This window comes from Halodesulfovibrio spirochaetisodalis, assembly GCF_001672295.1.
Classification (GTDB): domain Bacteria; phylum Desulfobacterota; class Desulfovibrionia; order Desulfovibrionales; family Desulfovibrionaceae; genus Halodesulfovibrio; species Halodesulfovibrio spirochaetisodalis.
On record NZ_JXMS01000014.1, the window covers coordinates 1 to 57,671 of the forward strand.

53 protein-coding genes, 1 tRNA gene, 1 pseudogene and 1 riboswitch (1 of these 56 running past the window's edge) are annotated in these 57,671 nt (G+C 45.9%); of the genes and pseudogenes, 34 read left to right on the plus strand and 21 right to left on the minus strand.

What is annotated here, in order from left to right; genetic code table 11:
• Positions 1-248 precede the first annotated feature (248 nt).
• Positions 249-605: pseudogene (locus SP90_RS09100) on the plus strand (cupin domain-containing protein); the annotation flags it as partial.
• Positions 606-914: 309 nt separating this feature from the next.
• Here the strand turns inward: SP90_RS09100 and SP90_RS09105 are convergent.
• A tRNA-Sec gene (locus tag SP90_RS09105) sits at positions 915-1,008 on the minus strand.
• 217 nt (positions 1,009-1,225) lie between these two features.
• On the opposite strand from SP90_RS09105, the gene ftsH reads away from it, so the two are divergent.
• The 12 genes from ftsH to cbiB all read left to right on the plus strand — a co-directional run bounded on the left by ftsH (position 1,226) and on the right by cbiB (position 14,815).
• The gene (gene ftsH / locus SP90_RS09110) at positions 1,226-3,244 is read left to right on the plus strand and encodes an ATP-dependent zinc metalloprotease FtsH (RefSeq protein WP_066854815.1); all 2,019 of its coding nucleotides are present in this window, start codon (positions 1,226-1,228) and stop codon (positions 3,242-3,244) included.
• Complete coding sequence (gene folP / locus SP90_RS09115) at positions 3,244-4,101, plus strand: dihydropteroate synthase (protein ID WP_066854818.1); 858 nt, start codon at positions 3,244-3,246, stop codon at positions 4,099-4,101. Before ftsH ends, folP begins: the two co-directional genes overlap by 1 nt.
• A gap of 23 nt (positions 4,102-4,124) precedes the next feature.
• A complete protein-coding gene (gene cdaA, locus SP90_RS09120; protein ID WP_066855016.1) occupies positions 4,125-4,874 on the plus strand; it encodes a diadenylate cyclase CdaA in 750 nt (249 codons plus the stop codon).
• 3 nt (positions 4,875-4,877) lie between these two features.
• Complete coding sequence (locus SP90_RS09125; RefSeq protein ID WP_066854821.1) at positions 4,878-5,780, plus strand: CdaR family protein; 903 nt, start codon at positions 4,878-4,880, stop codon at positions 5,778-5,780.
• Between the two features lie 193 nt (positions 5,781-5,973).
• Entirely contained in the window at positions 5,974-7,326 is a 1,353-nt protein-coding gene (gene glmM, locus SP90_RS09130; RefSeq protein ID WP_066854824.1) for a phosphoglucosamine mutase, read from the plus strand.
• Between the two features lie 16 nt (positions 7,327-7,342).
• Positions 7,343-8,206, plus strand: coding sequence for a UTP--glucose-1-phosphate uridylyltransferase GalU (gene galU / locus SP90_RS09135; protein WP_066854827.1), 864 nt, complete (start codon positions 7,343-7,345; stop codon positions 8,204-8,206).
• A gap of 74 nt (positions 8,207-8,280) precedes the next feature.
• Entirely contained in the window at positions 8,281-10,647 is a 2,367-nt protein-coding gene (gene priA, locus SP90_RS09140; RefSeq protein WP_066854831.1) for a replication restart helicase PriA, read from the plus strand.
• A gap of 10 nt (positions 10,648-10,657) precedes the next feature.
• Positions 10,658-11,011, plus strand: a complete 354-nt coding sequence (locus SP90_RS16500) for a hypothetical protein (protein WP_082936370.1) — start codon at positions 10,658-10,660, stop codon at positions 11,009-11,011.
• 329 nt (positions 11,012-11,340) lie between these two features.
• Entirely contained in the window at positions 11,341-11,721 is a 381-nt protein-coding gene (locus SP90_RS09150; protein ID WP_066854834.1) for a response regulator, read from the plus strand.
• A gap of 334 nt (positions 11,722-12,055) precedes the next feature.
• Positions 12,056-13,306 carry an OmpP1/FadL family transporter gene (locus SP90_RS09155; RefSeq protein ID WP_066855022.1) on the plus strand — a complete coding sequence of 417 codons (1,251 nt, stop codon included), beginning with the start codon at positions 12,056-12,058 and terminating at the stop codon, positions 13,304-13,306.
• A 105-nt stretch (positions 13,307-13,411) separates the two neighbouring features.
• Positions 13,412-13,870 (plus strand): tRNA (cytidine(34)-2'-O)-methyltransferase, encoded by a 459-nt coding sequence (locus SP90_RS09160; protein WP_066854837.1) that lies wholly within the window; start codon positions 13,412-13,414, stop codon positions 13,868-13,870.
• Positions 13,871-13,876: 6 nt separating this feature from the next.
• The gene (cbiB, locus tag SP90_RS09165; RefSeq protein ID WP_066855025.1) at positions 13,877-14,815 is read left to right on the plus strand and encodes an adenosylcobinamide-phosphate synthase CbiB; all 939 of its coding nucleotides are present in this window, start codon (positions 13,877-13,879) and stop codon (positions 14,813-14,815) included.
• A 70-nt stretch (positions 14,816-14,885) separates the two neighbouring features.
• Here the strand turns inward: cbiB and SP90_RS09170 are convergent, their stop codons facing one another.
• Complete coding sequence (locus SP90_RS09170) at positions 14,886-16,049, minus strand: BaiN/RdsA family NAD(P)/FAD-dependent oxidoreductase (protein ID WP_066854840.1); 1,164 nt, start codon at positions 16,047-16,049, stop codon at positions 14,886-14,888.
• A gap of 99 nt (positions 16,050-16,148) precedes the next feature.
• Here SP90_RS09170 and SP90_RS09175 point away from each other — a divergent pair, with 99 nt between their 5' ends.
• A complete protein-coding gene (locus SP90_RS09175; protein ID WP_066854843.1) occupies positions 16,149-17,135 on the plus strand; it encodes a YheT family hydrolase in 987 nt (328 codons plus the stop codon).
• Between the two features lie 138 nt (positions 17,136-17,273).
• On the opposite strand, the gene typA is transcribed toward SP90_RS09175, so the two are convergent.
• The gene (gene typA / locus SP90_RS09180; protein ID WP_066854846.1) at positions 17,274-19,121 is read right to left on the minus strand and encodes a translational GTPase TypA; all 1,848 of its coding nucleotides are present in this window, start codon (positions 19,119-19,121) and stop codon (positions 17,274-17,276) included.
• A 343-nt stretch (positions 19,122-19,464) separates the two neighbouring features.
• A complete protein-coding gene (locus tag SP90_RS09185; RefSeq protein WP_066854848.1) occupies positions 19,465-20,292 on the minus strand; it encodes a purine-nucleoside phosphorylase in 828 nt (275 codons plus the stop codon).
• 120 nt (positions 20,293-20,412) lie between these two features.
• On the opposite strand from SP90_RS09185, the gene SP90_RS09190 reads away from it, so the two are divergent.
• The 8 genes from SP90_RS09190 to SP90_RS09225 all read left to right on the plus strand — a co-directional run bounded on the left by SP90_RS09190 (position 20,413) and on the right by SP90_RS09225 (position 27,595).
• A complete protein-coding gene (locus SP90_RS09190; RefSeq protein WP_066854851.1) occupies positions 20,413-21,171 on the plus strand; it encodes a motility protein A in 759 nt (252 codons plus the stop codon).
• Positions 21,158-21,895: an OmpA/MotB family protein gene (locus tag SP90_RS09195; protein ID WP_066854853.1), complete on the plus strand. Its 738-nt coding sequence runs from the start codon at positions 21,158-21,160 to the stop codon at positions 21,893-21,895. The genes SP90_RS09190 and SP90_RS09195 overlap by 14 nt, the downstream gene beginning before the upstream one ends.
• A 2-nt stretch (positions 21,896-21,897) precedes the next feature.
• Positions 21,898-22,281 (plus strand): PilZ domain-containing protein, encoded by a 384-nt coding sequence (locus SP90_RS09200; RefSeq protein ID WP_066854855.1) that lies wholly within the window; start codon positions 21,898-21,900, stop codon positions 22,279-22,281.
• 23 nt (positions 22,282-22,304) lie between these two features.
• Entirely contained in the window at positions 22,305-23,723 is a 1,419-nt protein-coding gene (locus tag SP90_RS09205) for a biotin carboxylase N-terminal domain-containing protein (RefSeq protein WP_066854857.1), read from the plus strand.
• Between the two features lie 62 nt (positions 23,724-23,785).
• Positions 23,786-26,047, plus strand: coding sequence for a carboxyl transferase domain-containing protein (locus SP90_RS09210; protein WP_066854860.1), 2,262 nt, complete (start codon positions 23,786-23,788; stop codon positions 26,045-26,047).
• Positions 26,048-26,059: 12 nt separating this feature from the next.
• Positions 26,060-26,710, plus strand: coding sequence for a biotin attachment protein (locus SP90_RS09215; protein WP_066854863.1), 651 nt, complete (start codon positions 26,060-26,062; stop codon positions 26,708-26,710).
• Between the two features lie 2 nt (positions 26,711-26,712).
• Entirely contained in the window at positions 26,713-27,060 is a 348-nt protein-coding gene (locus SP90_RS09220; RefSeq protein WP_066854866.1) for a hypothetical protein, read from the plus strand.
• Between the two features lie 37 nt (positions 27,061-27,097).
• The gene (locus SP90_RS09225; protein ID WP_066854869.1) at positions 27,098-27,595 is read left to right on the plus strand and encodes a single-stranded DNA-binding protein; all 498 of its coding nucleotides are present in this window, start codon (positions 27,098-27,100) and stop codon (positions 27,593-27,595) included.
• Between the two features lie 170 nt (positions 27,596-27,765).
• On the opposite strand, the gene SP90_RS09230 is transcribed toward SP90_RS09225, so the two are convergent.
• Positions 27,766-29,253 carry a protoporphyrinogen/coproporphyrinogen oxidase gene (locus tag SP90_RS09230; RefSeq protein ID WP_066854870.1) on the minus strand — a complete coding sequence of 496 codons (1,488 nt, stop codon included), beginning with the start codon at positions 29,251-29,253 and terminating at the stop codon, positions 27,766-27,768.
• 238 nt (positions 29,254-29,491) lie between these two features.
• On the opposite strand from SP90_RS09230, the gene SP90_RS09235 reads away from it, so the two are divergent.
• The 3 genes from SP90_RS09235 to SP90_RS09245 all read left to right on the plus strand — a co-directional run bounded on the left by SP90_RS09235 (position 29,492) and on the right by SP90_RS09245 (position 31,162).
• Complete coding sequence (locus SP90_RS09235) at positions 29,492-29,914, plus strand: MarR family winged helix-turn-helix transcriptional regulator (RefSeq protein WP_066854872.1); 423 nt, start codon at positions 29,492-29,494, stop codon at positions 29,912-29,914.
• 19 nt (positions 29,915-29,933) lie between these two features.
• Positions 29,934-30,581, plus strand: coding sequence for a GNAT family N-acetyltransferase (locus SP90_RS09240; protein ID WP_066854875.1), 648 nt, complete (start codon positions 29,934-29,936; stop codon positions 30,579-30,581).
• Between the two features lie 83 nt (positions 30,582-30,664).
• A complete protein-coding gene (locus tag SP90_RS09245; RefSeq protein WP_066854878.1) occupies positions 30,665-31,162 on the plus strand; it encodes an HAD family hydrolase in 498 nt (165 codons plus the stop codon).
• A gap of 159 nt (positions 31,163-31,321) precedes the next feature.
• Here SP90_RS09245 and SP90_RS09250 read toward each other — a convergent pair whose 3' ends face one another.
• Entirely contained in the window at positions 31,322-31,591 is a 270-nt protein-coding gene (locus SP90_RS09250; RefSeq protein WP_066854881.1) for a hypothetical protein, read from the minus strand.
• A 130-nt stretch (positions 31,592-31,721) separates the two neighbouring features.
• Positions 31,722-31,827, minus strand: a riboswitch (SAM riboswitch).
• A 292-nt stretch (positions 31,828-32,119) separates the two neighbouring features.
• Here SP90_RS09250 and murJ point away from each other — a divergent pair.
• The 4 genes from murJ to SP90_RS09265 all read left to right on the plus strand — a co-directional run bounded on the left by murJ (position 32,120) and on the right by SP90_RS09265 (position 37,317).
• Entirely contained in the window at positions 32,120-33,682 is a 1,563-nt protein-coding gene (murJ, locus tag SP90_RS09255; protein WP_066854882.1) for a murein biosynthesis integral membrane protein MurJ, read from the plus strand.
• A gap of 247 nt (positions 33,683-33,929) precedes the next feature.
• Positions 33,930-36,164: an FUSC family protein gene (locus tag SP90_RS09260; RefSeq protein WP_066854884.1), complete on the plus strand. Its 2,235-nt coding sequence runs from the start codon at positions 33,930-33,932 to the stop codon at positions 36,162-36,164.
• Between the two features lie 8 nt (positions 36,165-36,172).
• Positions 36,173-36,376, plus strand: coding sequence for a DUF1656 domain-containing protein (locus SP90_RS16505; protein ID WP_082936374.1), 204 nt, complete (start codon positions 36,173-36,175; stop codon positions 36,374-36,376).
• Between the two features lie 14 nt (positions 36,377-36,390).
• Complete coding sequence (locus tag SP90_RS09265) at positions 36,391-37,317, plus strand: HlyD family secretion protein (protein ID WP_066854886.1); 927 nt, start codon at positions 36,391-36,393, stop codon at positions 37,315-37,317.
• A gap of 106 nt (positions 37,318-37,423) precedes the next feature.
• Here SP90_RS09265 and SP90_RS09270 read toward each other — a convergent pair whose 3' ends face one another.
• Entirely contained in the window at positions 37,424-37,807 is a 384-nt protein-coding gene (locus tag SP90_RS09270; protein ID WP_066854887.1) for a hypothetical protein, read from the minus strand.
• Between the two features lie 197 nt (positions 37,808-38,004).
• On the opposite strand from SP90_RS09270, the gene SP90_RS09275 reads away from it, so the two are divergent.
• Complete coding sequence (locus SP90_RS09275; protein ID WP_066854889.1) at positions 38,005-38,568, plus strand: hypothetical protein; 564 nt, start codon at positions 38,005-38,007, stop codon at positions 38,566-38,568.
• Positions 38,569-38,577: 9 nt separating this feature from the next.
• Here SP90_RS09275 and SP90_RS09280 read toward each other — a convergent pair whose 3' ends face one another.
• The 5 genes from SP90_RS09280 to SP90_RS09300 form a co-directional block, all read right to left on the minus strand.
• Positions 38,578-39,171, minus strand: coding sequence for a hypothetical protein (locus SP90_RS09280; protein ID WP_066854891.1), 594 nt, complete (start codon positions 39,169-39,171; stop codon positions 38,578-38,580).
• Between the two features lie 27 nt (positions 39,172-39,198).
• Positions 39,199-40,344 (minus strand): AI-2E family transporter, encoded by a 1,146-nt coding sequence (locus SP90_RS09285; RefSeq protein WP_066854896.1) that lies wholly within the window; start codon positions 40,342-40,344, stop codon positions 39,199-39,201.
• A 139-nt stretch (positions 40,345-40,483) separates the two neighbouring features.
• Positions 40,484-41,410 carry a hypothetical protein gene (locus tag SP90_RS09290; RefSeq protein ID WP_066854898.1) on the minus strand — a complete coding sequence of 309 codons (927 nt, stop codon included), beginning with the start codon at positions 41,408-41,410 and terminating at the stop codon, positions 40,484-40,486.
• A 50-nt stretch (positions 41,411-41,460) separates the two neighbouring features.
• Positions 41,461-42,258, minus strand: a complete 798-nt coding sequence (mazG, locus tag SP90_RS09295) for a nucleoside triphosphate pyrophosphohydrolase (RefSeq protein WP_066854900.1) — start codon at positions 42,256-42,258, stop codon at positions 41,461-41,463.
• 83 nt (positions 42,259-42,341) lie between these two features.
• The gene (locus tag SP90_RS09300; RefSeq protein WP_066854902.1) at positions 42,342-42,806 is read right to left on the minus strand and encodes a CvpA family protein; all 465 of its coding nucleotides are present in this window, start codon (positions 42,804-42,806) and stop codon (positions 42,342-42,344) included.
• Positions 42,807-42,906: 100 nt separating this feature from the next.
• On the opposite strand from SP90_RS09300, the gene SP90_RS09305 reads away from it, so the two are divergent.
• From SP90_RS09305 to SP90_RS09315, 3 genes are all read left to right on the plus strand, one after another.
• Entirely contained in the window at positions 42,907-44,220 is a 1,314-nt protein-coding gene (locus SP90_RS09305) for an HDOD domain-containing protein (protein WP_157471238.1), read from the plus strand.
• Complete coding sequence (locus tag SP90_RS09310) at positions 44,210-45,184, plus strand: GAF domain-containing protein (protein WP_066854909.1); 975 nt, start codon at positions 44,210-44,212, stop codon at positions 45,182-45,184. The genes SP90_RS09305 and SP90_RS09310 overlap by 11 nt, the downstream gene beginning before the upstream one ends.
• Before the next feature lie 87 nt (positions 45,185-45,271).
• On the plus strand, positions 45,272-45,496 hold the full coding sequence (locus SP90_RS09315) for a MoaD/ThiS family protein (protein WP_066854912.1): 225 nt from the start codon (positions 45,272-45,274) through the stop codon (positions 45,494-45,496).
• Between the two features lie 130 nt (positions 45,497-45,626).
• Here the strand turns inward: SP90_RS09315 and recQ are convergent, their stop codons facing one another.
• From recQ to lptE, 7 genes are all read right to left on the minus strand, one after another.
• A complete protein-coding gene (gene recQ / locus SP90_RS09320) occupies positions 45,627-47,843 on the minus strand; it encodes a DNA helicase RecQ (RefSeq protein ID WP_066854915.1) in 2,217 nt (738 codons plus the stop codon).
• 84 nt (positions 47,844-47,927) lie between these two features.
• Complete coding sequence (locus tag SP90_RS09325) at positions 47,928-48,422, minus strand: structural protein (protein WP_066854918.1); 495 nt, start codon at positions 48,420-48,422, stop codon at positions 47,928-47,930.
• 129 nt (positions 48,423-48,551) lie between these two features.
• Positions 48,552-50,954 (minus strand): endopeptidase La, encoded by a 2,403-nt coding sequence (gene lon, locus SP90_RS09330; protein ID WP_066854921.1) that lies wholly within the window; start codon positions 50,952-50,954, stop codon positions 48,552-48,554.
• 68 nt (positions 50,955-51,022) lie between these two features.
• Entirely contained in the window at positions 51,023-51,292 is a 270-nt protein-coding gene (locus SP90_RS09335) for an acylphosphatase (protein ID WP_066854925.1), read from the minus strand.
• A 22-nt stretch (positions 51,293-51,314) separates the two neighbouring features.
• A complete protein-coding gene (radC, locus tag SP90_RS09340; RefSeq protein ID WP_066854928.1) occupies positions 51,315-51,992 on the minus strand; it encodes a RadC family protein in 678 nt (225 codons plus the stop codon).
• A 119-nt stretch (positions 51,993-52,111) separates the two neighbouring features.
• Positions 52,112-53,083 (minus strand): DNA polymerase III subunit delta, encoded by a 972-nt coding sequence (holA, locus tag SP90_RS09345; protein ID WP_066854931.1) that lies wholly within the window; start codon positions 53,081-53,083, stop codon positions 52,112-52,114.
• Between the two features lie 177 nt (positions 53,084-53,260).
• On the minus strand, positions 53,261-53,776 hold the full coding sequence (gene lptE, locus SP90_RS09350) for an LPS assembly lipoprotein LptE (protein WP_066854934.1): 516 nt from the start codon (positions 53,774-53,776) through the stop codon (positions 53,261-53,263).
• Between the two features lie 204 nt (positions 53,777-53,980).
• Between lptE and SP90_RS09355 the strand changes: the two genes are divergently transcribed.
• Positions 53,981-54,439, plus strand: a complete 459-nt coding sequence (locus tag SP90_RS09355) for a YaiI/YqxD family protein (RefSeq protein ID WP_066854937.1) — start codon at positions 53,981-53,983, stop codon at positions 54,437-54,439.
• 434 nt (positions 54,440-54,873) lie between these two features.
• Here SP90_RS09355 and SP90_RS09360 read toward each other — a convergent pair whose 3' ends face one another.
• On the minus strand, positions 54,874-56,502 hold the full coding sequence (locus SP90_RS09360; protein WP_066854940.1) for a DUF697 domain-containing protein: 1,629 nt from the start codon (positions 56,500-56,502) through the stop codon (positions 54,874-54,876).
• A 583-nt stretch (positions 56,503-57,085) separates the two neighbouring features.
• On the minus strand, positions 57,086-57,671 hold the end of the coding sequence (leuS, locus tag SP90_RS09365; protein WP_082936375.1) for a leucine--tRNA ligase. 1,904 nt of this gene lie beyond the right edge of the window; only the last 586 of its 2,490 coding nucleotides appear in the window; its start codon lies beyond the right edge, outside the window; the stop codon is at positions 57,086-57,088.

Consider the following 57,671-nt stretch of genomic DNA (forward strand, 5'->3'; position numbering starts at 1 on the left):
CAAAATTTATCTACATATAAGTAAGCACGCATAGAATTGTTTTTTTTAGCCGGAAGACACATATCAATGCCACGAAAAAGGCTGAAGCTGTGTTTTTTCTATACGGGGGTACCATAACAACGTGGTTATTGTATGCTGATGTATATGGATGCTGATAGCTCAGGAGGAAGGGGATGAGTACTCAAAGAACAAAGCGTGTTTCAGTTGTGACAGGAAACAGGGTGTGCTCTGCGTCTCAATATGCCAATAAGGAATTCAGGCCGTGGGGTACGTTTCAGGTTGTTGATTACGGCAAACGTCATCAGGTGAAGCGACTGATTGTATATCCGGGGCAGCGCTTGTCATTGCAAAAGCATTTTCATCGTGCTGAACACTGGGTTGTTGTGCGTGGGACAGCGTTAGTCACCCGCGGTGAAGAACAGGTTTTGCTTACAGAGAATCAATCCACGTTTGTTCCGGTAGGTATGGTGCATCGCTTGGAGAATCCGGGAAAAGTCAATCTGGAGATTGTCGAAGTGCAAAGCGGCATCTATCTGGAAGAAGATGATATTGTCAGACTCGATGATGAATATGGGCGAGGCGATCAACCCGCAGGACGTTCATAATCTGTGGATTTGAATGGTGGAGGTTGAACCAGTCGGCTCAAAATATATTTTGCTGCAACCAACAAAAAGAATAAGGCTGAGTCAGCCAGAAAAAATATCAGATTAATAATGTTCGAATTGCATCAACCGATTATGAATCTAGAGCAGTTGCTATGGCATGAGTTCTTTTAAGCTACAGGGTAAATTGAACCGGAAGGTTTTTTTTGTTGTATGGACATGTTACCATGCTTTTACTGTTCAACCTGTTGTATTTGATACAGAACAGCATAAGATACAAAAAAAGCCCTGCAAAAGCAGGGCGGAAATGCATGGCGGAAGCGTATAGGAGTCGAACCTACCTAGGACATCACTGCCCTACACCGGTTTTGAAGACCGGACGCCACACCGGTGACGAAACGCTTCCTTAACGTGATTGTCTGTAACAATGCGCCTTCTAGCAGGAAACCTTCTCAGGTGCAAGAGTAAGATGCTCTGGGAATAAAGTTCACTGTAATTTAGAAAAAAGAGCGTTTCTACCATTGTCAAATCGCGTTCTAGTTATTAGAAATAAAAGTTCGAGTAAGAAAATTCATTTTAGCAAGTAAATTAAATCCGATTCTAACTTCGGAGGGTAAGATACCTTGAACCAGTTTTCCCGGAACTTGATTCTCTGGGCTGTAATTTCCCTACTTATGGTTGTATTGTTTAACATGTTCAGCCAGCCTCAAAACTCGCAGACAAAGGTCAGCTACACAAAGTTTTTAGAGCTGGTGGACAAGGGCGACATTGCTGAAGTCTCTATTCAGGGGCAAAAGCTCCTTGCCAAAGAACATGGCGGTACCGTTATCAATACTTACGCACCTGATGATCCTAAGCTTGTAGATCGTCTTGTGGGTAAGGGTATTGTTGTTAATGCAGAGCCTAAAGAAGATTCCCCGTGGTACATGACATTGCTTGTATCATGGTTCCCTATGTTACTCCTAATCGGTGTATGGATTTTCTTCATGCGTCAGATGCAGGGCGGCGGCGGAAAGGCAATGTCCTTCGGTCGTTCCCGTGCCAGACTCATTTCACAGGAACAGACCAAAGTTACCTTTGCGGATGTTGCCGGTGTTGATGAAGCTAAAGAAGAACTGAGCGAAGTTGTAGATTTTCTCTCCAATCCTAAGCGCTTTACCCGTCTTGGTGGACGCATTCCTAAAGGTGTTCTCCTTGTGGGCCCTCCGGGTACAGGTAAAACCTTGCTTGCACGTGCTGTTGCAGGTGAGGCAGGCGTTCCGTTTTTCTCTATATCCGGTTCTGACTTCGTAGAAATGTTTGTAGGTGTTGGTGCTTCCCGTGTGCGTGACTTATTCGTACAGGGTAAAAAGAATGCTCCATGCCTGATTTTTATTGATGAAATCGATGCAGTAGGTCGTCAGCGTGGCGCTGGTCTCGGCGGCGGACATGATGAACGCGAACAGACTTTGAACCAGTTGCTTGTTGAGATGGATGGCTTTGAATCCAACGAGGGTGTAATCCTCATTGCTGCTACTAACCGTCCAGATGTTCTTGACCCTGCTCTTCTTCGTCCTGGTCGCTTTGACCGTCAGGTTACTGTGCCTGTACCGGACGTTAAAGGCCGTAAGCGTATTCTGGAAGTGCACGCACGCCGTTCACCGCTTGCAGCTGATGTGAATATGGAAACCATTGCTAAAGGCACCCCGGGCTTCTCCGGTGCTGATCTGGAAAACCTTGTTAACGAAGCAGCTCTTCAGGCTGCCAAAGAGAACAAAGACCAGATTAATATGTTCGATTTTGAACAGGCAAAAGACAAGCTCATTATGGGTAAAGAGCGCCGCAGCATGGTTATGAGCGAGGAAGAAAAGAAAATTACAGCGTACCACGAAGGCGGTCATGCCCTCTGTGCTAAGCTGCTTCCTAAAGCTGACCCTGTTCATAAAGTATCCATTATTCCACGTGGACGTGCTCTTGGTGTTACCATGCAGCTTCCGGGTGAGGATCGTTATGGATATTCACGTACCTTCCTTGAAACGAACCTTGTGGTTCTTCTTGGTGGTCGTGTGGCAGAAGAAATTATCTTTGAAGACATTACAACAGGCGCAGGTAACGACATTGAGCGTGCTACTAAGATGGCTCGTAAAATGGTTTGCGAATGGGGTATGTCTGATGCAATTGGTCCGCTTAATATTGGCGAACAGGGCGAAGAAGTATTCATTGGTCGTGAATGGGCACAGTCCCGTAACTTCAGTGATGAGACTGCACGTCTTGTAGATGCGGAAGTGAAGCGTATTGTGGAAACAGCACGTAGCACTGCCCGTCAGCTGATTGAAGATAATATTGATGTTCTGCATAAAATTGCAGATTCTCTGCTTGAGCGCGAAACAATCAGTGGTGCAGACATTGACCTGTTGATTGAGGGCAAAGAGCTCCCACCTCAGGAAGATATGAGTACTCAGCCTGAAAAGCCGGAGGAAGCTCAGGATGCTTTTGCGAAAGCCGCTGCAGCATATAGAGAGCAGCAGCCAGAAGATACGGCGGAAGAAGATTCTGGAGACTTTATTCTGGGAACCGAAGAGCAGGACGCAAAACCTGCTGCGGAGCCGGAGGAAAAGAAAGAACCGGAAACTGCAACCGAACCTTCTGAAGAGAAGAAATAATGAACACCCCGTTTTCCTGGGAAGTACGAGGGGGCAGGTCCATAGGCCCTGCCCCTTTTTGTATATTCGGTATTGTGAATGTAACACCTGATTCATTTCATGACGGTGGAGAATACAACTCTGTTGCGGCGGGCATTGCGCATGCACGAAAACAGGCCACAGCAGGTGCCCATGTGCTTGATATAGGCGGCGAGTCTTCCCGTCCTTTTGCTGAGCCGGTTTCTTTAGATGATGAAATAAGACGTGTTCTCCCTATCGTGGAGGGTGTGCTGGGGGATTGTTCTGACACAGCGCTGCCGTGGGCAGTTTCTGTGGACACGTATAAAGCCGGAACAGCGGCTGCAGTGCTTGAAGCAGGTGCACATATTATCAACGATATATCTGCCTTTGAGTTTGATCCGGAATTAAAGGATGTTGTTGCACAATATCAGCCCGGATATGTTCTCATGCACAGTCAGGGAAAACCTGATACTATGCAACAGGCACCTGTATATGAGAATGTCGTTGATGACATTCTGGCTTTTTTTGAGCGTAAGCTTAAAGCACTGACAGACGCAGGAGTTCCTGAGTCACGTATTATGATTGATCCGGGTATCGGTTTTGGGAAAACAGTCGAACATAATATAACAATCCTGCAAAACATAGATGCATTTCAGGCTCTCGGCTTTCCGGTGATGGCTGGAGTATCCAATAAGTCTATGTTTGAAAAAGTGTGTGGCGCACCAGCAGGCGAGCGTGAGAACTGTACACAGGCAACAACCGCTATCCTTGCATATCGCGGGGTAGAAGTGCATAGAGTGCATAATGTGGCAAAAACCCGTGAAACTCTCTTGCTTGCGGAAGCGATGCGTCGCTAGAAAACGGAGACAGCGTGTTTTCAATGGATACATTGGAATATATCAGTATTACATGGCGTGATGCGTTAGACATCGCCTTTGTAACCCTGCTGTTCTATCAGGTGATGATAGTCATTAAAGGGACAAGGGCGGTATCGGCTATTTACGGCTTGTTATTGCTCATTGCTGTTTTTGCCTTCTCTGAATATTTCGGGTTTTATACCCTGCACTGGATTTTGCAGCAGTTCCTCAGTTCCTTCTTCCTTCTTGTTGTTATTCTCTTCCAAGATGACATACGACGCGGCCTTTCTAATATGGGCGCGCGCAGCTTTTTTAAGAAGCGAAAAATTGAGGATCAGTTTCTTGATGAGGTCATCAGCGCTGCCGTGAACATGTCCAAGCGTAAAGTTGGCGCGCTCATGGTTCTTGAGAACCATGTACCACTTGGAGACGTCGCGCAGCGTGGCGTTGTTGTGGATGCGGCTGTTTCAAAGGAATTGCTTGTAACTATTTTTCAGATGAAAAGTCCGCTGCACGATGGTGCAGTCATATTACGACGTGGCCGTGTGGCAGCGGCAGGCTGTATTTTGCCCCTTGCTGTGGGTGAACAGGACAGACCGGAATACGGTACACGGCACAGGGCTGCTCTAGGCATTACGGAAGAAACAGATGCTATTGCTGTGGTTGTTTCTGAAGAGCGTGCAGAAATTACAGTGGCTGTTAACGGAAGATTGACCAGCAATCTTGATAGAATCCGCTTAAAGCGGGTGTTACGTAACCTTTTGGAGCGGTAGCGCATGCGTGTGAGTTGGCGTCACTTACTTTTGGCTTTTGTAATGGCTTCCTGTTTATGGGTTGTCATTTCCGGCCGTGAGCAAGTTGAAATATGGGAAAAAGCATCTGTTGAGTTAAAAGGGATGCCTACAGACCTGACGTTGCTCAGTGGTTTACCTCCTGAAATTGAAATTCGCGTGCGCGGGCCTAAAGGGTTGGTTCGAACAATAACAAATCGCCAGCTTACCTACGTGCTCGATCTTTCTAAAGTCCGACCGGGGCTGAATGTTCTGCCTATACAGGCGAATGGTATACGACTTGGGAAAGCATTTGATGTGGTGGAGGTTCGCCCTTCACGTCTTACCCTTGAAGTGGATAAGCTTGTGGAGAAAGAGCTGCCTGTCGTGCCTCGTTGGTCTGGCGAATTGCCACCTGATCTCTTTATTGAATCTGCCACTGCAGATCCGCAGTATGTTACAGTCAGTGGACCAGAGTCCGAATTGTCTGCATTGAGTGATGTTGAGGCTGTAACACCTGCTCCGGCTATAGAAAATCCGGGTAGTGTAAAACTTGACGGCACAGTTTCTTTGTCGTTACGAGCTAAAGCCACTCCACCGATAGTGGAGGTTACTTATATTCTGGGACTGCTCTCGCAGGAGCGCACAATTACCCGCAATGTAATTGTTATTCCTCGTGAAGGGTTAGATATAGAACTCGCCAAGCGTTCTGTGAAACTGACAATTGAAGTACCAGATTCTTTAAAAGACGATGCTACACTTTTGAATAGTATCAGAGTTATTTTAGAGTTGCCGGAAGATATTGCTCCCGGAGAACATCAGCTTCCTTACCGACTGGAATTGCCTGACCGGATTCAAGTGGTCGGCACAGAGCCGGAGACCCTAACCGTGACTGTTTCCAAGAAATAATGTAGTCTCCTCAGGCTTTGTTTTTCAATCTATTTTATCGTTGATACAGACATACCCGCCTTTTGTTTATCTTGTCAGAAACGAGAAAGGTAATAGGGTATGTTGTTTTGATAGCCGGACACGCGAACAGCGTTTACTATATTCCGGCAGACTAAATTTATTTGCACACTAAATAAGATAAACAGGAGCTTCCATGGGAAGACGCTTGTTTGGAACGGATGGCATGCGCGGTACTGTGAATATGTACCCGATGGTTCCTGAAGTCGCTATGCGACTGGGACTTGCAGCAGGAACTGCTTTCCGGACTGAAACTGGACGAAATAGAGTAGTTATCGGAAAGGATACCCGTCTTTCCGGTTATGTTTTTGAGAATGCACTTACCGCAGGCTTCTGTGCCGCAGGTATGGATGTGTATCTTGTCGGCCCGATGGCAACTCCCGCTATTGCTTTTCTGACAAGGAATATGCGTGCAACAATGGGCGTGGTTATTTCTGCTTCACATAACCCGTACCATGACAACGGTATTAAGTTTTTTGACGACCGTGGTTTTAAACTTGCAGATTCTGTCGAAGATGCCATTACAGAGATGGTGCTTAATCCTGATCACCAGTGGGATTACCCTGCACCGGACAAAGTGGGACGCGCAAAGCGTATTGAAGATGCTGTCGGTCGCTATATTGTTTATTTGAAAAACAGTTTTCCGACGAACCTTTCTCTGGAAGGTCTGCGCATAGTTCTTGATTGTTCTAATGGCGCAAACTACAAAGTTGCTCCACTTGTATTGGAGGAGCTTGGCGCAGAAGTTATTCCAATCGGCGTTGAACCGAATGGTCTGAATATTAACAAGCGTTGCGGCTCGTTATATCCTGAGATCATGGCAGAAAAAGTGCGTGAAGTACGTGCTGATATCGGCCTTGCACTTGATGGTGATGCAGACAGGCTCATTGTTTGTGATGAGCATGGCTCTGTGCTTGACGGTGATCAGATTATGGCTATCTGTGCTCAGGATATGATGGCTTCCGGCGATCTTGTCGGGAAGACCCTCGTATCAACCGTTATGAGTAATATGGCACTGGAAGTGTTTATGCGTGAGCACGGCGGACGCCTGCTGCGTACTCCTGTGGGAGATCGCCATGTTGTAGAAGCTATGCGGGCAGAGCATGCAACAATGGGTGGCGAGCAGTCAGGGCATCTGGTCTTCATGAACTACGGCACAACCGGTGACGGCCTTCTTGCCGGACTTCAGTTGCTTCGTATTATGCGTCAGCGCGATAAGCCGTTGTCCAGCCTTGCAGGCTTGCTGGAGTTATATCCTCAAGAGTTGATCAATGTTCGTGTTGATCGTAAAATTCCTTTTGAAGAGTGTCCGGGACTGCTTGAAGATGTGCAAAAGGCTGAAAAAGAATTAGGTGATAAGGGACGCGTACTGTTGCGTTACTCCGGTACTGAGTCTTTATGTCGCGTAATGGTCGAAGGTGAAGACGGAGAGCAGGTTAAGCGCCTTGCGTCATATCTTGCTGAGTCTGCACAGAAAAACTTGGTGTAACCATTCTGGAAATAATATGAATATTCGTAAAGTAGTTGTGCCTGTTGCCGGTTGGGGAACCCGTTCTCTTCCTGCCACCAAGAATATCCCGAAAGAAATGCTTCCAATCTACAATAAGCCTGTAGTTCAGTACATTGTGGAAGAAGCAATTCGCTCCGGTCTTGATGATGTAGTTTTCGTCACTAACCGTGAGAAGAAAGTTATTGAAGACCACTTTGATAAAAACCTTCAGCTTGAAGGATTATTGCAGCGGGCCGGTAAAGAAGAACTTCTGCGTACTGTGCAGGACGTTGCTCGTATGGCGAATATTATTTCTATTCGCCAGAAAGAACAGCTCGGCCTCGGGCATGCTGTGCTCTGTGCGAAAGATTTAATTAATGAAGACGCATTCGGCGTAATGCTTGGCGATGATTTAATGTTCGGCATGGAGCCGGGATTAAAACAGCTTATTCAAGTTGCAGCAGCAGAGCACATGCCTGTTGTCGGCGTTATGGAAGTAGAAGCTGATAAAGTAGACCGGTATGGTATTGTTGCCGGTGAAGAGATTTCTCCGGGCACGTACCGTGTAACTGACCTTGTTGAAAAACCGGCAGTTCATGATGCACCGTCCCGTCTGGCTATTGTTGGACGTTATGTGCTTACTCCGGAAATTTTCCCTGCTCTTGAAAAAACTCAGGCCGGTGCCGGCGGTGAAATTCAGCTGACTGATGCATTGCGTACTGTGGCAAAAGAGCGTGGCCTGCTGGCTGTAAAAATGCGTGGAATGCGTTTTGATGCCGGTAACTGGGCAGAGTATCTTACTGCTAATATTTACTTTGCATTGCAGGATGAGTCTATCCGCGATGATCTCGTAAAACATCTGAAGCCGCTGTTGCCTTAGTGAATGCGGTTTGAAGTTCGAATTCAAAAAGGTGGTCTCTATGATCGCCTTTTTTACTTTCAGGGATATATATAATGCTGTCCATTTCTCTTTTAAGTCCACCATACGCCACGTTAAGTTATGCAGCTCCTGCATGGCTTAAGACGTCTGTGTGGAAGTGCGGACAGCGTGTGGTGGTTCCGCTGGGCAAGGGTGGCATGCTTCGGGCAGGCATTATCGTCTCCATAGATGCAGAGGCTCCTGTCAAAGACGGGGTCGTCCTGAAAGAATGCTTGTGGCCTGCAGAGCGTGAACCGTTGTTGCGTCCTGAATACTTGGCAATGGTTAAGCAGCTTGCGTTACGTCATATGGTGACTGAAGGTGAGGTGCTTGGAGGGCTTCTGCCTGCAGGACTTCGTACTTCTAAGCTTCGCCTGAGAGTTTTGGATGGGGGCAAGCCGCGGACAGTTTCACTGCGCGATATTGCCAAAATGTCAGAAACAGAACGTGCCTCTATTGGTGCGTTATGGACAGACAACCGTGTTGAAATTCTGGACAGTTCTTTTGATGCCGAAGAGCAGGAATTGTGCAGCTTGCTTGTTGATCCTCCTTGGCCTGTGCGTCCTTCTGCCAAACGGCAGATAGAAGTACTTGAATATTTACAGGATAAGGGAATGCTTTCCCGTACTCGACTGTTGCAAGACTTGGGATCAAGTGTGTCTTCTGCTTTGAATACGCTTGCAGAACGAGAGCTTGTACGGATAGGTCCTCGTGAAGAAGGGACATGTGAGGCGTGTGTAGAGGATGAGCCTGAATGCTCTTTTAAGGTTGATGAAGGCTTTACACTTTTACCGGAACAACAAGCTGCGTTTGATGATTTTACACGGTTGCTACATGAGGATGCTCCCAACTCTGCATTGCTGTATGGAATAACTGGCAGCGGAAAGACTGTCGTTTATCTGGAGTTGGCAGCCGAAGCTCTTGCGCAGGGACGGTCTGTTATGTTTCTTGCGCCGGAGGTTGCATTAGCCTGCAAACTGGACAGCGCAGTCCGTAGCCGTTTTCCTTCCCAAGAATGCTTTTTTTATAACGGCTATCAGTCTCCGGCAGAGAGGGAACGAACATTTCGAACTCTTGCAGAGCGAACAGCTCCTTGCATCATCGTGGGGACGCGTTCTGCACTCTTCCTTCCTGCTCCTCCACTGGGATTAGTTGTTCTTGATGAAGAACACGATACTTCCTTTAAACAGGATGAGGGACTAGTCTATCAGGCGAAAGAAGTGGCATATTATCGGGTGCAGCAGAGCAATGGACTGTTGCTTCTTGGCTCGGCAACGCCGGATGTGAAGACGTTTCATGCGGTGCAGCAACAGGCTGTCTCCATGAGTGTCATGAAGCAGCGTGCCGGTGAAGGACGCTTACCGGATGTTACTCTTATTGATATTAAGACGTTGAAACGTACAGACGGTATCTTGGCGCTTGAGTGCAAACAGCAAATTAGGGACGTTGTGGAACGCGGAGAGCAGGTCGTCATTTTGCTCAACCGCCGTGGGTATGCGCCGCTCATGTACTGTCTTGATTGCGGGCATGTTGCACGATGTCCTCATTGCGAGGTCGGATTGACCTACCATAAGGAGAGAGAACGGCTTATTTGCCATTATTGCGGGCATTCTGTGTCCTATCCGGTCGTGTGTTCCAAATGTAAGGGACTCCATTACCTGCCTATGGGCGAGGGCACGGAAAAACTGGAGGAGCATCTCTCAGACATATTGCCCCCCGATACAAAAATTTTACGTCTGGATAGAGATTCTACCCGTCGCCCCGGTAAGATGCAGCGCATTCTTGATGCATTCGCAAATCAGGAAGCCCAAGTTCTGGTCGGGACTCAAATGCTATCAAAAGGGCATCATTTTCCGAATGTAACCCTTGCGGTTGTAGCTGATGGGGATCTCGGATTGAATCTTCCTGATTATCGCGCGGCAGAGCGTACCTTCCAGTTGCTGGTTCAGGCATCAGGGCGTGCTGGGCGTGGAGAAAAGGCAGGTCGTGTGCTTATCCAGACGCGAGACCCCGGGCACTACTGTTGGCAATTTGTTGGTAGTGCAGATTATGATGGATTTTTTACAGAAGAAATAGAGCGACGACGAAAGCGAAAATATCCTCCATTCGTTAAATTAGCGCTTGTCCGTGCCAGTTACCCGCTGGACTGGAATAAAGGAATGGAATGGATAGAATCGTTGACGCAAGTCGCAAGAACACTTGGAAAAGAGCATGATGTACGAGTGTTGGGGCATACGCCTTCACCGCTACCTATCCTGCGAGGCCGAAAGCGTTTTCAATGGACGCTGAAGTCTGACAGTTGGATAAGTGTTCGCACATTGTATTATGCAATGCGCAACGCCGTACCTCGAGGTTCCAAGCTGAGGATTTCTCTGGATATAGATCCTGTGAATATGTTGTGAGGAGCTAACTATGATTTATGTTGTGTCTGCTTGTGCCGCTTGTCCGTTTTACCTTTCAGATCACGGTGGCCAGTGTAGCGGGCGATTTCCGGAATTGAAGGAAGTTGATGTTGATCCTGAGTCCGCAAAGCCGGACTGGTGTCCTGTCCGTGATGCTGCTTTGCGCGTTACTGAGTCTGCATCCAATAATAGCGGTCTTCCAGCCGTTGCTGTTGATGAATGCGAGGACTGCCCGTTCTTTTTTCAGAATGAAAAGCGCAGGTGTAATATAGCAAACCCGAAAGGGCGGCCAATATTAACTGATGGAGAGCGCCCTGTGTGGTGTGTTCTTCGTAAGGAAGTTATTGTCATACGGAGCAGCTAGCCTTTTTGTGAAAAATGGCAATTGCCTGAAACGTGACTTCGTTTTGGGTGCGAGTGTAGATAACGTCGTTTGTAAAAAAGTCAGGTATGTATCATACCTGACTTTTTTGTTTTTCTATGGAGAGATGTTGCGATTGTAATGTGCATAGTGCTTTCGATCGTGGGTAGCATAGTTGTTTGGTTGCTGTAAGTTCTTAGAATAAAAGCGTAGAATTGCTTTGTTGTTGGCGTTTTTCCGTACAAGGCGTAGCTTGCTGCTTTGGATACGTTTTTGAGAGTGTTACTTTTGCTACGGTAGCAAAGTACGAATGAACGACTAAAGGTGATAGTATGGAACGGCAGGGACGAGTATTAATTCTTGATGACGAGAAAATTGTACGCTTGAATTTGGTTGCGTTTTTTCAGGATGAGGGCTTTGCAGTGTCTGCGGCTGACAGTGCAGAAAGTGCGTTGGTACAGCTTGGTAAATGTAAAATAGATTTTGCAATTGTTGACATTCGTCTTGCAGGAATGGGGGGAGAAGACTTTATTCGAAATGCGTTACAAGATTATCCGAAGTTACACTGCCTTGTGTATACTGGGGCTGTTGAGTATCGCTTGCCGGCTGATTTGCTTGAATTGGGTGTTTCTTCAGAAGATGTCTTTATGAAGCCGGTTGTTGATATGCAACGGCTCACAAGGCGTATGGTGGAAGGTGGTCAGGTTTATTAGCATTTTTTTGGGCAGGCTGAGTAAAAAAACTGGATGAGTTTTTCATCCAGTTTTTTTTATACGTGAGAATTATATGACCACTCAGTCAAGTTACGTATAGCCTACTGAGATAGTAGAAAAATGTAAAAAATATTGCCAAGTGCGAGTGATACTATTATAGACCCTGTATCTAATTGATTGAGTAAGTCGCAGTTTGGCAGAGGGGCCTTGCAGCTTACTCATTTTGCATGTCTTGAGGGGAAACACTGTTCAGTTTTCATATCCTTTTGAAAACATTGAGCAGGGTGCTGAACAGGCACTTATAGACATGCCAAACATGAATACGAGGGAAAAAATGAAGCGACATTTCCTGTCTATTGTTGCGTCTTGTGTATTGCTGTTGGCTCTGGCTACATCTGCTTCTGCTGCGGGCTTTGCGTTGTATGAATGGAGTGCGCGTGGTAACGCACTCGGTGGTACTCTTATCGGTCGCGCTGACGATCCTTCCGCCGTTGCATACAACCCTGCTGGTATGACACAGCTTGACGGCACTCAAATTGCTCTTGGCGTATCTCTTGCTGCTCCTTCCACTGATGTTAAAACAACTTCTGCAACCGGTGTTGAAACTACAACCGGTAGTAAAGATGCTGTTTTCCCGATTCCGCATTTCTACGTTACACACAAAATTAACGACAAATGGGCTGTTGGTTTTGGTGAATACTCCCGCTTCGGTCTTGGCTTCGGCTACGACAAAGACAAATTTCCGGGTGCATACAACGTATATGATGCTCAGATTAAGTCCTTTTCTTTAAACCCTAACGTTGCGTACAAAATTACAGATCGTTTGTCTGCAGCTGTAGGTGTTGAATACATCCACGTAGATGTAGCTATTAAGAAAAAATATCACCCGCTGCTCGGTGGTACTTCCAAGCTTACCGGTAATGGTGACGGCGTAGCTCTGACTGCTGGTCTTCATTACAACTTGGATAAATGGCGCTTTGGTGTGGGCTACCACAGTCAGGCTAAAGTAGATGCTGACGGTAAAACTAAAATTTCCGGCACAAACGACGCTGCAGCTGTAGGCGCAGGTGCATTGCCGAACGGTAAGTACGATACTTCTACTTCTATCGTGCTTCCTGATATGATCAGCTTTGGTGTTACATATTACCCGATTGAAGAGCTGAGCATTGAGGTTGCTGCTGTGAACACCCGTTGGTCTACATACAGAAACTTTGACCTTTCTGTTGAAACTCCAGCTGGTGATAAAACTGTTGCACAGCCTAAAGACTGGAAAGACGTATGGCGTATTGGTGTAGGTGCTGAGTATGCAATTAATGATACCTGGACTGTTCGCGGTAGCTACACCTATGATGAAGCACCTGAGAATTCAAAGTACGTAGATTACATGATTCCAGCTGCTGACCGTCACCTTCTTGGTGCTGGTGTTGGCTACAAAATCAACAACTGGACAATCGACCTTGCATACACTTACATCATTGCAGAAAGTGTTAACTACGATAGCTCTGTTTCCAGTGGCGTATCTAAAGGTAAGTCCGAAAACGGTGTAACACATATTGGTGCAATCACTGTTGGCTACGCATTCTAAGTTGCCATAACGGGATAGGTTCTGTTCACTATCTGTCGTTGCAATAATGACCGGCTCGGGGTAAATCCTGAGCCGGTTTTTTGTTTTTATAAAGGGGTATGTTACATGCATGTTGTATTGTTTGAACCGGAAATTCCACCAAACACCGGAAATATAGCCAGATTATGTGCGGCAACCGCGACAGATCTGCATTTGATTGAACCACTGGGATTCAGTCTTGATGATAAATATCTTAAACGTGCTGGCCTTGATTATTGGCCACATGTTTCTGTTTCTGTATGGCCGGACTGGGATGCGTATATAGAAGCAGCAGGGCATCAGCACAGGCACCTGATGGCAAGTGCCAAGCGAGGCATCGCTGTGCATGAAGTGGAATATGATGTGAATGACGCGCTTGTGTTTGGCCCTGAGACGAGAGGGCTGCCGGATAATCTTATGGACAAATATACGAACCATGTGCGCATTCCCATGTGGGGTGAGGTGCGGAGTCTGAATTTATCTACAGCTGTGGGCATTGTTTTATATCAGGCATATGCTGCAACTGGAGTGTTAAACGGAAAGTAGGTGTATATGAATCTTTTTTGGATACCGTTGGCTGCGTTTTGCCTTGATCTTGTTTTCGCAGATCCCAGAAATGTACCGCATCCTGTTCAGCTTATAGGTCGCATGCTGGATAAGCTGGAAAAGATAGCACGAAAAAATTTCCCCAACAGGATTGGTGGGGTGCTTTCACTTATCGTCCTGTTGCTAATGGTATTCATAATAGTAAGTGCACTTACAGGACTGCCATATGCGGGCTGGATTTTTGCACTGTATTTTGCATGGTCTGGGTTGGCTCTGGGAAGTTTGCTCAACGAAGGAACAAAAGCAGTCAGTGCTGTGGCCTTTGGCTCACTTGAAGAAGGGCGCAAGGCTGTTTCCATGCTGGTAAGCAGGGACGTCTCGGAGTCGTCGCAAGAAGAGTTGTATAAGACGCTTGCTGAAACTCTTTCTGAAAATTTCAATGACGGAATTATCGCACCGTTTTTCTGGTTAGTTTTGTCAGGCCCTGTCGGGTTGTGGCTGTACAAAGCAACCTCCACAATGGATTCCATGTGGGGGTATAAGAATAAAAAATGGAATGATCTCGGATGGGCAGGTGCTAAGTTTGATGACCTGCTTGCATATGTTCCTGCACGATTTTCAGCCATGTTCTTGCAGTGCACTGCTAATTTGGCAGGTCTTGGGACAGGTAAAGGTGTATGGGATAATGTAACCCGTGATGCAGCCAAAATGGAAAGCCCAAATGCTGGCTGGCCTATGGCAATGGCAGCGCATTTATATGGCAAACCTATGGGAGGCCGGGCTGTATACTTTGGAAAAGTGAAGGATAAGCCTGTGCTTGGTTCAGGTGAAGAAGCATGGGATGAGCATTCGTTGGTGCAATTGATTAAACACATCCGTCTTGCAGCAATTTTTGGCTGCGGCTTGATGTGGCTAGTTGTTTCGCTGTTACGTGTTTTGCTGTAGCAGCATGCTATTTCTACTACGCAAAAAGCCTACCTGTTTAAGGTAGGCTTTTTGCGTATATATTGTAAAATTACACAGCTTCACCCGCAGCATTGCCTGAAGCCCATGCCCAGTGAAGATTGAAGCCACCAAGATCGCCAAGAACATCTAAAACTTCACCCGTAAAGTAGAGGCCTGAACAGAGCTTACTCTCCATAGTTTTAGAGGAGATGTTCTCAGTATTTATTCCTCCACCAGTTGCTTCAGCCTTTTTCATGCCTTCGGTACCAGATGGAACAATTTCGAAGGCGTGAATACATGAGTTCAGTTTGTGCATATCTTGTTTGCTTAGCTGGGCAATTTGTTTTTCTCCCAGTTCTGCAGGGACAAGTGCTGCAGCGAGGCGTTCAGGGAATTGACGGTTAAGTACGGTTTTGAGCAATGGTTTTGAGCCTGCGTCGTTAAGGATATCCTCAAGGGAAGCATGGGGAAGAAAATCAATGGTGATGGCATCACCTTTTTTCCAGTGTCCTGAAATTTGTAGCACTACAGGCCCACTGATTCCCTTATGGGTAAAGAGCATGTTCTCAGTAAATTGCTTTTTATTGCACTGGATAGAAACAGGGAGGGCGATCCCTGAGAGGTTTTTAAGCTGCCAGTTGGATGGCATAACCAGTGGCACAAGTGCAGGGAAGGTTGGAACTATTTTGTGTCCGAACTTGCGGGCAATTTTATACCCTGCGTCAGTAGCACCTGCCTGAGGCCAAGCACTTCCGCCCAGAGCAACTATAAGAGATGGTGCGTAATGACTTGAATTTGTTAATGTGACGTCAAAAAGTTCATCATTTTTTTGTACGTCTGTAATTTGCTCGGAAAAAAGAAAGCGTACATTTTGTTCAAGGCAATCATTGTAGAGAGCTTCTGTAATATCTGCCGCACTGCGTGTGCAGAAAAGCTGGCTGTGTTCACGCTCTTCCCAAGGAATATTGTGGAGTGAAAGATATTCAACCATATGCCATGGCGTAAAACGTGCAAGGGCAGACTTACTAAAGTGTTTGTTTTTACAATGGTAGTTAACCGCACTTAGGTCTATATTGGTAAAATTACATTTACCACCGCCAGCAATCAAAATTTTTCGTCCGGCTTTGCGAGCATGGTCAACGACCAGAACTTTGCGGCCTCGCTTGGCAGCTGTAAGTGCAGCCCAGAGGCCGGAAGCGCCTGCACCTAGAATGATAACGTCATGGTGATTCATGCGTGCTCCTGAAAAAAAGTGTCGTTACTGCTTACACGAAGCCAAAGGGACGTATACTGTTATGATGGAATTGTCACGTTATCCTCTGAGGTGAGCACTATGCCGATTTATGAAAACATACTGTATCCGGCTCCGTTCTTTTTACGCGGCGGACATGCGCAAACCTTGTATCCTGCTTTATTCAGGACTCTCGACTTGCCCGCCTGTACTGTTCAACGAATAACAACCCCCGATAATGATTTTTTGGATATTGATTTCCATTATGTAACACCAAACAGCCCGCAGAAGCGCCTTGCAGTGGTTTCCCATGGACTGGAAGGTAATTCCAAACGTTCCTACATAAAAGGGATGGTTCGTGCGCTTGTAAGAGCTGGGTGGGATGCTGCCGCATGGAATTTTCGAGGGTGCAGTGGCTCTATGAACAGGACATTGCATATGTATCACAGCGGTTCTACAGAAGATCTGCACTCTGTAGTTAGTTATTGTGCACAAAAAGGGTATGAAGAGATAGTTCTTATAGGTTTCAGCATGGGCGGTAACCAGATTCTTAATTATCTTGGACACCCCGATAGTCTGGTTCATCCCAGCGTTCAAGCATCAGTTGTTTTCTCTGTACCTTGTGATCTTGTAGGCGCGGCTAAGGCGATGGATAAGTCGTCAAATGCAATCTATTTGAAAAATTTTATGCGCACGTTGAAAGAAAAGGTGGCGCAAAAGCATGAGTTTTATCCTGATCTGGTTGATATTAGCCGATTGAGTGAGTTGAAAACATTCAGAGATTTTGATGAAACGTATACTGCTCCATGGTATGGATTCAAAGACGCATTGGAGTACTGGGAAAAAGCTTCCAGCATTCAGTTTTTGGATAGAGTTCGTGTGCCTACGTTACTCATAAGTGCTCGTAATGACCCATTCCTGTGGCCCACATGCTATCCGACAGGTGCAGCGCATCGCAGTAAGTATTTCTATCTTGAAACCCCTTCAGATGGTGGACACATTGGGTTTGTGCGCATTGCAGATGATGATTATTACTGGTCGGAAATTCGTGCAATGGAATTCCTTGGTCAAGTTTCAGGACGCTGTTAAGGAGTTCTCGTTAGGTAGAAGTGAGTGATTGTGCAAGAAAAGACTCTTTTCACTGCCAGTTAGTTGAATAAAAAAAGCCGTGGAATGCGTAACGCGTTCCACGGCTTTGCTATTTAAATACTTCGATTGAATGAAAGCTTACTTGGATTCAGCAGCCTTCTTTTTCTTGCCTGCGAGGCGATGGCGGTTTTGAGCAGAAAGGATGTTCTTACGCAGGCGGATGGACTCCGGTGTTACCTCGACACACTCATCTTCTGTGATGAAGTGGATAGCGCGTTCAAGCGTCATCGGGCGTACAGGGGTAAGGATAACAGCGTCGTCTTTACCGGATGCACGAACGTTTGTGAGTTTTTTACCCTTACAAGGGTTTACGTCAAGATCGTTGTCACGGTTGTGTTCGCCGATAACCATGCCCTCGTATACAGGCAGGCCTGCATCGATGAAAATTTCACCGCGTGGCTCAAGGTTAAAGAGAGCGTAGGCAACAGACTGACCAGCACGGTCACATACGAGAGAGCCAGTGTGACGGGTAGGGAACTCTCCACGGTATTCTTCGTAACCAGCAAACAGGGAGTTCATGATGCCAGTACCTTTAGTGTCGGTGAGAAACTCGTCACGGTAGCCGATAAGGCCACGGGAAGGAATAGAGAATTCCATACGTACGCGACCGGTACCGTTGTTTACGAGGTTTGTCATGCGACCTTTACGGGCGGAAAGTTTTTCAGTCACTACGCCCATGAATACATCATCACAGTCGATGAAAAGTTTTTCTGTAGGCTCAGAAAGTTTTCCATCGATTTCTTTGAAAATAACTTCTGGACGACCGATGGTGAGTTCGAACCCTTCACGGCGCATCTGTTCAACAAGAATAGCCATCTGGAATTCGCCACGACCTTTAACGATGAAACTGTCGCGTTCTTCACTATCTTCAACGCGAATAGCAACGTTGAGCATTGTTTCGCGGTTCAGGCGCTCACGGATTTTACTGGACTGAACGTGTTTACCTTCAGTGCCGGCAAGCGGTGAGGAGTTAATGCTGAAGCGCATAGAAACTGTTGGTTCGTCAACGTTGATACGAGTAAGCGCTTTTGGTGCTTCTTTTGTACAGATGGTGTCGCCGATTTTAACATCTTCGATACCGGAAATTACAACAATGTCACCCGGGTTGGCTTTGCTTGCTTCAGCAAGTTTCAGTCCCTGATATGTCTGGATTTTAGACACACGCAGGTTGCGCGGAGTATTATCAGCGCCGACACATGCAAGCTGGTCGTTGCTCTGGATACTGCCGTGGAACACGCGGCCTACTGCAAGACGACCAAGGTAGTCTGAGTAGGAAAGGTCTGCCACAAGCATCTGGAACGGCTGATCTGGGTCGTATTTAGGGCCCGGAACTTCAGAAAGAATAGTTTCAAACAGTGGTGTAAGGTCTTTCTGTTCTTCTTCAGGAGACGTCATGGCAACGCCGTCACGACCTACTGCGTACAGTACAGGGAATTCGAGCTGGTCGTCGTTTGCTTCCAGATCGATGAAAAGGTCGTATACTTCATCGAGTACTTCATCGATGCGTGCATCAGGGCGGTCAATTTTGTTGATTACAACAATAACTTTGAGACCTGCTTCGAGTGTCTTTTTCAGAACAAAGCGAGTCTGCGGAAGTGGACCCTCGGATGCGTCGACGAGCAGGATTGCACCGTCAGCCATAGTGAGGGAACGTTCAACCTCACCGCCGAAGTCGGCGTGACCCGGAGTATCGATGATATTAATTTTTGTTCCCTGCCAGGAAACAGCACAGTTTTTAGCAGCAATGGTAATGCCACGCTCGCGTTCGAGATCCATGCTGTCCATTACACGGTCATCTACTTCCTGATTTTCACGGAAGATGCCGCCCTGCTTAAACATAGCGTCAACAAGGGTGGTTTTACCATGGTCAACGTGCGCGATGATCGCAACGTTACGAATTGCATCGTTATGAGTAGTCTGAGTCACAGATAATTCCTTATATAATGCAAAAGTTCTTTTGTTGCTGCTGGTTTTGTGCGGCTGGGAAAACTTTCGCGGTTATGCGTTGTGTCGGTGGCATATACCCAAGTGAGGGAAAGGGCAAGCACTCATAAGAGGGTTTTTACGTAATGTACCATGCAGAAAGGGGCAAAGCACGTAAAATAGAGCACCGTAAGCTCTCTTGGAGAAAATAGAGCTTACGGTGTTTTTTTATTCATGGACACAACGAACTAATGAAACCGCACGATGTTCCGATAAGCAGGGTGAAGAATCAGTTAGATCCAGTGGGCATTGTAAAGAAATGTGCCTGCCGGAATCGAAGCTGCATCTAGCACTGTTTGGCAATAACGCCTTGTAGCAGTGCAGAAAGGTTGGCACCAGCTTTGCTAGCAGTTCGGATAATTTCGTCAAGCGGAACATCTTGCATGCAGTCAGGAAGGTTTTTGTTTGTCAGGCATGATATGCCAAGAACTTTTAAACCGAGATGACGTGCGGCAATAACTTCCATAACGGTAGACATTCCGACCGCGTCAGCACCCAGCTGTTTGTACATTCGGGTTTCGGCAGGAGTTTCCATCTGAGGACCGTGTACTCCGGCATAGATGCCACGCTCAAGACGGATGCCAATTTTAGCTGCTTCTTCCATGGCACAGGCGATCAATTGCGGGTCATACGCCTGACTCATGTCAGGAAAGCGCGGGCCCCATTCGTCGACATTGCTTCCGGAGAGCGGAGTGCGTCCTGTGAAGTTGATATGGTCGGTAATTGCCATGAGTGTTCCGGCATCCCAGTGGGGAATAAGGCAGCCTGCGGCATTGGTGGCAATGTATGTTTCAATGCCGAGCATGGCCATAACACGGACGCCCATGCTTACTTCTGCAGGTGAGTAGCCCTCGTACAGGTGATTTCTTCCTTGCTGGAGTACTACAGGAACGTCGGCAATTGTGCCGAAAACAAATTGTCCTGCATGAGATTCCACTGTTGAATGCGGGAAATCAATGATGTCGTTGTAGGAAATTGTTTCGGTGATTGCGACTGTGTTCGCAAAATCACCAAGGCCAGTGCCCAGAGCTATACCGATTTTAGGATTAAGATCGGTTTTTGCAAGCTCTTTGATTGACTGTACTGCGTTATGTACTTTATTCAAACTTTGCATAACCTGCTATACCTATTGTAGATTGTAGGGAGAACATGCCCCGTAATGGGTTTGACGGAGCATGATGCAGTTACATTTTGTGATAATTATACGAACCCGCCTGTTACATAGGTTTAATATATGGATATTGCAACTCTTCTCGGGGTCGTTGTTGGTTTTGCTCTTGTTACTGGCGCCATTTTTATGGGGGGAAGTGTTGGTGACTTCATTAACATACCGGGAGCAATGATTGTATTCGGTGGTTCCGGTGCAGCTATATTTGTAACTTTTCCTTTAGAGGAAGTGGCATTCGCTATCGGAAGTGTAGTGAGAGTGTTTGCCTCCCGACGTACTAAGCCTGCCGAAGTTGTTAACACAATGGTACGCATTGCTGAAATCAGTCGCCGTGAAGGTCTGGTTGCACTTGAAAATATTAAAAGTGAAAGTCCGCTGCTCAAAAAAGCATGTCAGCTTATTGCTGATAATGCTGATCCAGATATTATCCACGACACATTAAAAATTGAAATTTTATCAATGAAACGCAGGCAAAATATTGCCATAGCAGTTTTTAACAGGCTGGGTGCTGTTGCACCTGCTTTCGGGATGATCGGTACTCTTATCGGTCTGGTTCAGATGCTTGCTCATCTGGATGACCCTTCCAGTATTGGTCCTGCAATGGCTGTTGCGCTTTTGACAACATTCTACGGTGCGTTGCTTGCTAACCTGCTCTTCCTTCCAATGGCTGGTAAGCTTAAAGCGCGAACTCTTCAGGAAGAGATTCAGCTGAATGTTATTTTTGAGGGTGCAAAGTGTATTCTTGAAAACAACAACCCTCGATTAGTATACGAAAAATTGAGCTCATTCATTCCACCGGAGGACAGAAAAGATGTTCGACGATAGAGATGAATATGTTGATGAAGAGATTGCAGACGAAGCGCAAGGAGACACTTGGATTACGACTTTTGCGGATATGGTAACCCTGCTTCTTGCATTCTTTGTACTCCTTTTTTCCATGTCTGTTATTGATGAAAAGCAATTTACAGATTCGTTTTTAACTGTTCGGCAGGTTTTTGGTGGGGATGACCAGAACTTGCTGACAACAAAAGTGCGACAGGATGATTCCGCAATTTTGGAATCTGTCCGCTTACAAAAACAGCTTATCGAAGCGCAGCGTCAGGTATATTCTGATATGCGTACCTACCTTAACAAGAAGGGGCTTGAGGGGCAGATCGGGGCTGTTTTTGATGAAGGTGTAATTACACTTCGTCTTCCTGCTGCGGCTATGTTTGAAAACGGCAAAGTGACGTTAAGCAGCGAAGGCTACAGGTTGTTAGAGGAAATGCGCCAGTTATTTTTGAAGAATAAAGCTCAGGTTATCAACATCAAAGGGTACACTGATGATTTGCAACCGAGCCCTTCAAGCAGATACAGAGATAACTGGGAAATATCAGCATTGCGTGCAGTCAATGTTCTGCGTTACTATATTGAGCATGGCATTGAGCCACAGCGGTTGACAGCAACCGGGCTTGGTGACCTTGATCCGCTCATGCCTAACATTAATGAAGCGAACAGAGCGCAGAACCGACGAGTTGAATTTGTTTTTGAAAGACGGGTGGGCAAGTAGCCATGAGTAATCTTGAATTTACTATGCCAACAAATGGTAATGAGCGTCGCAGAGCTTTTAGAGCAAAGGCGTACGGTGTGTCTGTAACCTTTGATGAGCAAAATGTGACTTGCGATATTCTGGACGTCAGTGTAACAGGGTTCGCGATAAAAAATGACTTAGCATTCTTAAGAGAGGGCTCTGAACACTCAATTTCTATCAATGTTGCAGGGAAGAGCTATCTTTCCGATCTTACTTGTAGAGTGGTCAGAATACTTGATAATGGGATAATTGGCTGCGATTTCCGCACTCTTGATCGCAGACAGGAAGCACGGCTTGACCGGCTTGTGCTTGAGTTACAAAAGCGAATGATCGCTAAGAAAAAAGAAAAATCTGCAACTGAGTAGGTTGCAAAAATCGAGGGTAATACGTGCAGAATACAAACCACAAGGTACTGGTGGCGAACAGAGGGGAGATTGCCATCCGTATCATGCAGGCTTGTCAAAAGCTTGGTTTAGGTTTTGTCTGCGTTTACACCGCAGAAGATAGTGCTTCTGGTCATGTTCGCATGGCCAAAGAGCACGGGGGCGAAAAAAGCCTCTATCGTGTTTCTTCTTATCAGGATGCAAACGAACTGTTAGCTGTGGCTGATGAATCAGGTGCGACTGCTATTCATCCGGGCTATGGCTTTTTTGCAGAAGATTATCGTTTTGCACGCCGTGTAACGCAGCGCGAAAATAAACTTATTTTTATCGGTCCTTCATGGAGAATTATTCGTGAACTGGGCGATAAAATTAATACTAAGCGTCTTGCGCGAAGCTTGGAAGTACCTACCGTGCCGGGCTCTGACCGTCCGGTTTACGATGAACTTGAAGCAGAAAAGATTGCTCGTCAGCTTTTCGAGTTTCAGGAAGAACAGGGCATTGAACGCCCTATGGTACTTGTAAAAGCATCCGCAGGTGGTGGCGGCATGGGTATTGAAGAGGTATATGATATTGACCTCTTTAAATCTGTGTACCGTCGTATCCGCAGCTATTCTCTTCGTCAGTTCAGCGACGAAGGTGTGCTTATTGAACAGCGCATCAAAGACTTCAACCACTTGGAAGTACAGATCGTGTCCGACCGTACTGGAAAAAATCCAGTACATTTTGGCACACGTAACTGCTCTATCCAGTCTACCGGTCTTCAAAAACGCCTTGAAATCGCCCCGGGTTTTGACCCTAGCTCCATTAACTACACATTCGACGCCCAGAAAGTTCTGGACGATATTACCGAATACTCTCTCGCTATGGCGCGCAAGGTTGGTTACGATAACGTAGGCACATGGGAGTGGATTGTGACCCGCGACGGTCGCCCGTTCCTCATGGAAGTAAACACACGTATTCAGGTTGAGAACGGTGTGTCTGCTATGATTTCCCGCGTTAACGGACAGGCTGGTGTAGACCTTATTGCAGAGCAGATCCGCGTTGGTTTGGGAGAACCTCTTGGGTACACTCAGGATGCCGTCACCTTCGAAGGTGTTGGTATTGAGTACCGCCTTATTGCTGAAAACCCTGAGATGAAATTTACTCCATGGGTTGGACGCATTGAGGATTTCGGTTGGGATAAACACGAATGGCTTCAGATGCACACACATGTTCCGACAGATGTTGCATACGATATTCCGACCGAGTTTGACCCGAACCTTGCCCTTGCTATTATCTGGGGTAAGGACCTGTCTGAGGTAAAAAAACACGGTAAGGAATTCTTGGATGAATTGCGTCTTACAGGTCGCAATCAGGGTGAGGAATCACTCAAGTCCAATGTTAACTTCCTGCGCATTAAGACTGACGAAATCCTTAAGTTTTAGTGCACATCCGGAACGCTCAGTAAAGCATTATCAACCCCGCCTAGCGGCGCGGGGGAGAATATATGGATACCGAAAAGAGAACACAGCATTTAACCGAACGTCTTACGTACATCAAAGACATATTCGGTGATAAGCAGCAGGAAAATATCCGTCTGCTTGAATCAAAACTTGAAGAGTTCATGCAGCGCGAGAACGGCTTGTCAAATGATGACAAGTTTGCAGCTCTCGTGACGCTTGAAGATCTTTTTGGTTTTGTAGAACGCAATCTTGAAAATGAACTTACCGCGATGGACAAGGTGCGCATTGTGCGTCACTCACAGCGTATCTGCCTTCGTGATATCTTAGAAAACGTATACGATAACTACACCGAAATCGGTGGTAAGGACGAAAACAGCATTGACCCGTCAATGCTGATTGCTCGTGCGTACATTACTCGTCGCAGCGGTAAGCGTGTCTACCATCAGCCGGTTATGGTTATTGGTCAGGAAAAAGGTCACGGCGAAGAGTTCCGTAACGGTGGCTCTGTAAAACCATGGGGTAATGCTAAGGCGTTGCACTACATGAAGGTTGCCGAAACCGAGAACATTCCTGTGCACACATTTGTTTTCACACCGGGCTCATACCCGATTGAAGACGCTCCGGGCGCAGCACAGCAGATTGCTAAGAACCTGTATGAAATGGCAGCACTCAGTGTACCTGTTGTATCCATCTTCTCTGAAGGCGGATCTGGCGGTGCAGAAGCTATTGGCCTTGGCGACAGCCGTCTGATGCTTTCACACGGGTACTACTCTGTTATTTCTCCTGAAGGTGCGGCTGCTATTGAGGGTCGTATCCGTGGTGGAGAGCGCGCTGGCTCTGAACTTGTAGAAAAATGCGCACATCAGCTTAAAATCACTGCTGATGATAACGTGCGCATGGGCTACATTGATCACAAAATTCAGGAGCCTGCCCTTGGTGCACGTCCGTACCATTATGACTTCTTCCGCAGTCTGCGTCAGGAAGTTATCCGTGCAACTGATGAAGTTGTATTGAACGTAAAAGGATTTTCTCCTTTCCGTGCAATGGCGCTTCGTCGTCGCAAAGGCAAGTCCATTGAAGATCTTGATCTCGAGAACATTCATGTACGCTGGAGCCTGAGCAAAAAGGCTCGTGCTCGTCTTATCGCCAAGCGTCACGCGAAGTTTAATAAACTCTCCAAATCTGCTTTCATCGATCGCCGTCCGGTACATCGCCGCGTGGCAGCATGGTTCGTAGAAAAAGGTTGGGATACTTACTCCTACTTTAAATACGATCTGTGGCGTTCACATCAGAAAAAACTGATGTACGCAGTAGAAGAGGTGGATGCGGAAGCCCGTGTTTTGATGGATAAAGTGAAAGCCCCTTGGAAAAAAATTACCAAGGCAATTCCTGCCAACACTTCCAAAGCTGACAAAGAGAAAGAACTTACAATGCTTTCTCAGTGGGACGAGGAAGATCAGGGCAAAGGGCAGTGGAGCTACATTTCTCCACGTGCTAAAGATGACCGTGCGATCACATGTCCGAATGCAGATACTCATGGTTGTCAGGACCTTTGGGCACCTGACCTCTTTGGTGAGTACGCTGGCGTGTGTAACAGTTGTGGCCACCACTTCCCTATGGAATACCAGTGGTACATGCACAATATCTTTGATCCGGGCTCTATCTTTGAGTTTAATACCGAAGTAGAATCTGCTAACCCGCTTGGTTTTGAGGGCTTTGACCTTAAGCTTGAGCAGGCAAAAAATAAAACCGGTCTTAAATCTTCCTGCACGACCTTTGAGGCACGTATTAACAACGTTAAAGTTGTTGTTGCGACCCTCATTGCACCGTTCCGCGGTGGTACTGTGGGTGCTGCAGAAGGTGAAAAGTTTATTCAGGCTGCAGAACGTGCGAAGAAGAAACGCTTCCCGTTCATCAGTTATGTTCACGGCACTGCCGGTATTCGTATTCAGGAAGGTGTTAACGGCGTAATTCAGATGCCTCGATGTACAATGGCTGTTCGCCGTTACATCGATGCTGGTGGTCTGTATCTCGTATTGTACGACACTAACTCTTATGCAGGTCCGCTTGCGAGTTTCCTTGGTTGTTCTCCGTACCAGTTTGCAATCCGTTCTTCTAACATCGGTTTTGCAGGTCCTGGTGTAATTAAAGAGACAACTGGTATGGATATTCCACCAGATTACCATCGTGCACAGAAGGCGCTCAGCCGTGGTCACATCCAGGGTATCTGGGACCGTCGTGATTCCCGACATAATTTATCTCAGGCACTCATGACGATGGGCGGCCGTAACCTTTACTACCGTTAGTGGAGGCTTTAGATGCTCGACATTACAAAACTTCTTGAAGAGATTAAAGCTTCTCCGTACGAAGAGCTTGTTATTACAGCTCCTCACACCGGCGTAGTATCCTTTGGTTCTGTCAAAGAGGGCGACCGTGTTATCGGAGCAACAGGTACTTGGAATGAAATTCCGGGTACTCCTCTTGCTACCTTGCAGCGTGAGCGTAATGATAAAATTATTCGCGCTACCCAAAAAGGTGTTGTGGAAAAAATCTACACTGAGCTTGAAGGCACATTTGTAGAAGCAGGCACTGAACTAGTTCGCCTGCGTCACTTCCTTTCCAAGGAAGAAGTCCTCAGCATTATTCTTAAAAAAGCCTTATACTTGTTTGAAGCTCCTGAACGTGCAAAATACTATTTTGCACCTGAAGTGGATAGCAAGATTAAAAGTTCCGGTTCTCAGAGTGTGACAGTGCACGATGGAATGGAACTGTTTATCATGTCCCGCATGAAGCGTGAGGCACCGCTCAACTATTCTGGACCTGACGGCGTAATCTACTCCGTCTACTTCCAGCATAACGAGAACATTGACTCAGGTGCTCCGCTTATCGGTGTATGTCCGCCGGATCAGCTTGCTCTTATTGAAGACGTAGTTGTCCGCGTACAGACCGAGTGGACTGAACAGGAGTAAGCATGGGTAAAGTTCTGCAGGTTCGTGTTTGGGCGTCTACATATTCAGAAGATGAAGTTCGACAGGAATGGCCGCGGTTGTATGAACTGGCTTTCCCTAAAGAACAGCAACTCTACGTTGCAAAAACCGGTGTGATTGAAATGATTGAAACACTGGTGGATGCGTGTCGTTTTGCTGACTGGTCTGATGAATTAAAAGACTACGCCAAAAAACCGCTTGATGTTCTTTTTGTGCTCTGCAAAGAGCTCGAGGCTGCATTGAGTGAATGGAATCCGCAGAAAGCTAACCAGCTTACAGACAAAATCGAAGATGCATTATCAGACCTTGAAAAAGATTTACCGAACGAGTAAGAATCGTAGATAAAGTTAATTTTAAGGAGCCTCAATAATGCTGAATAAAGTGATGATCATCGGTCGTCTCGGTGCAGACCCCGAGTTGCGCTACGCGGGTAACGGTACGCCTATCGCTAACTTTAACGTTGCGACAGACGAATCCTATACAGACCGTGAAGGCAACAAACAGGATCGTACTGAATGGCACCGCGTGGTTGTCTTCCAGCGTGTGGCTGAGAACTGCGCTAACTACCTTGGCAAAGGAAGCCTTGTGTATGTTGAGGGCAGCCTGCAGACCCGCCAATGGCAGGATCAGCAGGGACAGACCCGTTATACTACGGAAATTAAAGCACAGCGTGTGCAGTTTCTTGATCGCAAAGGTGATGCAATGCAGCAGGGCGGCGAACGCCGTTCCTTCCAGCAGAACAACGCTCCGCGTCCGCAGCAGAACAACAATTTCCAGCCGCAACAGCAGCAGTATAATTCCGGGAATGAAGACCTTGGTCCCGCATTTCCATCAGAAGCTAGTGGAATGGACGACGTACCTTTTTAGCATACGTTATTCATGTCCTGAAAATAAAAGAAGCGAAGTCACAATGTGGCTTCGCTTTTTTATTGGTCGTGCGGTGCTGTTCACGAATTCATATATCTGGGTAGGGCGTTGATAGCGTTGGGTACTTCGGATGCTCAAATGTGGGAATTAATGAGCTAGGGGCTGTTGAGTTAGATGTGTAGGTAGTTCCTAACTCGTTTTGCTGCAATCACTCCTGCTTCAATGGCTGTTTCAAAGACAGGGTAAATCATACCATCGCCAGCGAGTTGAACTCCACCATTCAATGTACCATATAGCTTGGTAAGACGAGAGTATGCACCTACTGTGGAGACGGGGTAGGCGTAAGTAAATCTGTGGATGTCATATCCGCGTACTTTTTGCTTAAGGTCTGGCCAAATCTCTGCGAGTTCAGTGTAACTTCTTTCCAATAACTCATCATCAGTGGCTTCTAGCAGGTAGTTATCTTTATATGAGAATGGCGCTATATAGAGGGAGGCAATGTATCCTTTATGCGATTCCCCAAGCTTTCGTTGAATCCATGTTGAGTCATAGACATCTGTCGGTAGCAATCCGTCCGGGAGTGCCAAGTCAAAAGCATCAGTGAAAATAGGTTCGTCACTGAAAAGGGCTGCAGTCACGTAGGGGCCGTAGGGGACTTGATCTATTAAGTGCTGCTGGTACTGTGTGAGTATTTGTGAACCAATACGTTGTGTAACCGGCATCGGTGTTGCGAAGATAACACTGCGTGTTTTGATTGTTTGAGTGTCACCGTTTGAAGTGTACTCAACATTATATAATCCATCTGCTGTTTTCTTTACGCCGGTAACCTTTGCCGATGTCATAACCTTATCGCCAAGCCTGCCTACAAGGGCATTGATTACGTCAGTAATACCGTTGGGGAAAGAGTATGCCCCGCTGGACTCATTTCTTTCATCCTTATTTTTTTGTAAGAATTCTTTTGTGACGGGGTAATCAAGTCCGATAAAGTCAAAAGCTATTTCTGGGAAAGCCCCCATTGCAGAGACTTCGTTAATATTGGCGCCAAATAAACCGCGGAAGGTTACATTGTAAATTTCAGAATAAATGTTGGGTAATTGTAGTTGGTCAAACCATTCTTTGCAGGTGAGCCTGTCTAGATAGGCAATCCTGCTCTCTTCATCAAAGTCTGGTACTTCATCATAGGAATTTGCGATGTTGATCAGGGTCTCCAAAAAACTATTTAGTTCGTCCAGCCCGCCTTTTTCAGCCAATAACTGTAATCTTCCGTTGTCGCCACTATATAGCTTACCTTCATGCCATATCTGATCCATCGGAGAAGGGATTTCAATAGCTTTCAAATTCAGTTCAGTAAGCATTCGTTTAAAAGTACCGTAGGGCTTACTTAGGTATTCAGTACCCTTAGTATACGACCAGCCATTGTGTTCACCCGAGACTGTACGTCCACCGAAGTATTCTTCTGCCTCCAGTAGCACGATGTTTTTATCCTGAAGATGAAATGCTGAGGTTAAGCCAGAAATTCCTCCACCTATAATTACGGTGTCTTTTACTGTTGCAGTAGCGTAGGCGTTAGTGACGCTTGGAATTGGAGAGAGCACATTAGCTGCTGCAGACGATAGCAGCATTGTAATAAAACGCCTTCGGTTTAACTTGAGATTCATTTTAAGCTCCTGTTGTGGTCGTGTGCTTGTGGCTGGCGGTTTGGTCTTGCATTTCATTAAAAGGGATGAACCATGAAGTCAATATAGTTAATTAAGTAAATTAACTATATTTATAAAGAGAGAGTACGCGCATTAGGCAAGAGTTTAGCAGGGCGATCAGCCTTGCGGCTAATGTAAACTTATTTTAGGTAAGGTAAGTAAATGAAGGCACGTGCAACAATATGGAATTAAATTTACAATGGATGAACTCAAAAATAGCATTGAAAGGATTTATGAGAAATATATTGCTAAGTGTTTGCAGCATAAAGCAGAATCGTTCTCTGGTCTTTCTGAAATAAGCGTCACAGATTCTCATTATCTAGAAATCTTATACTATCTAGATGATCCTACGTTTTCACAGTTTGCGGATGCTGCTAATGTTTCAAAACCGGCAGCTACTCAAATTATTAAGAAGTTTATAGCGAAGGGCTATCTTAGCAAGGTTCAATCTCAAACGGATAAGAGGGTCTATCGATTACAGCTGCATGACGGGTATAAGCAATATTTTGCTGAGATTTCACGTGTTGAGGCTGAATTGTTTAAGAGTGTTGTTTCAGCGTTGACGGAAGATGAAATAACTTTTCTGACGAAGACGTTGCATAAAATCGAGAGCAAACTTTAGTAAGAAGTCGGGTGCGTCGTTGAAATTTGTAACTTACCAAAAAAAATATTTGAATAGTTGTGTTGAGCTAGTGCGTGATACGTGGAGTTTTCATGAAAGTTTCAAAAATGCTAACCAGCTGGATATTCTCTATAAATATTATTTTTTGTCATGTTACAACTACTCTGAACACTGCGAACTGCTGATTGACGAAAATGATACCGTTCGCGGCGTTTTGTTTGGCAGTATTGAGGCTGAAACAATTACTCGTTCTGTTAAGTACAAGTTTCACGAAGTGGCATTGGGGATCTGGATTTTTTTGCACGTGATGTTGGGTCGTTTGGGATGCCGATCCACGGCTTTGAAAGAGATATCTGCTTTAACCGAAACAGACATGCTCGGCGAACAGTATGCAGAGCAATTCGCAAGTGAGATAAATTTATTTATTGTTGCTAAAGGGTTGAGAGGGAGCGGTTTTGGCAGAGCCTTGATGGACAGATATGTGGGGTTTTGCAAGAAAAATGGTTTGAAGTCTGCTTTTTTATGGACCGATCTGGATTGTTCCTTTTCGTTTTATGAAAAGTATGGATTTAGATTACATTCAACCTTTTATCATCATAAGCTGGCAGATACAGCGACTCGCAAAGATAATGGTTTGATTTTTTATTTAGATATCCCTCTCGTGTAATTTATACATTATACTCTAGGATATTGTGCCGAATACGCTTACGTGTTCGGCTTTTTCGCGCATTGAGAAGTAAAGGAACATCCATGTTTGATAGAGCATTATTGTTTGATTGGGGCGGAACCTTGATGGAGACCATGCCTGTATATCTTGGAGAGGGGCGTGGCTGGTCAACAGTGCCTGCTGTGGATGGAGCTGTTGAAGCGGTGCAGAAGGCAAGCGAAAGCTGGCGGGTGGCACTGGCAACAAATGCTTCGGAGTCTAGTGATGAAGAAATGTTGGCCGCATTTGAGCCACTGGGCATTCAAAACTGTTTTTCTGCTGTCTATAGTTTTGGAAGAGCAGGGCGCCCAAAGCCTTGGATTGAATTTTGGCGCTATGCGCTGAATGACCTTCAGCTTCCAGCTGGCAAGGTTGTTATGATAGGTGACAGCTATATGGATGATATCTGGGGTGCCACTGAGGCTGGCTTATATGGAATCTGGCTTAATCTACACTCCGATGAGCGCAGGGAAAAAGAACGTGTGCGTACGATTCATTCATTCGCAGAACTGGATGACGCACTTCTTTCTTTGGGATTTTAGTGCCGCTTCAGGGCTTATAAAATATATTGTAGATTTGTTATGTGATGATCTGCAATTTAAAAATAAAATCCGATGCCGACATGAATAGCATGTCGGCATCGGATTTTTTAGTAATGACGTAGCAGAAGGATAGTGACCAAAAAGCAGGCTGGATATGCGTTATACAATCCGTCCGAGTGAGTGGATGAGATTTTTTCTAAGCGCACGATGACGCCAGATTTCTTTCTCATCACCTGTGGCCAGATCTTTGCGCAATGCGGCGCGTAGTTCATCTTTTTGTGTCGTTGAAAGGTGAAGCATTCGAATGTCGCCTAAGAGTTCCAGTAGATCAGAATACTGCGATGGTGCTGGTTGATCGGTGGAGTCGTGGTAAAGGAACACGATACTTGCTTTCGGGGCTGCTGCAAATTGTGTTAAAAAGGCTAACATGAATAATCTCCTTGTGACCGGAACATCCGGAAAGCTATTAGCTGTATTTTTATCGGACGCGCAATGCTATAAATCCGCCCGTATAAGCATAAAAAAAGCCTCTCATAAGAGAGGCTGAAGTATCTACACAGCCTCATGGTTTCCGCAAAAGCGGCTGGCTTAGCACCTTGTTCTGTAATCAGTACAGGTTGCCGGACAGTCTTCGGGCCAGATCCCTCGTGTCCTCTGCATGAGCGTATGGATCTAGTATGCGCCAGTTTTTTATAAAGTCAAGCAGTAAATGTGCAAAAAAAGATATTGTATTTTTTACAACAAGTTACTGTCGTTGAGTGGCGTTATATAAAGAAAAACAAATAGATAAGTTTTTAATGTCTTTTCATAAATGTGAAATTCGACAAAATAAAGCCAGAATCCATGAGTGGTCATTCAACCCTTGATGGGGTAGGTAATACAGATTGATGTATGGTCAGGTAGCACGCATAACCTGTGATGCTATTGAGGGAATTATTGTAAGGAGCTACCGCATATATGGCGTTTTTTACCGGCAGACAGCATATGGGAGTTGCTGCGGTTATTATGGCCGTGAGCATATTCTTGTCGCGATTTATGGGGTTGATCCGTGATAAAGTTATTTCTTTTTATTACGGGGCATCCATAGAGTCTGATATTTACTTTGCCTCGTTTGTTATTCCGGATTTTTTGAATTACCTCCTTGCTGGAGGATATTTTTCGATAACTCTTATTCCGTTACTCGCTGAATATTTTGGAAAGAATGAAGAGGAAGGGTGGACTTTTTTATCCACAGTACTTTTCTGGGTTGGGGTAGTTGTTACTGCTGGAACCTGTGTGGCATGGATTGGTGCACCGTATTTAGCAAAAATAGCCGCACCGGGATTCGATGCAGCCTCACTGGCTCGGTTGACCTATTTTTTACGTATCATTCTTCCGGCACAAATTTTCTTTCTTCTTGGTTCATGTCTGTCCGGCGTGCTGTATATGCGAAAGCAATTTATGGTGCCGGCACTCGTTCCGCTTGTGTATAATGCTAGCATTATACTCGGCGGCTTGCTTATGATTGATAGAGGGATGGAAGGTTTTTGCTGGGGGGTACTCTTTGGTGCTGCTTCCGGTAGCTTTATGCTTCCTTTTCTAGCAGTGCGGAGCGGCGGCTTGCAGTGGCGTTTTTCACTGCATCATCCAGGACTGAAAAAGTTTGTACTGCTGGCTTTGCCGTTGATGATCGGGCAATCCATTGTAGTTCTAGATGAACAGTTTGTTCGTATTTTCGGGTCTCTCACTGGGGATGGTGCAGTAAGCTTACTGAACTATTCTCGCCGGATTATGCTTGTTCCCGTGGGGGTTGTGGCGCAGGCTGCTGGGGTTGCTTCATATCCATTTTTGGCAGCTCTTGTTGCCAAAGGTGATATGATGGAGTTCAATTCCACATTGAGCAGGGCGTTACGGAACACAATGCTGTTCATTGTACCGCTTTCTTTTTGGATGATAAGTGCAGCAGAACCTACGCTCAGGCTGATTTTTCAACAAGGGAGTTTCGGTGCTCATGAAACTCTTGCCGCAACCCCTCTCTTACAGATCATGCTGGCTTCAGTTGCTTTCTGGGGTGTCCAGCAGATGATCGGGCGTGCTTTTTATGCGCATAAGGATACTATTACTCCGGCTGTAGTTGGAAGTATCGTTTCTATATTGGCGATTCCGGCATATTGGTATCTTGGTCGGACTATTGGTGTAATGGGTGTGGCCTTGGCTGGTACCCTGTCTGTTGTAGTGTACACTCTGGCTCTTTCCGCTGTATGGACACGTAAATTTGGTAGTGACGCATTTTCTGGTGTGGCACGTATGTTCCTGCTTTCAGCAGTGCTTTGCATACCTGCGATGGTTGCTTCTATCTATGCAGTTCAGCAGATAACTTTGATGCTGGCTGAGCGTCCTTTGACAGGAGCTTTTGCTTCCTTGGCTGTAAGCGGAATCCTTTTTTGCTTACTCTATGTTGGCACCTCATTATTGCTTGCTCCTAAAGCGATTGAGCCTGTTCTTTCCTTTATTAAAGGACGAATATTACGGCGTGCTTGAGCCATACTCTACGTATATGAAGATTGTAAAACTCTCCTTGTGGATGCGAGGAGAGTTTTTTTATGCCTTTTGTAGCGGTACGATACGTGACAAATTATGAATGAAACCCGACAAATAACGTGGGATCGGCACGATGTATGTTTTACTGAGACTAAGCTTCTGAAGCATGCTTTTATGAATAATATGGCGCTACAAGGGGTGGTTGGAGCTATAGCAAAAGTTGATGCACTGAACATTTGGGGCACGTATGACGGTAGGTACTATCTGGAAACAGCGGGTGCAGAATTGGAGCAAGCACGGCGTATCACAAGATTTTCAGTTTCGTGTGATTGATGCAGTAAAGCCGGCAATCTCCATGAGTATCTCAGTAGGATTTGCTTTTTATCTGGATTTTAAACAACCCTACTGGGCTGCATTTGCAGTACTTATGATGAGCTTTTCTACATCCGGTCAGGCATTCAGGCGAGCTCTGGTAGGAATTCCCGGGACAATCGTAGGGGGATTGGCAGCTCTTACCATTTTTTCCATATTTCCTCAGGCTCCTATTTTTTTGTTTCCGACGCTTATTTTATACAGCGGCATCTGCATGTATTTTTTGCAGGCCTGCAAAGTGAATGGATATTTCTTTTTTGCCAGTTCGTTTGTTGCACTTGTGGTAATTACAACATCCATCCCTCATAGCGATGAAGTTTTTGCATATGCATTGGCGCGGTTGGAAGAAACATGTCTGGGAATGACGGTATATACGACTGTGACCTTGTTGTTATGGCGCCGTAGTGCGTGGCCTATCTTACAGGAAAAAGTGGGAGTCATGACAACGCTGCACTCTGACTTGTTTAAAGAACAAATGCGGAGAATTGCAACAAATGATAATGAAAAAGTTTTTGCTGTACAGAGAAAGGCGCTACGTCTTCTGGATAAGATTGAAGAGCTGGTAGGCTTTGCCGTAACGGACTCATTTGAGGTTTGGGAAAACAGAACACATTGGCATTCTTTTATTCAGCATTCGCGCGCTTTGGTTCATGCCCAACTCCGTTGGGGATGGGTAGTTCCGGAGCTACGAAAAGAATATATGAAGAAAACTCTGCCGGAGTTATCGGCAAAAATAAAACAGATGGAAGCAAGGCTGATAGCAATGAAGCAAGGCTCGCATGCAGAGCATCTGAGTGCATTGCCGTTTCCGGTTCAATTGGAGCGTAACGAAATAGAATTTACAAAATTACCGTACTACCTGCAGGCACAAGTTGTGGTTGTTCAAAGTGCGTTTAATGAAATGGCTAGTCTTGTTCATGCAATAATGCACTATCATTGTTATTTTCATGACTACTCCTTGCCGCAACCTGTATCTTTTTTGCCCAAAGTTACATGGGAGCTGCCGTTGAATGTAGATTATTTGATTGCAGCGCTGCAAAGCATGGTGGTGTTTTCGACAGTCGTTATCATATGGTATTTTTGTTATCCGCCCGGATTAAATAGTGGTCAGTTCTTAATGCTTGGCGGTGCCTTTGCGCTTATTTCTGTATTTGTGAAAACACATTCTCCACTGCAGGATGCAAAGTCGTACGCACTTGCATCCTTGGTCATGACGGTTGTTTATGTATGTACGTTACAGAATTTAACTACATACTATGGGTTAGGAACCGTCATGTTTTGCATAACGTTTATAGTGTATTTTGTTTTTGTGAAACCAGATCAGGTGTTGTTAAAGTTGGCGCTATTACTTGCATGGCTTGCTTTTCCTAAATTTTCAAATGTGCAGGTGTACGACTTCCAAAGTGTCGTCAATAGCGCAATGAGCATGGCGCTTGCGGGGGTAATTGCCAGTTTGGGGTTGTACTTCATTTCGTACCCCATAGCAGAATTACATTTTCTCCGTGAAAGACGACGTTTTTTTGCGAGTGCAACCTCTTTGCTTGAGCTAATGCCCAAAGGTGTATCACGTGAGTTGTCGTGGTTCGAACAAATGCGACTGAAAATTTGCTTGCAGAACTTTATTCGTCTTCCACAGACAATGCTGAGTTTGGCCGGAAGGCTGGATAAAGATTTAATAGGTGTTACTCGTGGAGAAGTCGGGAAGGTTATCTTTTCTTTTGAATTGCTGGGGGAAGCTTTGTTTTCTCTTTACCGTACGCATATGAAAGGGCGGGATGTTACGTTACCGGACGAATTACAGGCTTTGCTGAATGAATGGAGAAAATCTAAGATATTAATTTTCAATGAGTTGCAAAAAGATATTTGTACTCCAGATATTGATGTTAAGGATCTTCAGAAAAAAGTTCGAAAACGTCTTAGTTCTATGGAGCAGAGAATAGAGCAATTTAATGAGCAAGCTGAAAAGAGCGGCAAAGGAGTAAGCCAAAAAGAGAATGAGGTTCTGTATCTCTTGCTTGAACGCAACAGGGGACTTTCCAACGCCGTTATTGAGTATTTTTCTGCATCGCAGCAGGTAGACTGGGAAAAGTGGGCAAAGGTTCGTTTTTAGGGGGTGCTATGCCGCATGAATTATCGTTTATAGGAATTTATTTTCCTCCCATACTTGCAAATTTTGCGTTGGGTTTATTGCTGGCTTTAGGCACTGCTTTTGTCCTGAATCACCTCAGGATGTCGCGGCTTCTTGGGTATCCACCTCTGGTATTTATTTCTTTGGTAGTCTTGTACACTTGCTTGTTAAGTAAGTTTGTGATTCCGGCTTGACGGGAGTCTGAAGTATGAAGCGTCTTATTCAGTGGTTCTTCACAGGTGTGTTCGTGGCAACAGCAGCCATTGCTCTGCTGCTGCGCTATGAGAACTACTTGATTAAGCCGTGGACGCGGGACGGGCAGGTTCAGGCGGATATAATTACGGTTGCCTCACGCGTAACCGGTCCTGTTGAGCATGTGTATTTTAAAGATAATCAGTTTGTAAAAAAAGGTGAGCTGCTGTTCACCATAGATAAGAGTACATTCATTGCTGCCGTAAATCAGGCTCAAGGCCAGCTTTTGGTGGATGAGGCTAATGCAGCAGAAGCACTTGATGTGCTGGTTCGGTCAAAAAAGCTGGTTGAGGAAGATGTGGATGCAATAGCCCGTCAGGCACTGGTTCAGTATGAGTATGCATGGCAGGCTGCAGATGCTCAGGTAAAAGCATCAAAGGCTCGGTTGGAGACTGCTGAACTTAACTTGAAGTATACTGATGTATATGCACCTGTGTCAGGCTATATAACAAACTACAGCCTGTACAAGGGGACAATGTCTGTAGCGGACACTCCTCTGATTTCGCTGGTGGATGTATCGTCATACTGGGTCTACGGATATTTTAAAGAAACGGATGTGGCGAACATACGTGAGGGGGATAAGGCTGAAATCACTCTAATGGGGTACCCTGAAAGCCCGTTGCAGGGGGTAGTGCAAAGCCTCGGGTGGGGCATTGCACAGATGAATACAGAGCTAAACTACAATTTATTGCCTGAAGTAAGTGCAACATTTGAATGGATACGGCTAGCACAGCGCATCCCTGTAAAGATACTTTTTACCCATATCCCTGCCCATGTCCGGCTGCGCGTGGGTACCACAGCGTCTATTTTAGTGGACACTGCAGCCAGAGAAAAACTACCTGAAGGGGTAAGCGAAATACGCCGGAAGGTATGGTATAAGTAAGACCGCCACTCAGTGCCGGTCTTCAGTTACGTTGCATATGAAAAAATGTAAGCGTAAAAAGCAGTCGCAGTTGATGCGTGAGGATGCATCAGCATTAGGGTGTACTTTACTGTTCAAGCCCGCCTTCCGTATCAGCAAAAAATGCATCAGTAAGATCAGTCTCTTCAGTTTCGATGGTAGCCAGCTTTTCATCAAGCCATTGGCGAAGAGCCTGAGCAGCATGGTAGTTCATGACAATTCTTGAATGTACGTCCCGTACAAGAGTCTTTTCTTCAGTCTGAGCAATAAGTTCCGGCCCTAGGGTGCCATCAGGGTTAATTGTGCGCTCTGAGAAGGCAGGAAGTTTGTCAGATTCTGTGTAGAAGTTCATTTCAATTTCAGCCTGTGAATTAATCCCGCCCCAAACGCCGTGGGTATATTGTTGTTTGACACCTTCACGAATGTCGTATTCAAAGCGAATTTTTGATGGAAGCTTAAAATTGCGGGGCATGGTGTGTCTCCTGAACATACATGTTGTTATGGTACTTGCCTGTTAGTTTTACTGATGTACCAGCATGTTAAGCTGAAGTGCAATATACACAGGAGTTGTTTGGTTAGCAAAGGCTTCCCCTTACTGCAGGGCTTGACTGATTTGCCGTTATACCGCACAGTCTCTGCTCATGAAATCAACCATCCCGGGAGAGGATTATGGCTGAATATACGAGTGAAAATATCGAAGCTAAACCATATTTCGATATGGAATTATTGCTGCAACTGAGTCAGGAGACTCGTGTTGACGGTGACTTGATGGATAAGATGGCTGGCTTATGGGAAAAGTGGCTTGGTCATCTTACTGTGAAAAAGTTAAAGGTAGGAAAAATCCAGTACCTTGCAATATGGCTGGATGAAGAAGCAGAAAAAGATACTGACAATGCATGGGACGAATCTCCATCTGATGCATTCATGATTACTAACCTTGCACAGGCATTTATCATGAGCAGTATCTATTCTATCCTCCCTGATGTTGAAACTGCAGGCTGTGCTCCGGCTCCAAGACCGACAGATGGTCTTGTTGACGTACTGGAAGAAATCGGTTGCCCATACAACGATAATGCTTCCGCATTGTCCCGTCGTTTTGCTGTACTTACATTTTACCCGTTCAAAGGTGCATGTGACATCTGTTACCTGCAGCCGGACTGTCCTAAAGGAAACGGACAGGATCAGGGAAGCGGCAGCTTTACTATTCCGGGATTTGAATCTGATCCACAGTAGCAGCTTCGTTTATTCTGAACTTGCTTTGACCCGTAGTTGTACTTTCAACTGCGGGTTTTTTTGTATCCATTCAATAAGTTTCTGAGTGGACAGTGAGGTTTTGTCCAGTACTGCAGTTAGCACGGATTCTGGGGCATCAGAAAGGGCGTGTTCAATCTTTGTTGCCTGGACTGTTAAGCCCTTGCTCAGGAGTTCAAGTCCCTTGTCTTCCATCACAGCATTAAAGAGCAGCAAGGTGACTGTCCCCTCTTTGATGTTTTGGGGCTGATCAGCATTTTCGTAGGTGATTGCACCGCGCAGTGCAGAAATAGGGCTGTTGCGACACATAGTCATGCCGGCAACGCCCGGTGCTACAGCACCGAGCGCAATACGGGCATTTTCTGGAATAGTGGCAGAATAAAGGTCGTCTACCGGCTTTCCATTTATGAATATCGTCTTGATTTGTGAATCAATATACTCTTCAGGAAATCCCAGACGTTTTGTCAGGAAGTCCATCATGCTGCTACCGATATCAGCAGAGATTTCAGATGCTGACTGTGTAAGGTATCTCCATGTAGTGCGGGCAGTATCTGTATTGTCGATAGTAATTGTGAGCTGAGTCATAAGGATACCTTTTGCGTAGCCGGAAAGTTAGTGTCGGGAGTTTTCAGATAGAATGTGGTGGTACTCTTCACCATAGATTTTAAGCATAACCATTACAAAACTTAAAATAAGTGGGCCGTAAAGAATTCCAAGCATGCCAAATGTCTTCAGTCCCCCAAGGATGGACAGAAAAATAAAGAAGACAGAAACGCCTGCGCTTTCACGCATGAAATACGGACGCAGGAAGCTGTCGATTGCTGCAACCGGTATTGCACCCCAGAGAACCATAAAGAGAGCCTGCTGCCAGCCTGCTGTTACCAGCAGGTATACACTGGCCGGGATCCAGACAAGGCCGGTGCCCACAATAGGGATAAGAGAGCAGAAGCTCATGACTGTTCCCCAGAACAAAGGAGTTATCCCCACGAAGGCAAGGCCGATTCCTCCGACGAGTCCCTGCAGAATGGCGACCAGTAACCCTCCAACCAGAACGGATCGTGATGTGGAGCGCAGGGAATGTAATAATGCATCTTCCTGAGACTCACGCATTGGCCAAAGGTATTTAAGCCCTGCAACCATTTTGCTGCCGTCTTTAAGCAGGAAAAAAACAATGAGTAACATCAGAAGGAATTTGGCAACAAAGTTCAATGTGTCACCAAGGGCAGTCGTACCCACTTCAACAATCTGCTGACCAACTGCTTTAGAAATAGCTGCAAGATATGACTTTATGGCAGCTTCGTTAACATCGATAAAAGGGAGTTGGGCATGAAACCACTGAAGAGCAGGGTCATTTTGGATGTTCGAAAGAAATGAATCTGACTGGGACTGCTGAAGCCAAGTTGTTACTGCGTGGATACTGTCTGCTGCCTGCGGGATAAGGCTTGCAATGAAAAAAGTCATTGGTGCTGCAATGCACAGAACCAGTAAGAGCATTGCAATGGTTGATGCCCATATCTCACGCCCGTTTACTTTAGCAAGAATACGTTTGTATATAGGGTAGCAGCACGCTGCGACTACAATCGACAAGATGATCGTGTTAAGAAACGGTGCCGCAATAAGATATACGAGATATAAAGAAAAAAGGAGAAGAAGGATGGTGAAATAACGGAACAGGTTGTTTCTTGGAAATTTAAGTGTCGGGCCTGTATGGTCGTTATTGCATCCGTTATGTGTATTTTGTGATTGATCTTCAGTCATAAGCGAAGTTTTCCAACTATGGGTTCATACGCAAAGGCAGGATGCCTGCGTGTATGTTTACAAACAAGATGATGGTATTGTAGCCAGAATGGATTTCAACTGCCAATAAAAAATGCGCATTATACGTCTATATGCAGTGTTATGGATGGGGGCGAAATTCTTCGTTATGGGGGAGTAGAGGAAGATCGTTACGGTAGTCCGTATAATCTCCCCAGGTTCTGTCTTCCAGTTCTTCAATTGCCCCGACATTTTTTGTGAAAAGTGCAATAGAAAGGCGGTCAATAAGACGGATTTGCATTCGAGCTTCATCCACATTGATTGCAGGCGGAACGTCACCCGAAAGCATAAGGGTTTCCATGTTAAATCGCTGGAGCTTGCGTGAAAATTCAGCAGCATCGAAGATAGCTTTGTACAAGCGTCGCCTGAATGTTTCTACGTGTTGAAACACGGTGGCTTCTTCATATTCCAGCATGCAAGGCAATGAGGTTAGCGTTGTAATCCAGATACTAAGCAGATTGGAAAACAACGGGTCATGTCTTGGAATGGAAGTAAGAAATAGTGTGAGCGCAGTATGTGTTGCCGCAGATTCAGGCAGATTGGACGCGCGAATGCAGCTTGGTACTGATACTGGTAAGCTTTTGAATATCTCCGGAGCAGATTGCCTAAGAAGTGGAACTACAGAGTTACAGAAGTATAGGCGGCTGACAAAATCGCTCCACATCCATTCTGGAACGGGTAGTTGCAGGGAGTCGTTATCTCTGTATATCAGTACTGATGGTGCTTCTTCTATCAGCAGCGAGGTAAGGCGCTCAGTCTCCGATGTAGTGAATGGGGTGGTGAGAAGGGGCTCCAGTGTATGGCGCAGCACTGTGTCGGGGAAAAGAATGAACTCAAAAAAAGGTTCAACATCTGGATTGTCCATATCTGAGAAGATTGCTTCAAGCTCGGAAAATGAACAGACGCCAAGGATTGTCTCAGCGTATTCCTTGACGTCTGCTGTGAATTCCTGTCCTGACTGTAGCCAGTCACAGATGATGGAATGAACTTGTTTTATAGTGGATTGCATGAACAGCAGTTCTCTATTGTTGCGAGAAAAGGTAAGTATGCCCAATCTCTTTAGGCACTCTGTTTTTTTACGTCATCCCAGAGTGAGTCCATTTCTTCAAAGGAAAGGTCGGAAAAGACTAAACCGCGTTCGTGTGCGAGTGCTTCCATTTTTTCAAAGCGATCAAGAAACTTAAGGTTTGTCTTATCAAGCGCAGTGTTTGCTTTAATCCCTTTGCGTCTGCCAAGTTCCACCAATGTAAAGAGAACATCGCCAAATTCAGATTCAATTGCGTCATGATTACCAGATGCGACTGCGTCGTTGAATTCTTTCCATTCTGCTTCGTATTGTTTTTCAACTTCTGCATCGGTTGTCCATGTAAAACCAACTCGTGCAGCTTTGGAGTTGAGGCGGTATGCTTTGAGTAAGGACGGCAGTCCCGCAGGTAAACTGTCAAAAGTACCCTTGGGTTTACTTGCGTTGCTTCCTTTTTTTTCGGTTCGCTTAATTTTTTCCCAGTTTGCCCAAATTTCTTCAACATTCTGGATATCCAGTTCACCAAATACATGCGGGTGACGACGGATCATTTTTGCAGCGTTTTCCTGCATTGAATCAGCCAGAGTGAAACCCTCTTTTTCATACAGGCTGCTGATAAAGATGATGAGAGACATAACATCGCCCATCTCTTCACGAACATCTACGTTTTTGTTGCTACGGATTGCATCAACAAGTTCGTATGTTTCTTCCAGTAGATAGTCGCAGAGAGTTTGTGGAGTCTGCTCTTTGTCCCAAGGACACCCGTTTTCACCGATGAGCTCGTCAATTACGTTACGCAGGGCAAGCAGGGCTTCGGTAGTACTTTTAGTCATTGTTTCGCTCTTCGTTTATTTGGTTAAGATGGTACACATAAAAAAGCCCTTGGCTAGGCAAGGGCAGTTATTCAAAAAATTGTTTATAACGTTGCAGGAATAAACTGCCGCAGCATATCTGTGACGGTGCTTAAATGGGGAACAAGCATGGACGATTGAACAGCTTGTGATGCTGGGAAGAAGTGTAAAATGAATGCAAGGATAATGCAGCAAAGCAGAATGCCTTTTGCCCCGCCGAGAACTCCGCCAAAGCTGTAGTCGAGCCAAGCAGCACCAGCAGCACCAATAATCTTTCTGAGTAAGCCGGAGATAATGGCTACAAGAATGAGAACGCCAATAAAAATTAACCCGTATGCAGCAACACCTGTCCATTTAGGAGAGATGAAAGCATCAAGATGAGTAGCCAGCTGTCTGTAATAATTGTTGGCTAGAATAAAGCCGCCGATGACACCAGCAATGGAAGCTGTCTCTAAAACGAGACCCCGGAAAAAGCCCCGGATACAGAAAAATCCAGTAATAATAATGAATATGATATCAAGATAGTTCATGTAGTGCCCACAGAAAAAGTAATCGGTTTTAAATCTTAGTGGGTAGTAGCATAAAAAGACCCGGTGGAAAAGAACACGATTTTCACAATAGGAATTGCGTTTGCAAGTAACTGTAGGTACTTTTTGTCAAACTAAAAAGATAATCTGTTATTTGCATGTTTTTATCAGGGGAAAAGACAAACCGATGACGATTTCCAGCCTTGAAATTGGGCAGACTCTTTCGTGTGATGTACAGCTCGCCAATGGCAGGCGGCTGTTTTCAGCCGGACATATTGTTACCGGACAAACATTGCGCGTGTTGAAAATTTGGGGGGTACAGGGAGCAGCGTTACATAGTGCGTCAACGTGCTCTCCCTGCAAAACAGTATCCGCAGACCGCAATCGCAGTATTACCTGTTCGTTTGATGCCATGGGGGTATTAGAGCAACAACGTCGAGCCGGTATAATTCCAGACTCTTTTCGTATCGAAGAAGGTTTTGTCTCAGCTTGCTGTGAGAAAAAGAATAGTGCAGGAGCGTTTTTGTCTTTTGGGGAAGAGACGCGTTCCGAAGCACAAGCTAATCCTTCTATAGATGCGATTAGACGCATAAGTATGGCTGATATTCAAAATAGTTATAAAGATTTTCCTGAAGAATTCTTCATTTTTATCAAAATGTTGAATAACGTATACATAACGCCAGAAGCCATAATTGCAGCAATAGAAAAAAAACAGGATCTGAAGGAAAAATTATTAAGAATATGTGAGCGCTTGGTTTATATTTCAAATTGTGAAATAAAATCTGTATATAGCTGTACAGCTTTTCTAGGTAGCAGAACTGTATTGTATTTAGCAATAATGCTTGTATATATAGACTATCTCAGAAAAAAAGATTGTTCTAATATAACGTTGCACTATATAAAATGTGCTATTACAAAGGGTGTCGCTGCACGATACATTGCAGCCGCTGTTGGTGGATGTGGCGGAGAATGCTTTTTTTCCAGAGGTTTCTTGCGTAACATAGGATGCTTGTTTTATGTTCGTAACTTTCCTGTTGCGTATAAAGAAGTACGAAGGAAAGTTGTTTGTGGTGAATTAGATATATGTACAGCTGAAGAGCGTTATATAGGGATAAACCATGCCGCTCTGGGAGGACGTATAGTCAAATGGCTTGGTTTTCCAGCTTCTATTGAAAAAAATGTACGGGAGCATCATATTCCTTTTAATAAAGTAGGGACTAGAGAACATGCGGTGATGAATGTGGCAGCATTTGTTGCGCAGTCTCTTTCGTTTAATCCTGCGTATGATATTCCTCTTCATGTTGTAGACAGTGATGTGTGGGCTATGTTGAATTTTTCAGAAGATTCATTTTCCGAGCTTGTGGAAGTTATTTATTTGAAGTCTAAAGAAATTATACGGTTGGCATATGGAGAGTAACATTGCACCTGCTGGCGTAGAGTCTCTGGAAGGGCAGGTTGCACGATTGGAAGATCAGGCCCGTTTTACTCTGGATGCGCTTGAGCTGGCTGCATCACTTGGAGATTTTCAAACGAGCATAAGCTCGCTACATGAACCTACCTTACTTTTACAGGAGGTAGTCACTCGCGTAGCTACGATTACACCTTTTACCGCTTCTGCTGTATATCTTGTCGATGAGGGGACATCAGATTTTTATCTGGCGTATTCAGACCGGCAAGAGTGGAGTGAAAAGATAGAGTCAGCCACAACGTCCTTTATTGATAGCGGAATGTTTTCTTTTGCTTTGAAAGAAGGAAGGCCGGTTGTTGTTCATGCTGTAGAGGTACAACGAAGAGTATTGCTGCATGTTCTGGAAACATCATCACGTGTTCGTGGCATGTTTGTAGGGGTGTTTTCTGAAGGTGCCAGCAACCTTACGGCAGTAGAAATGGCTTTATTATCCATTGTCTGTAAAAACTGCGCATCTGCAGTAGAAGCATTTGAGTTGTACAAGTGTTTTAAGTGTGGTGGCGAGGATATTGTAGCCTTTTCTGATTCACTTCCTGCAGGTGTATTGGATATAGGGAAAAATGGACGTATTCTTTTTGCCAATAAGTTTGCTGGAAAATTACTGGGAAGCTTTGCTGCTCCTGAAAAACGATCTTTCATAGAATACTTAGTACCTGAGGAACAGGAGCGCATAGCATCATTGTTGATCAGTTGTTATGCCTTTGGTGTTCCGGCTCAAGAATATCAGACAGAGTCCCTTGCTAAGCCGCAAAGTTCAATGAGAACGCAGACGGTCTTAAATACGCTGGAGGGACGGAAAATCGTGACCTTGCATCTTACCCCTCTGGAACGTAGCGGAAATATAGTTCTCAGAGGTGTACTGGCTCCTACAGACGAGATGCACAACGGAACAGCGGTGGTTGAGGGGATTTAATTTTTTGCAGCAGGTAGACTTACGAGTTGTGCCTGAACAGCTTCTTTCTTATTGTTTTCATGCGGGATGTAAACAAAAGGATATACTATGCAGATAGAAGTAAAATGCTTTGCAACTCTTTCTGAATTTACGCCGGAAGGAAATATGCTTGCAGTTGAAAATGGTGCCACCATCCAGCAAGTGATAACTTTGCTCGGCATTAATGTTGAAGACGTTAAAATTATGTTTATTAATGGAAAGCACGAAGCACTGGAGAGTGTGCTTAAGGAAGGAGATCGCCTTGGGCTCTTCCCTGCCGTAGGCGGTGGTTAATCTTCACTTTGAGTACAAAACCGACTGCCTGATAGATTGAAAAGTCTGTGCACCCCAAGAAAAGTACAAAGCCAAACCCATATATAGACATGGGTTTGGCTTTTTTTGTGATAATAGCAAAGAGGCTACGTTACCATTCTTCAGAGCCGCTGTTTTTAAGCTCAACAGCAATGCAGCGAAGCAGCCCGTAATCATACTTACCATGCAGAGCTGTATGCGCTCCCTTAATTCCTGTGCCTGTACCAATCGCAGCTGCAACTTCTGCACGAACCGATTCTACTTCCTGCGCTGTAAGTTGTGCTGTGACAGCCGCCAGCTCAACTTTTCCTAATTCCACAGCACGGGCTATATGTCCGTAGATAGTACCGGGAACGAGATTTCGTTCAGCTGCTACTAAATTGATATCACCCAGTTCATTAAAGAGGTCGATAGATTTTTGGACAGTTCCTGTAATGGTTTTATCGGCGTCTTTTTTCTTTTGCTTTGCAGCTGCACGTTGTGGAAGCGGGGGGAGAGTCTCCGGCCTTCCGTGTTCAGCCTCAAACGCGAGCAGGACGTTGAGAAGCATATCTCCGTACATGGCAAGTTTTGTTTGTCCGATGCCGTGAATGTTGCAGAGATCATCTTTTTCTATTGGACGATAAGCGGTCAATTCCAGAAGTGTTTTGTCTGGCAGAACAGAATATGGCGGGATATTCTGCTCGCGTGAAATTTTTGTACGTTCCAGCTTAAGCAAGTCAAGTAACAGGGTCGCATCAGGGCGCCTCAATGCATCTTCCATGGCAGCATCAAGTTCTTTTTTATTCACATGCTTGGCAGCAGTTGCAGAAAGCGATTCCCTACGCAGGGAAACGGTTCGCTCGTTGCGTAATATTTCCCAGCTTGTTTCGTTAAGCTTTAAACTTCCGTTTTCAGGATCGGAGTCAAGGAGCTGCAAGGCAACAAGTTGTCTGAATACTCCCTTCCAAGTTTCCTTTCCAAGTTCTTTTCCGCAAGCAAAGGTTTTTATGAGATTGTGCTCATGTTCTGAAACTCGCTTGGTCAAGTTACCGACTAAAATATCAGTCAGGTGTGTAGCGCCAAATCGTTGGCCGGTTCTGAATACACAGGACAAGGCTTTTTGGGCTGCAATCGTGCCATCCCAAGTTTCCACAGGAAACAGACAAGTATCACAGTTGCCGCATTTTTCTTTTCGAGTTTCACCAAAGTAAGAAAGGATAACGTTGCGGCGGCATTCGGTTGTTTCTACGAAGCCAAGCAAAGAATTGAATTTGTGTTGCTCAATGATGGCGCGATTAGTTGAAGAGCGTGTGATCATGCGTCGCGCAAGTACAATATCCTGCATATTGTAGAGCAATAATGCATCCGCGGGGATACCGTCACGCCCTGCACGTCCGGTTTCCTGATGATAGGCTTCAAGGCTTTTGGGTAGCCCTAAGTGTGCAACAAAACGAACGTTAGGCTTGTTGATCCCCATGCCGAATGCAACGGTGGCAACCATGATGACGCTCTCTTCCATCATGAACTTTGATTGATTGTGATTCCGTTGAATTGCACTCATACCTGCATGGTAAGGCAACGCATTAAAACCGGCGGTAATAAGCTTTTCAGCAATTTCTTCAACTTTTTTACGTGACTGGCAGTAGATAATTCCGGATTCATCTTTGTAACTGCTGCGTATAAAACTGAAAAGCTGGTCGTATCCTCTTTCCCGGTTTTGAATAGAGTACGTAATGTTCGGGCGATCAAATCCAGTTGCAAAAACAGGAGCCTGCTGTAGATGAAGCTGCTCGGCAATGTCGTTGCGCGTCGGGCCATCGGCTGTTGCAGTGAGTGCGATGACAGGAACCTGCGGAAATCGTTCACGCAGAATGGAGAGCCTGGTGTACTCAGGCCTGAAGTCGTGTCCCCACTGGGATACACAGTGCGCTTCATCAATGGTAAACAATGCCGGTCTGATAGTATCAAGCAGTGCGAGAAATACGGGAGTCACAAGGCGTTCTGGAGCGACATACAGCATGTCCAGCTCACCATTGCGCAATTGCAGTTCTACTTGTGCCTGTTCCTGCGGGCTTTGGCTGGAATTTAAAAAAGCTGCCCGAATGCCCATTTGCACAAGTTCATTAACTTGATCCTGCATGAGAGCAATAAGTGGCGATACAATAATTCCGGTTCCGTCCCGGACAATTGATGGAAGCTGATAGCATAGGGACTTTCCGCTGCCTGTCGGCATGATAACAAGAGCATCACCGCCGTTAATCATCTGATTAACGATCTCTTCCTGCTTACCGCGAAAGTCTCTGAAGCCGTATGTCGTCCTAAGGATCTCTAGTGGAGTTTGATTCATTGTTCCCTCGTGTGTGCGGGAAGATAGCGTATGACGTTGCGCTTAGCAAAGTTTTTGCGCGGAAGGCCTTGGCTCCGTTTTTGGTTAGCTGGATTTGGAAGCAAGGTTTGCTTTATTTGCCCAAGGGTAATCCAGAAACCATCCGGTTGGGCACATAAAAGAGTGTGTTGGGCAATCTTCCGGAGTCAGAAATTCTGGATTTTCAGGTAGCTCAGTTGCGGTGAGTATTTTCCCACGGCACCGGCAGCCAAGTGAGTAGGGAGGTAGCATGCGTATAAAATCTGGATGCGATGCTGCAATAATTTTTCCGCGTAGCTTTTCGCAGGTAGCGCATGCTTGTTGTTTGTCTGCAAGATGTTCAATGTGATCAATGGTTATTTCCAAGTACAAGCAACGGTCTTCAACGAGTGCTCTCATCGTTTTCAAATGTTCTGTCCTCCATTCCATCACGGCATCCATGAATGCATTGAGGTCTTCATCTGAAGCTTCATGCTCTTCCATTAGCAGCCAGACAACTTGACCGGACAGACGCGTGAATAAGGGGTGAAGGTTGGACAGTGTGGTGTCATCAGTCTGCATTTGCTATATCCTTTTGCAAAAGCAAGGCGGTGAACACGTGTTCACCGCCTTGGGCTGTATATTATATCTAGATGGTTCGGCTGCCGGAGGCTGGACATGAGTCCAGACTGTGCGGTTCATGGCGGCTGATTATTTAAAGGCCAGCGGAATAATATCCTCAATATGAGAGGCTGTGTGCACTTCAATTTTCTTGAGGAGATCAGCCGGAACATCTTCAAGATCTTTTTCATTCTGCTTTGGAATGCACACGTGTTTAAGACCGCGGGCTACTCCAGCAAGAATTTTCTCTTTGATACCACCGACAGGCAGAACTCGACCACGCAGGGTAATTTCACCTGTCATGCACAGTTCGTTGTTTACAGGTTTTTCTGAGAGTGCAGAGAGAAGTGCAATCAACAACGTTACACCAGCTGACGGACCGTCTTTAGGTGTGGCACCTGCAGGAACATGAATATGGATATCGTGGGTATCAAGGAAGTCAGGATCTATCTTTAACTCTTCAGCATGTGCACGTGCATAGCTCAATGCTGCCTGTGCAGACTCTTTCATGACATCCCCAAGCTGGCCGGTAAGAGTGAGTTTTCCCTTACCTTTCATCAGGGTGACTTCTACATTGAGCATAACCCCGCCGTATGGAGTCCATGCAAGTCCTTGTGCTACGCCCGGCATTTGGTCAGCATCTTTTTCTTCATCAATAAAGCGTGGAATGCCGAGTAGTTTTTGTAGAGTCTTAGCCGTTACCTTGTATGGACCAGCAGTACCCTCTGCTTTTTGACGGGCAAGTTTGCGGCACACAGACCCAATTTCACGCTCGAGGTTACGCAGTCCTGCTTCGCGGGTGTACTCCTGAATGATTTTGGAAAGGACACTGTCCGCAATAGAGACCTCATCAGTCTTCAGACCGTTTTCCTCAGCCTGTCTAGGCAACAGGTAGCGGCGGGCAATGCGAGTTTTTTCCTGCATGGTGTACCCTGGAATCTGGATCACTTCCATGCGATCACGCAACGGCCCCGGGATGGTATCAAGCTGGTTTGCGGTGCAGATAAACATAACTTTGGACAGATCAAACGGTACGTTTAAGTAATGGTCTGAGAAGTTACTGTTTTGTTCAGGGTCAAGCACTTCAAGTAACGCTGAAGATGGATCACCCCTGAAGTCTGAGCCAAGCTTGTCGATTTCGTCCAGCATGATAACAGGGTTGCGTGTTCCCATGAGCTTCATTGTCTGGATGATACGACCCGGCATCGCACCTACATATGTGCGACGGTGTCCACGGATTTCTGCTTCGTCACGCATGCCGCCAAGAGAAATACGCTGGAATTTACGACCGAGTGAACGGGCAATGGAACGTCCGAGAGACGTTTTACCTACACCCGGAGGGCCCGCAAAACAAAGGATAGGCCCTTTGGATTTTGGATTAAGTTTACGTACTGATAAATATTCAAGAATTCGATCTTTTACTTTTTCAAGACCGTAGTGATCTTCGTCAAGAATTTCCTGTGCTTTCAGGATATCCAGACGGTCACGGGAAAGTTTTTTCCATGGAAGCTCGGAGAGCCACTCAAGGTAGTTACGTACCACACTTGCTTCTGAGGATTCAGGGTGCATGCCGGTGAGGCGGCGCAACTGCTTTGTTGCTTCTTTACGTACGTCTTTAGGTAAGCCTGCCTTATCAAGTGCTTCTGCAAGCTCTTCGGCTTCTTCTTCAGCACCTTCACCTTCTCCAAGCTCAGTGCGGATAGCTTTTAGCTGCTCGCGCAAGTAGTAGTCACGCTGAGCTTTGTCCATACCTTCGCGAGCCATGGACTGAATGCGAGCCTGTACGTTTGCAACCTCAGATTCTTTTTGAAGCTGTTTGTTAACAAGATCAAGGCGTTCGAGCGGGTCATTGCATTCAAGAATGGATTGGGCATCAGGCACTTTCATTCGTAGATTTGCTGCAATCAAATCTGCAAGGCGTCCCGGATCATGCACTGTGTTGAGAACAGACATGATTTCTGATGTGGCAACGCCGCGAAGAGAGAGAATTTCTTCACTCTGCTCACGAACAGCACGCATCATAGCTTCTGTTTCAACGGAAACTTCTTCAATTTCAATTTCTTCAAGACCGTTTACTTCAGCAGTGAGGTACGGCTCAGTGCTAGTGAAACGTTCAATTTTAGCGCGGCTTACACCCTGCACGAGCACCTTCAGGCGTCCGTCAGGCATTTTAAGCATGCGCATGATCATCACAACGGTACCTGTAGTGTGCAGATCCTCAGGTGTCGGATCTTCAGTTGCTTCATCTTTCTGTGTTGTGATCATCATGTAGCGGCTGCCGTTGAGCGCAGCATCTACAGCTTGGATAGATTTTTCACGTCCAACAAAGAGAGGAAGAATCATATAGTTGAAGACAACGATATCTCGAACCGGAAGTACTGGCAGATCTGCAGGAAATTCCGGCAAAGTCGCATCGGAATCGTGATCTAATGCGCCTGCAAGAACTTCTTCTTCGGTTATGATCGGTGTGTTGTTCATCATATCATCGGTCATGGGTGCCCTCCAGCCGAGCTGGTACGGTGTTATATATTGTCTGCCATAGCCCTGGCAGTGACATGCAGTTACTGCATTGAAAATTCAGTAAGTTCTTCCTGTAAATTTGTATCACACGGTATTACGTCAGCAACGCGGCTGCTGACAGGGCCTTGCCAGAGTTCTTTTTCGAACTGGCGTAAACTGCCAAGGTCTCCTTCGGCAACAATCTCGACACTTCCATCAGGACGATTACGAACCCAGCCATGTAATCCCAACGAAAAAGCTGTGTGGTGAGTCCAATACCGGAATCCTACCCCTTGCACTTTCCCCGTTACAATATAACGCTGTCTGGCCATGATACGCCTCCTTTGGAAGGTTTTACATGTGTCCCTCATCTTTCAGGCTGTAATACGTATCCGCGGTAATAATCAGATGGTCGAGCAGTCGGATGCCTAAAATTCGTCCAGCCTGAACGATATGCCGTGTTATTTCTATATCCGGTGAGGAAGGAGTCAGGTTTCCACCCGGATGGTTGTGAACAATAACCAGCGAGCTTGCTTTGCGTTGCAGAGCCTGCTCCATGAGCTCCCTTGGGTAGATCATGGTGGTGTTTACTGTTCCTGTTGAAATTCGCTCCCACGAAAGAAGTCTGTTCTGGTTATCGAGAAACGCAGCCCAGAATTCTTCTTTTTCTTTGCGCCCCAGTCGGGTACGCGCCATTTCTGCGACTTCGGCAGGGCTTGAAAGCTGCTTTTTCTCACGAATGCCGGATTCCATGTATCTGGAAAACAGCTCTCGCAAAAGCTTCCAGTGGCTTATCAGAGAATCGCCGAATCCTTTGAGTTTTCGGAGCTCTTCATCCTGCGCGTCAAGTACGCCACGTAGCGTTCCGAACTTATTTAACAGTTCTTTTGCCAGTGGCTTTGTATCTGAGCGTAAAATTACTGTCCCGAGCACGAGCTCAAGAATTTCGTAGTCCGCGAGGGACTGTTCGTCTTTGTGTAATTTTTCGCGCAGACGCTTTCTGTGTCCATGATAGTGAGCTTTTTCTGTCATAATAAACAGGAATTGCGACGTGGCAAGCGGTAACAGGTGAAATTTAATTATATTTTAACAAAAAATGATCATCAACTCGGAAAAAATATATCAAAAAGATATAAAAATATGCAAAATAACTACTTTTGCGGAGAAAAAAGTGCAAGAAGGCCGGCTACTAAAATTTCCATTGCCTGTTCTGGCTTACGTTCACCCGTTTTGATGCCGGTTTCAGCTTCCAGAGCAAGATCCCAAATTTTTGAGAGACGTACAGGGCCGAGACTGGTAGCTAGACGCTTTTTTTGTTGCATGACATTTGAAGGCAGCCGAACCGTTTCTCCAGCATAGAGTTGCCACAGAATTCGAGCTTCGCGCAGGAGCATCGCCAGAAACGAAAAGATCATGGCGTCTCCGGCTTCCTGACTGGATATGACCTTGTTCCACACTTTGTCTGGTGCTTTGCCGGACTGTAGCGCGTTAATGAATGCGAATATGTCCATATCAGCATCATGGGAAATATCTTTAATATGTTCGGCAGTTATTGTTCGAGATTCACCTGTTGCGAGCGCCAGTTTGTCCAGCTCGTTTTTTGCTGCCGAAGCATCCTGCGGCAGAACCTGCGACAGGGCATGAACAATCTTTTGCTCGATCTGCACCTTATTTTTTGCAGCCCACTGCTCTATAAAACCGCGCATGGCGCGTTCATTAAGTCCGGCAGATTGCCAGATCCACGCTTTGGTTTCAGCAAGCTTCCAGCATGGAAGTTTTTTCACTGCAGCAGGGATCTTAGGTTTGCCTCGGTCATATGGTGCCTCAAGACAAATAATAACCCATGCCAGCGGGTTGAATTGCCCTAAGCTGGTGCTCAGTTTACGCCATGCATCAATAGGCAGGTTTTGCGCATTGCGGATAATAAGTACTTTAGGAGAAGCAAACAGTCCTTGCAGTGTCAGGTTTTCCCAAAAAACAGGAGGCAGCCCTTCATCGCTCCAGTATACATGTTTTTCCCACCTTCCTTCGGGAGCTGGATTATCCTGCATAAGAGTGTCGATGTGATTTTTAGTCAGCTGTATATCCGGGCAGACGCAAATGTAAAATCCGGGTCTAGACATGGTATATCCTGTTTTCTTGTGTTCAAGTGGGCAGCAAGCACTAGTAGTAGGCTTTGCAGTGAAGCAAAATGATATTCAGCGGGTTGTGCTGTATTCAATAAAAAAGGCTCGAAGTGATAACTCCGAGCCTCTTTATATACAATGGTATCGCGCAGGTCTATGGTATGCGCTGCGAAGTTAGAATGTGTTGCGCATCTTATCGACAATTTTCTCTACAAGCAGGTTGGAAATCTGTGTACCTGCAAGACGTGCATCGGATGTCGGGTACGATCTGGCAAGTGATGTACGCTCCGACGCCCATACAAGCTCGTTATTTTTGTTGTAGACAGAAACTGTGAAAGTAAGGGTGATCGTGTAATCCAGTGTCTCATTTTTCTTGCCACGTACACGGCTGTCGATGGTAAATTTCTGGATGTCGATGACCATGCTGTAGTCGGCGTCTTCAGAGCCGGTCATTACAGCAATGTCCCTGTCTGTAATTTCGTCGTACATGCTTGTGCGTAATACTTGATTAATCCACGGGTAAATCGTGGAGTTTTTCACTTCTCGTATACGCATTGTGGAGGAACCATCACCAAAGAGACTTGGCTGGTTGTTGGTAAACGTGTATCCGCATCCTGTAAGGGTAAGGGCAGCAAAAAGCGTGATGATTGCGCACAGGCGGGATACAGCGGAAAAACGAGGAAGCATCATAGCGGGTTCCTGTATTGTTTGATTTGTGGAAAAAAGAAAAGACAGTCGGCATAACCCTGTATAAGCAAAGTGATACCAAGACGATATTAGATAACAGATGAAGTGTAATTACGTCTAGCTTCGGATGTGCTTGGGCAGATTATCGATGTAGCATGATAATATTCTTAGATGTTATTGCGTCCAACGTGGCGCTGCGGAGTACCTATGCAAATATGGGTTGATGCGGATGCATGTCCCAAAGTGATTAAGGAAGTGCTTTTTAAAGTGGCAGAGCGGCGCAAAGTAAAGACAACGCTTGTCGCTAATAGCGGGATGGCAGTGCCGGCATCCCAATATATAGACTTCATAAAGGTAGGGGCAGGGTTTGGTGCTGCCGATAAGAAAATAGCAGAGCAGGTGCAGACTGGCGACCTCGTTGTAACAGCAGATGTGCCACTGGCAGATGTTATTGTTGAAAAAGGCGCAACCGGCTTAAATCCACGCGGTCAGTTATACACAGAGGACAACATAAAAGGTCTGCTGCGTATGCGGCACCTTATGGAAGAGCTCAGAAGTGGCGGTATGGTCTCCGGTGGACCAGCACCGCTCGGTGCGCGTGACAAGCAGGAATTCACAAATCAGCTGGATAAGTTTGTTACACGCAGGCTGAAAGAAGAAGCTTAGGGCTTAGTTCTTTATTTTTTAGATGCCTCCGGCGGCTTAAGAACCTCTTGCAAGAGGTTCTTAAGAATCTCCAGAAACTTTCATATGCGATTTCAGCCCGTTTTTAGAGTAAGTTCGTGGCTTATGCATCACTACCCTTCAGTTTACAGATAATTTGTATTTGTGGCGTTGCTTCAAAAAACTCAGAGGCTCACATAGGATATGTGAGCCTCTGAGTTTTTTGCGTATTACCCTATGGGGTTGCTTTAATCTGGCCGGAAAGGGTGCTGTTAGCTCGTTTACTTTTGCTGTGGAAAGGTAGCGTGTTCGCGGCTTCCAACTTCGTAAGCAACGGGGTTGTTCGCGTATACTTGGGGTCAAGGGGACGGTGTCCCCTTGTGGGGGTGCAGGGGGCAACGCCCGCCTGCCCGTCGGAGACAACCAGAGAGTTCTATCTATTCTGCTGTCTTATTGTTCTCTTGTTTACGCTTTTTCTTTGAGAAAGGACGTGCCAGCACTTTTTTAGTTTTTCCAGCAGCAGAAGATATTTTTTTGCCGGACTTTTTTACGTTGTGTTTGATTGCCGCGTCAGCATTGCTCACAGCAGAAACTGTTTTTTTACCCGCGGTTTGAATAGTGCTGGCCGCAGCCGCTGCACTCGTATTGATGCTGTCAGTGACACCTGAAACAGCAGAACTTAAGCCGTTGCTGGCCGAGCCAGCAACAGACGTCGCGGCTGATGCTGCAGTGGAAATACCACTGGAAACACTTGCAGCGGTTGCACTGATTCCTTTTCCTGTGGCATTTGCTGCCGCAGCCATACCTTTTGCAGTTGCATTGACGCCTTTAGTGGCACCGGATGCGGCAGCCGCAACGCCCTTTCCTGCGGTTGCTGCTGCGCTAGAAACGCCGCTTGCTACACCAGTGGCTGCATCTTTTGAAGCCTGTGAAATAGTTTTGCCTGTGGCAGAGGCTCCTGCAACAATCTTTTCGGTGGTATCTGAAACGCATTCCCGTGCTGCTTTAAAGCGTTCTTTCTTTATTGAGTCGTTTGGGGTGTCGGCTGATTCAACACGCTCTGCAGATTCTGTCTTGTTTTCAGGCTCGGCTGTGGAGCCTTTTTTTCCAGAAGGTGCAATACTGCGGACAGCATCCCATGCTTTTGCCATGCTGCGCTTAACGGTTTTGGAGGCTCCGGCAATAAGCAGTTGCGCCACAGTTGCGATGGTGTCGCCTGATGTTCTCATAAACATGGCGGCAGCTTCACGGGTTGCAGACTTTCTGAGCTCTTTTTGTGATTGCAGGTCAGCATCAGAGTAAAGACTCATGTAGTTGCGGGCAATAATGCCGCAGCGCATGGTGAGCAGGGAGTTCATGGAACCATCAAGGATAGAGGAGGTGATGACTCCTGCAACAGCCTGTGCTCCGGGTATGCTCCCGACTGCGGAAGTTGCTACAAGCGGAGCTACAATTTGCTGCGTATATTCTTCGACAACAATGTCTTCTAACGCACCAGCAAAAAAAGCAGTTCCGGCAACGTTTTTATACAGTGTAATCAGGTCATTCATGTGTGGACGCTGCGCGTACAGCTTGGTGACCTTATAGATGAGATGGGTGATGAGCGCGAAGACAATCAGGGTATCCAGTCTGCCGTTCTGGGCAGTGGCAGTGCCTATGAAAACCCGCTTGGAGGTGTCTTCAATAAGTCTGTTGGCCTCGGCTTCAAGAATTTCGATCGCGTCTGTAATTTCTTGTTCTGTTGAACACGTCACCTGCTGGCTTTTCAGGTAAGGGTTACGCCGCAGACGATCAATGTACGCGTTGCGGTATTCCTTCAGCTGTTCTTCTGTTGGATTATCCGGAAGAAGAAGCGGCTTGGGAAAAACGAACATGGTGAGGGCTGAGTAACCAAGGAGAGCTGCACCGGAGATGGTGAGTGTCCAGAATACAACTGGTACATATGCCGGATCAATATATGCTGAAAGGTCGGCAATCGTACGTATACCTGAAAGTAACAGCGAGCCAAGTGCGATGCATATGACACCGCTCAGTAAGATAAGGAGAAGTTTAAGCTTTGACTGCATGTAAATCCATGTGCTTCCGTGCGCATGAGCACGGAGAAGAAGGTTCGAAGTCTATGAATAGGTTGCATGCATCGCCCCGAAAAGTTGATTGCTACGTTGTAGCCGTATGGCAATGCTTTTAGATAGAGTAAGTATACGTTTGTGGATTCGCAAGGGCGATTTTATTCACTCTTTCTGAAGAGGCGCAAATTTCAGAACAGTCAATTGCTGGATAATAGGAGTTTGAACCGCATCTACAGCAGGTAAGAGCCTTTAATTAAAAATAAAAGGCTGAGGTTCAAACTTTATTTTGTTGATGGGTTTGCTGAACATTACAATATCATTACAATAACGTAAGGGCTGGCACAGTTCGTTTGGTAGGGCAGGTACCTGAAACGGATGGGCAGAGGTTCCTTCAGCAAAAATCTTTTCCAAATAAAAAAGCCAAACTCTCAGGGACCATACGGTCTGGTAGAGTTTGGCTTTTTTATTATTGGCGTTACGCCGTAAACTGCAACGAATAATCTCTATGCGTCGTCTGACGGGGGCAGGTAGATGATCTCCCTTGTCCGTCGGGGACGAAACGTATGCGTCGCAGGCTGTGCTAGTTTGCTACGATGTTAACAAGCTTGCCCGGAACAACGATCACTTTACGGATTGTTTTTCCTTCAACGTGTTTCATAACGTTAGCATCGTTTTTAGCGAGCTCTTCCACTTCTTCTTTACTTGCAGATGCAGGCACTTCGAGGCGGGCGCGAACTTTGCCGTTTACCTGTACTACAACGGTGAGCACGTCTTTAACCATTGCTTCTTCGCTGTAGGTCGGCCACATGGCGTGTACGAGGCGCTCTGTGTGTCCGAGGTGTTCCCAGATCTCTTCGCAAAGGTGCGGAGTGAATGGAGACATCAGGTTAACAACAGTGCTGATTGCAGAGGAGAGCACTTTGCGGCCTTTTTCGTCGCCTTTGAGTGCGTCTTTTGCAAGGTAGAGTTCGTTTACCAGTTCCATAACAGCTGCGATAGCTGTGTTGAACTGGAAGCGCTGCTCAATGTCGTCGCCTGCTTTCTTAACGGTCTCGTGTTCTTTCAGACGAATGGACTTTGCTTCTTTACAAGTGCAGTCGTCAGCAGTGGAAGAACAAGGCTGTACAGTAAGGAGTTCGCCTTCGAGCTCTTCAATCAGGCGCCAG

Bases quoted from the DNA above. Each gene is read 5' to 3' on its own strand.
- radC (WP_066854928.1), bottom strand. From the start codon at position 51,992: ATGACAGAAAAAGCTCACTATCATGGACACAGAAAGCGTCTGCGCGAA.
- SP90_RS09280 (WP_066854891.1), bottom strand. From the start codon at position 39,171: ATGACTCAGCTCACAATTACTATCGACAATACAGATACTGCCCGCACT.
- cbiB (WP_066855025.1), top strand. From the start codon at position 13,877: ATGAATCTTTTTTGGATACCGTTGGCTGCGTTTTGCCTTGATCTTGTT.
- SP90_RS09265 (WP_066854886.1), top strand. From the start codon at position 36,391: ATGAAGCGTCTTATTCAGTGGTTCTTCACAGGTGTGTTCGTGGCAACA.
- SP90_RS09245 (WP_066854878.1), top strand. From the start codon at position 30,665: ATGTTTGATAGAGCATTATTGTTTGATTGGGGCGGAACCTTGATGGAG.
- SP90_RS09225 (WP_066854869.1), top strand. From the start codon at position 27,098: ATGCTGAATAAAGTGATGATCATCGGTCGTCTCGGTGCAGACCCCGAG.
- SP90_RS16500 (WP_082936370.1), top strand. From the start codon at position 10,658: ATGATTTATGTTGTGTCTGCTTGTGCCGCTTGTCCGTTTTACCTTTCA.
- SP90_RS09360 (WP_066854940.1), bottom strand. From the start codon at position 56,502: ATGCAGTCAAAGCTTAAACTTCTCCTTATCTTACTGAGCGGTGTCATA.
- SP90_RS09230 (WP_066854870.1), bottom strand. From the start codon at position 29,253: ATGAATCTCAAGTTAAACCGAAGGCGTTTTATTACAATGCTGCTATCG.
- glmM (WP_066854824.1), top strand. From the start codon at position 5,974: ATGGGAAGACGCTTGTTTGGAACGGATGGCATGCGCGGTACTGTGAAT.
- lptE (WP_066854934.1), bottom strand. From the start codon at position 53,776: ATGATGCTTCCTCGTTTTTCCGCTGTATCCCGCCTGTGCGCAATCATC.
- SP90_RS09285 (WP_066854896.1), bottom strand. From the start codon at position 40,344: ATGACTGAAGATCAATCACAAAATACACATAACGGATGCAATAACGAC.
- SP90_RS09190 (WP_066854851.1), top strand. From the start codon at position 20,413: ATGGATATTGCAACTCTTCTCGGGGTCGTTGTTGGTTTTGCTCTTGTT.
- SP90_RS09175 (WP_066854843.1), top strand. From the start codon at position 16,149: ATGCCGATTTATGAAAACATACTGTATCCGGCTCCGTTCTTTTTACGC.
- mazG (WP_066854900.1), bottom strand. From the start codon at position 42,258: ATGACTAAAAGTACTACCGAAGCCCTGCTTGCCCTGCGTAACGTAATT.
- SP90_RS09335 (WP_066854925.1), bottom strand. From the start codon at position 51,292: ATGGCCAGACAGCGTTATATTGTAACGGGGAAAGTGCAAGGGGTAGGA.
- holA (WP_066854931.1), bottom strand. From the start codon at position 53,083: ATGTCTAGACCCGGATTTTACATTTGCGTCTGCCCGGATATACAGCTG.
- SP90_RS09310 (WP_066854909.1), top strand. From the start codon at position 44,210: ATGGAGAGTAACATTGCACCTGCTGGCGTAGAGTCTCTGGAAGGGCAG.
- SP90_RS09195 (WP_066854853.1), top strand. From the start codon at position 21,158: ATGTTCGACGATAGAGATGAATATGTTGATGAAGAGATTGCAGACGAA.
- SP90_RS09215 (WP_066854863.1), top strand. From the start codon at position 26,060: ATGCTCGACATTACAAAACTTCTTGAAGAGATTAAAGCTTCTCCGTAC.
- lon (WP_066854921.1), bottom strand. From the start codon at position 50,954: ATGACCGATGATATGATGAACAACACACCGATCATAACCGAAGAAGAA.
- SP90_RS09185 (WP_066854848.1), bottom strand. From the start codon at position 20,292: ATGCAAAGTTTGAATAAAGTACATAACGCAGTACAGTCAATCAAAGAG.
- SP90_RS09235 (WP_066854872.1), top strand. From the start codon at position 29,492: ATGGATGAACTCAAAAATAGCATTGAAAGGATTTATGAGAAATATATT.
- SP90_RS09155 (WP_066855022.1), top strand. From the start codon at position 12,056: ATGAAGCGACATTTCCTGTCTATTGTTGCGTCTTGTGTATTGCTGTTG.
- cdaA (WP_066855016.1), top strand. From the start codon at position 4,125: ATGGATACATTGGAATATATCAGTATTACATGGCGTGATGCGTTAGAC.
- SP90_RS16505 (WP_082936374.1), top strand. From the start codon at position 36,173: ATGCCGCATGAATTATCGTTTATAGGAATTTATTTTCCTCCCATACTT.
- SP90_RS09160 (WP_066854837.1), top strand. From the start codon at position 13,412: ATGCATGTTGTATTGTTTGAACCGGAAATTCCACCAAACACCGGAAAT.
- SP90_RS09200 (WP_066854855.1), top strand. From the start codon at position 21,898: ATGAGTAATCTTGAATTTACTATGCCAACAAATGGTAATGAGCGTCGC.
- recQ (WP_066854915.1), bottom strand. From the start codon at position 47,843: ATGAATCAAACTCCACTAGAGATCCTTAGGACGACATACGGCTTCAGA.
- SP90_RS09170 (WP_066854840.1), bottom strand. From the start codon at position 16,049: ATGAATCACCATGACGTTATCATTCTAGGTGCAGGCGCTTCCGGCCTC.
- SP90_RS09315 (WP_066854912.1), top strand. From the start codon at position 45,272: ATGCAGATAGAAGTAAAATGCTTTGCAACTCTTTCTGAATTTACGCCG.
- SP90_RS09210 (WP_066854860.1), top strand. From the start codon at position 23,786: ATGGATACCGAAAAGAGAACACAGCATTTAACCGAACGTCTTACGTAC.
- murJ (WP_066854882.1), top strand. From the start codon at position 32,120: ATGGCGTTTTTTACCGGCAGACAGCATATGGGAGTTGCTGCGGTTATT.
- SP90_RS09275 (WP_066854889.1), top strand. From the start codon at position 38,005: ATGGCTGAATATACGAGTGAAAATATCGAAGCTAAACCATATTTCGAT.
- folP (WP_066854818.1), top strand. From the start codon at position 3,244: ATGAACACCCCGTTTTCCTGGGAAGTACGAGGGGGCAGGTCCATAGGC.
- SP90_RS09220 (WP_066854866.1), top strand. From the start codon at position 26,713: ATGGGTAAAGTTCTGCAGGTTCGTGTTTGGGCGTCTACATATTCAGAA.
- SP90_RS09125 (WP_066854821.1), top strand. From the start codon at position 4,878: ATGCGTGTGAGTTGGCGTCACTTACTTTTGGCTTTTGTAATGGCTTCC.
- SP90_RS09300 (WP_066854902.1), bottom strand. From the start codon at position 42,806: ATGAACTATCTTGATATCATATTCATTATTATTACTGGATTTTTCTGT.
- SP90_RS09290 (WP_066854898.1), bottom strand. From the start codon at position 41,410: ATGCAATCCACTATAAAACAAGTTCATTCCATCATCTGTGACTGGCTA.
- SP90_RS09325 (WP_066854918.1), bottom strand. From the start codon at position 48,422: ATGCAGACTGATGACACCACACTGTCCAACCTTCACCCCTTATTCACG.
- SP90_RS09270 (WP_066854887.1), bottom strand. From the start codon at position 37,807: ATGCCCCGCAATTTTAAGCTTCCATCAAAAATTCGCTTTGAATACGAC.
- SP90_RS09150 (WP_066854834.1), top strand. From the start codon at position 11,341: ATGGAACGGCAGGGACGAGTATTAATTCTTGATGACGAGAAAATTGTA.
- SP90_RS09355 (WP_066854937.1), top strand. From the start codon at position 53,981: ATGCAAATATGGGTTGATGCGGATGCATGTCCCAAAGTGATTAAGGAA.
- galU (WP_066854827.1), top strand. From the start codon at position 7,343: ATGAATATTCGTAAAGTAGTTGTGCCTGTTGCCGGTTGGGGAACCCGT.
- priA (WP_066854831.1), top strand. From the start codon at position 8,281: ATGCTGTCCATTTCTCTTTTAAGTCCACCATACGCCACGTTAAGTTAT.
- SP90_RS09250 (WP_066854881.1), bottom strand. From the start codon at position 31,591: ATGTTAGCCTTTTTAACACAATTTGCAGCAGCCCCGAAAGCAAGTATC.
- SP90_RS09260 (WP_066854884.1), top strand. From the start codon at position 33,930: ATGACGGTAGGTACTATCTGGAAACAGCGGGTGCAGAATTGGAGCAAG.